The 56229-nt window shown below is 69.3% G+C and carries 55 protein-coding genes and 1 pseudogene (2 of these 56 running past the window's edge); 30 read left to right on the plus strand and 26 right to left on the minus strand.

Annotated elements, in window-relative coordinates:
• Positions 1–640, minus strand: the start of a protein-coding gene (locus tag M8859_RS25250) for a UvrD-helicase domain-containing protein (RefSeq protein WP_195071558.1). The gene continues 1310 nt to the left of window position 1, outside the view; the window shows 640 of its 1950 coding nt (coding positions 1–640); its start codon is at positions 638–640; its stop codon lies beyond the left edge, outside the window.
• Positions 641–775: 135 nt separating this feature from the next.
• Positions 776–1849 (minus strand): AraC family transcriptional regulator, encoded by a 1074-nt coding sequence (locus tag M8859_RS25255; RefSeq protein ID WP_223518313.1) that lies wholly within the window; start codon positions 1847–1849, stop codon positions 776–778.
• 33 nt (positions 1850–1882) lie between these two features.
• Between M8859_RS25255 and M8859_RS25260 the strand changes: the two genes are divergently transcribed.
• Positions 1883–3388, plus strand: a complete 1506-nt coding sequence (locus M8859_RS25260) for a flavin-containing monooxygenase (protein WP_159924300.1) — start codon at positions 1883–1885, stop codon at positions 3386–3388.
• 33 nt (positions 3389–3421) lie between these two features.
• Here the strand turns inward: M8859_RS25260 and M8859_RS25265 are convergent, their stop codons facing one another.
• Positions 3422–4234: a DUF1460 domain-containing protein gene (locus M8859_RS25265; RefSeq protein ID WP_195071557.1), complete on the minus strand. Its 813-nt coding sequence runs from the start codon at positions 4232–4234 to the stop codon at positions 3422–3424.
• Between the two features lie 135 nt (positions 4235–4369).
• On the opposite strand from M8859_RS25265, the gene M8859_RS25270 reads away from it, so the two are divergent.
• Positions 4370–4780, plus strand: a complete 411-nt coding sequence (locus M8859_RS25270) for a nitroreductase family deazaflavin-dependent oxidoreductase (RefSeq protein ID WP_159924296.1) — start codon at positions 4370–4372, stop codon at positions 4778–4780.
• Positions 4781–4888: 108 nt separating this feature from the next.
• On the opposite strand, the gene M8859_RS25275 is transcribed toward M8859_RS25270, so the two are convergent.
• The 4 genes from M8859_RS25275 to M8859_RS25290 form a co-directional block, all read right to left on the minus strand.
• Positions 4889–5818: an alpha/beta hydrolase gene (locus M8859_RS25275; protein ID WP_195071556.1), complete on the minus strand. Its 930-nt coding sequence runs from the start codon at positions 5816–5818 to the stop codon at positions 4889–4891.
• 167 nt (positions 5819–5985) lie between these two features.
• A complete protein-coding gene (locus tag M8859_RS25280) occupies positions 5986–6978 on the minus strand; it encodes a DUF8176 domain-containing protein (RefSeq protein WP_223518301.1) in 993 nt (330 codons plus the stop codon).
• A complete protein-coding gene (locus tag M8859_RS25285; protein WP_159924290.1) occupies positions 6965–8281 on the minus strand; it encodes a hypothetical protein in 1317 nt (438 codons plus the stop codon). Before M8859_RS25285 ends, M8859_RS25280 begins: the two co-directional genes overlap by 14 nt.
• Positions 8278–8601 carry a hypothetical protein gene (locus M8859_RS25290; protein WP_159924288.1) on the minus strand — a complete coding sequence of 108 codons (324 nt, stop codon included), beginning with the start codon at positions 8599–8601 and terminating at the stop codon, positions 8278–8280. The genes M8859_RS25285 and M8859_RS25290 overlap by 4 nt, the downstream gene beginning before the upstream one ends.
• Before the next feature lie 414 nt (positions 8602–9015).
• Between M8859_RS25290 and M8859_RS25295 the strand changes: the two genes are divergently transcribed.
• Positions 9016–9210 (plus strand): hypothetical protein, encoded by a 195-nt coding sequence (locus tag M8859_RS25295; protein ID WP_159924286.1) that lies wholly within the window; start codon positions 9016–9018, stop codon positions 9208–9210.
• A 264-nt stretch (positions 9211–9474) separates the two neighbouring features.
• Complete coding sequence (locus M8859_RS25300) at positions 9475–10701, plus strand: ROK family transcriptional regulator (RefSeq protein ID WP_159924284.1); 1227 nt, start codon at positions 9475–9477, stop codon at positions 10699–10701.
• Here M8859_RS25300 and M8859_RS25305 read toward each other — a convergent pair.
• A complete protein-coding gene (locus M8859_RS25305) occupies positions 10679–11926 on the minus strand; it encodes a phthiocerol/phthiodiolone dimycocerosyl transferase family protein (RefSeq protein WP_249644909.1) in 1248 nt (415 codons plus the stop codon). The two genes, M8859_RS25300 and M8859_RS25305, sit on opposite strands and share 23 nt — an antisense overlap.
• 227 nt (positions 11927–12153) lie before the next feature.
• On the opposite strand from M8859_RS25305, the gene M8859_RS25310 reads away from it, so the two are divergent.
• The 7 genes from M8859_RS25310 (at position 12154) to M8859_RS25340 (ending at position 17667) form a co-directional block, all read left to right on the plus strand.
• Positions 12154–12840: a crotonase/enoyl-CoA hydratase family protein gene (locus M8859_RS25310; RefSeq protein ID WP_159924280.1), complete on the plus strand. Its 687-nt coding sequence runs from the start codon at positions 12154–12156 to the stop codon at positions 12838–12840.
• A gap of 6 nt (positions 12841–12846) precedes the next feature.
• Positions 12847–13428 (plus strand): TetR/AcrR family transcriptional regulator, encoded by a 582-nt coding sequence (locus tag M8859_RS25315; protein WP_159924278.1) that lies wholly within the window; start codon positions 12847–12849, stop codon positions 13426–13428.
• Between the two features lie 317 nt (positions 13429–13745).
• The gene (locus M8859_RS25320) at positions 13746–15098 is read left to right on the plus strand and encodes a flavin monoamine oxidase family protein (protein WP_249644910.1); all 1353 of its coding nucleotides are present in this window, start codon (positions 13746–13748) and stop codon (positions 15096–15098) included.
• 58 nt (positions 15099–15156) lie between these two features.
• Positions 15157–15606, plus strand: coding sequence for a universal stress protein (locus tag M8859_RS25325; protein WP_159924274.1), 450 nt, complete (start codon positions 15157–15159; stop codon positions 15604–15606).
• 61 nt (positions 15607–15667) lie between these two features.
• On the plus strand, positions 15668–16156 hold the full coding sequence (locus M8859_RS25330) for a fluoride efflux transporter FluC (protein WP_249644911.1): 489 nt from the start codon (positions 15668–15670) through the stop codon (positions 16154–16156).
• Positions 16153–16521 carry a fluoride efflux transporter CrcB gene (gene crcB, locus M8859_RS25335; protein WP_159924270.1) on the plus strand — a complete coding sequence of 123 codons (369 nt, stop codon included), beginning with the start codon at positions 16153–16155 and terminating at the stop codon, positions 16519–16521. Before M8859_RS25330 ends, crcB begins: the two co-directional genes overlap by 4 nt.
• 138 nt (positions 16522–16659) lie before the next feature.
• Positions 16660–17667: a cation diffusion facilitator family transporter gene (locus M8859_RS25340; RefSeq protein ID WP_201295219.1), complete on the plus strand. Its 1008-nt coding sequence runs from the start codon at positions 16660–16662 to the stop codon at positions 17665–17667.
• Position 17668: 1 nt separating this feature from the next.
• On the opposite strand, the gene M8859_RS25345 is transcribed toward M8859_RS25340, so the two are convergent.
• Both M8859_RS25345 and M8859_RS25350 read right to left on the minus strand, forming a co-directional pair.
• On the minus strand, positions 17669–18478 hold the full coding sequence (locus M8859_RS25345; protein WP_159924268.1) for a class I SAM-dependent methyltransferase: 810 nt from the start codon (positions 18476–18478) through the stop codon (positions 17669–17671).
• An 85-nt stretch (positions 18479–18563) separates the two neighbouring features.
• Positions 18564–19982, minus strand: coding sequence for an amidase (locus M8859_RS25350; RefSeq protein ID WP_195071548.1), 1419 nt, complete (start codon positions 19980–19982; stop codon positions 18564–18566).
• Between the two features lie 988 nt (positions 19983–20970).
• On the opposite strand from M8859_RS25350, the pseudogene M8859_RS37335 reads away from it, so the two are divergent.
• The 3 genes and pseudogenes from M8859_RS37335 to M8859_RS25360 form a co-directional block, all read left to right on the plus strand.
• A pseudogene (locus M8859_RS37335) lies at positions 20971–21366 on the plus strand (FUSC family protein); the annotation flags it as partial.
• 399 nt (positions 21367–21765) lie between these two features.
• Positions 21766–22218, plus strand: a complete 453-nt coding sequence (locus M8859_RS37340; RefSeq protein ID WP_159924439.1) for an SRPBCC family protein — start codon at positions 21766–21768, stop codon at positions 22216–22218.
• A 46-nt stretch (positions 22219–22264) separates the two neighbouring features.
• A complete protein-coding gene (locus tag M8859_RS25360) occupies positions 22265–22918 on the plus strand; it encodes an SDR family NAD(P)-dependent oxidoreductase (protein WP_195071547.1) in 654 nt (217 codons plus the stop codon).
• Positions 22919–22927: 9 nt separating this feature from the next.
• On the opposite strand, the gene M8859_RS25365 is transcribed toward M8859_RS25360, so the two are convergent.
• The gene (locus M8859_RS25365) at positions 22928–24181 is read right to left on the minus strand and encodes a cytochrome P450 (protein WP_195071546.1); all 1254 of its coding nucleotides are present in this window, start codon (positions 24179–24181) and stop codon (positions 22928–22930) included.
• 104 nt (positions 24182–24285) lie between these two features.
• Here M8859_RS25365 and M8859_RS25370 point away from each other — a divergent pair, with 104 nt between their 5' ends.
• On the plus strand, positions 24286–24756 hold the full coding sequence (locus M8859_RS25370; protein ID WP_159924262.1) for a winged helix-turn-helix transcriptional regulator: 471 nt from the start codon (positions 24286–24288) through the stop codon (positions 24754–24756).
• Positions 24757–24841: 85 nt separating this feature from the next.
• Here the strand turns inward: M8859_RS25370 and M8859_RS25375 are convergent, their stop codons facing one another.
• A complete protein-coding gene (locus M8859_RS25375; protein ID WP_249644912.1) occupies positions 24842–26410 on the minus strand; it encodes a serine/threonine-protein kinase in 1569 nt (522 codons plus the stop codon).
• A gap of 435 nt (positions 26411–26845) precedes the next feature.
• On the opposite strand from M8859_RS25375, the gene M8859_RS25380 reads away from it, so the two are divergent.
• The 3 genes from M8859_RS25380 to M8859_RS25390 are packed head-to-tail and all read left to right on the plus strand — an operon-like array spanning position 26846 to position 29408.
• Entirely contained in the window at positions 26846–27142 is a 297-nt protein-coding gene (locus M8859_RS25380; RefSeq protein WP_159924258.1) for a DUF6285 domain-containing protein, read from the plus strand.
• A complete protein-coding gene (locus tag M8859_RS25385; protein ID WP_159924256.1) occupies positions 27139–28137 on the plus strand; it encodes a phosphotransferase family protein in 999 nt (332 codons plus the stop codon). Before M8859_RS25380 ends, M8859_RS25385 begins: the two co-directional genes overlap by 4 nt.
• A gap of 8 nt (positions 28138–28145) precedes the next feature.
• The gene (locus tag M8859_RS25390) at positions 28146–29408 is read left to right on the plus strand and encodes an acyl-CoA dehydrogenase family protein (RefSeq protein WP_249644913.1); all 1263 of its coding nucleotides are present in this window, start codon (positions 28146–28148) and stop codon (positions 29406–29408) included.
• Between the two features lie 10 nt (positions 29409–29418).
• Here M8859_RS25390 and M8859_RS25395 read toward each other — a convergent pair whose 3' ends face one another.
• Positions 29419–30093, minus strand: coding sequence for a class I SAM-dependent methyltransferase (locus M8859_RS25395; RefSeq protein ID WP_159924252.1), 675 nt, complete (start codon positions 30091–30093; stop codon positions 29419–29421).
• A gap of 138 nt (positions 30094–30231) precedes the next feature.
• On the opposite strand from M8859_RS25395, the gene M8859_RS25400 reads away from it, so the two are divergent.
• Entirely contained in the window at positions 30232–30396 is a 165-nt protein-coding gene (locus M8859_RS25400) for a hypothetical protein (protein ID WP_195071544.1), read from the plus strand.
• Positions 30397–30443: 47 nt separating this feature from the next.
• Here the strand turns inward: M8859_RS25400 and glpD are convergent, their stop codons facing one another.
• Genes glpD through M8859_RS25415 form a run of 3 tightly spaced genes read right to left on the minus strand, consistent with a single transcriptional unit; the run spans position 30444 to position 34546 of the window.
• On the minus strand, positions 30444–32123 hold the full coding sequence (gene glpD, locus M8859_RS25405) for a glycerol-3-phosphate dehydrogenase (protein WP_249644914.1): 1680 nt from the start codon (positions 32121–32123) through the stop codon (positions 30444–30446).
• Between the two features lie 49 nt (positions 32124–32172).
• A complete protein-coding gene (glpK, locus tag M8859_RS25410) occupies positions 32173–33693 on the minus strand; it encodes a glycerol kinase GlpK (protein WP_159924248.1) in 1521 nt (506 codons plus the stop codon).
• Between the two features lie 37 nt (positions 33694–33730).
• A complete protein-coding gene (locus M8859_RS25415; RefSeq protein ID WP_159924246.1) occupies positions 33731–34546 on the minus strand; it encodes an MIP/aquaporin family protein in 816 nt (271 codons plus the stop codon).
• A 260-nt stretch (positions 34547–34806) separates the two neighbouring features.
• Here M8859_RS25415 and M8859_RS25420 point away from each other — a divergent pair, with 260 nt between their 5' ends.
• The 3 genes from M8859_RS25420 (at position 34807) to M8859_RS25430 (ending at position 38052) form a co-directional block, all read left to right on the plus strand.
• The gene (locus M8859_RS25420) at positions 34807–35571 is read left to right on the plus strand and encodes an IclR family transcriptional regulator (protein WP_159924244.1); all 765 of its coding nucleotides are present in this window, start codon (positions 34807–34809) and stop codon (positions 35569–35571) included.
• Between the two features lie 48 nt (positions 35572–35619).
• A complete protein-coding gene (gene glpK, locus M8859_RS25425; RefSeq protein ID WP_159924242.1) occupies positions 35620–37137 on the plus strand; it encodes a glycerol kinase GlpK in 1518 nt (505 codons plus the stop codon).
• 75 nt (positions 37138–37212) lie between these two features.
• Positions 37213–38052, plus strand: coding sequence for a DUF72 domain-containing protein (locus tag M8859_RS25430; protein ID WP_223518162.1), 840 nt, complete (start codon positions 37213–37215; stop codon positions 38050–38052).
• A 52-nt stretch (positions 38053–38104) separates the two neighbouring features.
• On the opposite strand, the gene M8859_RS25435 is transcribed toward M8859_RS25430, so the two are convergent.
• The 3 genes from M8859_RS25435 to M8859_RS25445 all read right to left on the minus strand — a co-directional run bounded on the left by M8859_RS25435 (position 38105) and on the right by M8859_RS25445 (position 40419).
• Positions 38105–38653: a YceI family protein gene (locus M8859_RS25435; protein WP_159924240.1), complete on the minus strand. Its 549-nt coding sequence runs from the start codon at positions 38651–38653 to the stop codon at positions 38105–38107.
• 69 nt (positions 38654–38722) lie between these two features.
• Positions 38723–39328, minus strand: coding sequence for an FMN reductase (locus M8859_RS25440; RefSeq protein WP_159924238.1), 606 nt, complete (start codon positions 39326–39328; stop codon positions 38723–38725).
• A complete protein-coding gene (locus tag M8859_RS25445) occupies positions 39325–40419 on the minus strand; it encodes an LLM class flavin-dependent oxidoreductase (protein ID WP_249644915.1) in 1095 nt (364 codons plus the stop codon). The genes M8859_RS25440 and M8859_RS25445 overlap by 4 nt, the downstream gene beginning before the upstream one ends.
• A gap of 411 nt (positions 40420–40830) precedes the next feature.
• Between M8859_RS25445 and M8859_RS25450 the strand changes: the two genes are divergently transcribed.
• On the plus strand, positions 40831–41199 hold the full coding sequence (locus tag M8859_RS25450) for an Rv3235 family protein (RefSeq protein ID WP_159924234.1): 369 nt from the start codon (positions 40831–40833) through the stop codon (positions 41197–41199).
• A 363-nt stretch (positions 41200–41562) separates the two neighbouring features.
• Here the strand turns inward: M8859_RS25450 and M8859_RS25455 are convergent, their stop codons facing one another.
• Both M8859_RS25455 and M8859_RS25460 read right to left on the minus strand, forming a co-directional pair.
• On the minus strand, positions 41563–42471 hold the full coding sequence (locus M8859_RS25455; RefSeq protein WP_223518156.1) for a cutinase family protein: 909 nt from the start codon (positions 42469–42471) through the stop codon (positions 41563–41565).
• 224 nt (positions 42472–42695) lie between these two features.
• Entirely contained in the window at positions 42696–43295 is a 600-nt protein-coding gene (locus tag M8859_RS25460) for a TetR/AcrR family transcriptional regulator (protein ID WP_249644916.1), read from the minus strand.
• Between the two features lie 107 nt (positions 43296–43402).
• Here M8859_RS25460 and M8859_RS25465 point away from each other — a divergent pair, with 107 nt between their 5' ends.
• Complete coding sequence (locus M8859_RS25465; RefSeq protein ID WP_159924228.1) at positions 43403–44422, plus strand: crotonase/enoyl-CoA hydratase family protein; 1020 nt, start codon at positions 43403–43405, stop codon at positions 44420–44422.
• 133 nt (positions 44423–44555) lie between these two features.
• On the opposite strand, the gene M8859_RS25470 is transcribed toward M8859_RS25465, so the two are convergent.
• Complete coding sequence (locus tag M8859_RS25470; RefSeq protein ID WP_249644917.1) at positions 44556–47123, minus strand: MFS transporter; 2568 nt, start codon at positions 47121–47123, stop codon at positions 44556–44558.
• A 9-nt stretch (positions 47124–47132) separates the two neighbouring features.
• A complete protein-coding gene (locus tag M8859_RS25475; protein WP_159924224.1) occupies positions 47133–47630 on the minus strand; it encodes a MarR family winged helix-turn-helix transcriptional regulator in 498 nt (165 codons plus the stop codon).
• A 135-nt stretch (positions 47631–47765) separates the two neighbouring features.
• Between M8859_RS25475 and M8859_RS25480 the strand changes: the two genes are divergently transcribed.
• Both M8859_RS25480 and M8859_RS25485 read left to right on the plus strand, forming a co-directional pair.
• Entirely contained in the window at positions 47766–48575 is an 810-nt protein-coding gene (locus tag M8859_RS25480; RefSeq protein WP_159924223.1) for an APH(3'') family aminoglycoside O-phosphotransferase, read from the plus strand.
• 240 nt (positions 48576–48815) lie between these two features.
• On the plus strand, positions 48816–49478 hold the full coding sequence (locus M8859_RS25485; RefSeq protein ID WP_223518138.1) for a DUF8176 domain-containing protein: 663 nt from the start codon (positions 48816–48818) through the stop codon (positions 49476–49478).
• Positions 49479–49574: 96 nt separating this feature from the next.
• Here M8859_RS25485 and M8859_RS25490 read toward each other — a convergent pair whose 3' ends face one another.
• On the minus strand, positions 49575–50630 hold the full coding sequence (locus M8859_RS25490; protein ID WP_249644918.1) for a phosphotransferase family protein: 1056 nt from the start codon (positions 50628–50630) through the stop codon (positions 49575–49577).
• Positions 50627–51835, minus strand: coding sequence for an acyl-CoA dehydrogenase family protein (locus tag M8859_RS25495; protein ID WP_195140234.1), 1209 nt, complete (start codon positions 51833–51835; stop codon positions 50627–50629). Before M8859_RS25495 ends, M8859_RS25490 begins: the two co-directional genes overlap by 4 nt.
• Positions 51836–51925: 90 nt before the next feature.
• On the opposite strand from M8859_RS25495, the gene M8859_RS25500 reads away from it, so the two are divergent.
• From M8859_RS25500 to M8859_RS25515, 4 genes are all read left to right on the plus strand, one after another.
• The gene (locus M8859_RS25500; protein ID WP_159924219.1) at positions 51926–52531 is read left to right on the plus strand and encodes a TetR/AcrR family transcriptional regulator; all 606 of its coding nucleotides are present in this window, start codon (positions 51926–51928) and stop codon (positions 52529–52531) included.
• A 351-nt stretch (positions 52532–52882) separates the two neighbouring features.
• The gene (locus M8859_RS25505) at positions 52883–54451 is read left to right on the plus strand and encodes a hypothetical protein (RefSeq protein ID WP_159924218.1); all 1569 of its coding nucleotides are present in this window, start codon (positions 52883–52885) and stop codon (positions 54449–54451) included.
• Positions 54452–54805: 354 nt separating this feature from the next.
• On the plus strand, positions 54806–55411 hold the full coding sequence (locus M8859_RS25510) for a ClpP family protease (protein WP_159924217.1): 606 nt from the start codon (positions 54806–54808) through the stop codon (positions 55409–55411).
• A 223-nt stretch (positions 55412–55634) separates the two neighbouring features.
• Positions 55635–56228: a ClpP family protease gene (locus tag M8859_RS25515; RefSeq protein WP_159924216.1), complete on the plus strand. Its 594-nt coding sequence runs from the start codon at positions 55635–55637 to the stop codon at positions 56226–56228.
• Here the strand turns inward: M8859_RS25515 and M8859_RS25520 are convergent, their stop codons facing one another.
• On the minus strand, position 56229 holds a 1-nt sliver of the coding sequence (locus M8859_RS25520) for a helix-turn-helix domain-containing protein (protein WP_159924215.1). It continues 386 nt past the right edge of the window; only 1 of the gene's 387 nt is visible here; its start codon lies beyond the right edge, outside the window — the gene reads right to left on this strand; the stop codon is cut by the window's right edge — 1 of its three bases falls inside, at position 56229.

The following is a 56229-nucleotide window of genomic DNA, read 5'->3' on the forward strand; positions in this document are numbered from 1 at the left end:
GCGTGCGCGAGACCAGCGATTCTTGTTCGGGATCCAGGAAGGTCATCCAATGCTGGAACGGCATGCCCAGTGCCGCGTCACGCTGGGGGGCGAGCACTTGCGCCCGTTCGAGCAGGGCGAGATCCGGTGGGTCTTGCGTCGCCTCCTCGATCTCCAGCAGATCGTAGTCGCGGGCCGATTGGTGGGCGACGGTGTTCGCGATGGCCCGCACCCGTTTGTGCTTCAACTGCCGGTGCCGTGCACGGACCACTCGATCGAGCTCGCCCGGCTCGGCGACGGCGAACCGGCCGTCCACGCGCGGGCCGAACCCGGCGGGCACGAGCAGGACGATCTGCGTATCGTGGGCGACGACCTTCTCGCGCCCGAACTGCACTCTGCCGAAACGAGCCTCGACGTCGCGGCGCAGCTCGTCGAGCTCCCCCGGCACGCTCTCGGCGAAGCGCAACGCGAAAAGTCCGTTGCCGCAGACCAGCAGCGCATGGGCGCGGCCGGCGGGCGTGCGGGCCGGATCCCGGTGGACGAGCAGGTAGCGCCCCGGCTCCGCCAGCGCGTCGGCGAGGAAAGTCCGCTGCTGCGAGGTGAAGCCGGGAAGGCGGGTCAATGTGTCCGTGACCCGGGAGAGCCAGGCATCGGTGTTCATGGAGTCCCCCTTCCGTTGACACCTACCCCGTCATCGACGGTAAAGACACGGCGTCGAAGAGGGAATGGGCGCAGAGCTTTCGGAGGCAACCGTTACCGAAACGGGCGAATCGGACACCGGACCGTTGTCGAGCTGTCACCCGAACGTGTTGTGCGAGTGCGCCGTTGTCTGCGCCCCGGTGCGTCGCAGTGTGGTAGGCGTTGTGCCCCACCATCTTCGGGCGCACCGGGTGAACGTCGCCTGCTCGGACAGCCCGATCAGCGAGGCGACCTGACTCATCGGCATATCCGTCGTGGTCAGATACCGGCGCGCCGCGTCCCTGCGGACCTCGTCGAGGATCTCGGCGAACGATGTGCGCTCGGCGGCGAGACGTCGTTGCAGGGTGCGCGGGTGCACGGTCAGCAGCCTTGCCACCGCGCCTATCTCGGGTGCGGCCGTGCCGAGCAGTTGCCGGACGGCGGCGCGCACCTGCGGGCCGATCGCCGCGTCCGCGTCGCCGGACTGCTCGGCGAGGAACGCCATGGCCAGCCGGTGCAGGTTCTCGTCACCACCGGTCAGCGGGCGGCTGGCCAGACTGCTCGGCACCCGCAGCGCCGCGAACGGCCGCCCCACGCGAACCGGGGCGCCGAAGAACTCCTCGTAATCGGCGACCGGGGCCTCCGGCCGGTAGGGCAGCTCGACCGAGCGCAGTCCGTAGCGGTCGTCCACCAAGCGCTGGATGGTGCGATGCACGAAGGCCAGCCCCAGATCGGTGCCTTGGACCGGTGTCGGTAGTCCCGGCCGCACGCCGTAGCGCAGCGCGATCACGCCGCGGTCCCCATAGGGGTCGGGCTCCAGCGTCAAACTGAGCGACCGCGCGTGCAGGAACAGATACCGCGCCGAGCATTCGAGCACGTCGGCCAGCGACGGCGAATTCCGGATGGCCAGCGCGAGCGGACCGAGCATGTCCAAATCCTGCCGGTGGGATATCCGCAAGCCCAGGTCGGGGCAGCGCAGCCGGTGCGCTGCCAGTTCCAGCACGGCCGCGACCCGCTCGTCGGGCACCAGTAAGTCGTCGGCGTCCAGGGCGGCCACCGGCAGGCCGCACGCGATGGCCATTGCCTCGGCGTCGCCGCCCAGTTCGGCCACGGTCGCGCGAAAACCGCGTAAGCCCGCCGACCGGATCACCGACATGTCGTCCAGAATCAAATAGTTGTCGCGCGAAGTCAAGAATGCGGTCCGCTCGGCTCGCACACTGGAGGGATGAGCGAGACCGCCGTAGCACCGGAACACCTCGATGTCGTCATCGTCGGCGCCGGACTGTCCGGCATCGGCGCGGCCTACCGGCTGCAGACCGAGTGCCGCGGCAAGACCTACGCCGTCCTCGAGGCCCGCGACACGCTGGGCGGCACCTGGGACCTGTTCCGCTACCCCGGCATTCGTTCGGACTCCGACATGTTCACCCTCGGCTATCCGTTCAAGCCGTGGCGCGCCGCCAAGTCGATCGCGGACGGTCCCTCGATCCTGCGCTACATCACCGAGACCGCCGCCGAACACGGCATCGACCGGCACATCCGCTATCGCACCAAGGTGATCGCCGCCGACTGGGACAGCGGCGCCGCGCGCTGGACGTTGACCCTCGAGCACCGCGACGAGTCGGGCGTCGCCGAGAAGCGCACGCTGACCTGCGGCTTCCTCTACGCCTGCGCCGGGTACTACAACTACGACCAGCCGTACGCGCCTGAATTTCCCGGCGCAGCCTCGTTCACCGGCCGCGTGGTGCACCCGCAGTTCTGGCCCGAGGACCTCGACTACCGCGGCAAGCGCGTCGTCGTGATCGGCAGCGGCGCGACCGCGGTCACGCTGGTTCCGGCCATGGCGGAGCAGGCGCAGCTGGTGACGATGCTGCAGCGGTCGCCGACCTGGATCAGCCCCGTGCCGGGCCGGGACAAAATCGCCGACAGAGTCCGCGAGCTGCTTCCGCCGGGGCTGGCGCATCGCGTGATCCGCACCAAGAACATCCTGTTCGGCATCGGCTTCTACCAGTACTGCAGGCGTCGTCCGGAAGCGGCGCGCAAGCTGCTCACCGGCCTCACCACGCGCATCCTGAAGGACGACAAGGCCGTCGCCGAGCACTTCACGCCCACCTACAACCCCTGGGACCAGCGTCTGTGCGCCGTCCCGGACGCGGACTTCTTCAAGGCGATGAAGAAAGGCAAGGCCGAGGTCGTCACCGATCACATCGACAGCTTCGTGCCGGAGGGAATCCGGCTGAAGTCCGGCCGAGTGCTGGAGGCGGACGTCGTGATCACCGCGACCGGGCTGCAACTGCTCGCGTTCGGCGGTATCGCTCCCAGCGTCGACGGTGCGCGGGTCGATCTGTCCGAGCAGTTCGTCTGGCAAGGGGCCATGCTCACCGGCGTCCCCAACTTCGCCGTGTGCATCGGGTACACCAACGCGTCCTGGACGCTGCGCGCCGATCTCACCTCCCGGCTGGTCTGCAAGGTGCTCAATCACATGGATCGCAAGGGCTACGCCGCCGTGGTGCCCGCGCCGCGAGGCGACCTCGGGGAGCACCCGCTGCTGGATCTGGCCTCCGGCTACATCCAGCGCTCCATCGGCGACTTCCCTCGACAAGGCGACCGTCATCCGTGGAAGGTGCGGCAGAACTACTTGCTCGACTCGGCCACCACCCTGCGCACGGACCTGGACAAGACACTCGCCGCGACGCCGAAATCGGCGGTCCGGCAGCCCGCGCCCGTTTCCTGACTCGCAACGAGGGCTCGACAACCGAGCCCGCGCTTACCGCGCCCGGAGTACGACGATGCCCGGAGTGGACCGGACATACTCGGCGAAAGGCTTGTCCACCACCTTGTTGTCGGCCGCCAGCGAGGACGCGTTGCGGAAGACCGGCCCCGCGGGGGTCGTCACGAAGATGCCGACGTGGGTGACGTCCAGGCCGGGCTGGTCGGTGTAGGCGCCTACGTAGTCGCCGGTGCGCAGCCTGCTCACGACATCCTGGTCGACGGCAGCGCTGGGGATGTAGGTGATCGCGCGATCGACCACGGGCAACCCGGGAAGATAACTGCCGCCGCCGGCTTTCGCGTTGAGCTGCTTGGCGACGGTGACCGCCCCGGCGCTCAATGTCGCCGTGACGTCGGTGGCAGCGACCTTGGCGGTGTGCGCCCAATCGCTGAAGAAGTGTTTGCGCTGCCGGAAATCGACTCGTCCACCGGCATAGCGTGTTTCGATCAGGTTCGTCGTGAACTGGGTTCGGTCGGTGGATCTGCTGAGCGCCTCGACATAGTCGAGGTAGGTGAAGCAATCCACCCTGCGGAAGTCGATGACCAGCTGTTCGGGCTCGGTCGCCGACCCGACGAGCATGTTCGCGCCGTACGGCGTGCCGAGGAACGGACGCGACAGCAACTCGATCAGCTCCGCCCGGGTCGCCGAGGCGGGCGCCTGAGCGCGCAGCGACAGCAATTCGTCGAGTTTCCTCGTGGTGAGGTCGTCGAGCTGCACGGTTTCCGGCGCACCGAGGGCCGCGGGCGGTAGCGACACCGCGGCGCAGACGAGGGCCGTCAGGACGAGCAGTACGCGAGCGATGGTGCGCAAGGCGCCTCCAGCAGAGGTGATCGGTAGACGAACGGCGATACCCACCGTAGCCCGGCGGCGGGCGAGCGGCCTCTGCGATGACTTGGGTAGGCTCGCCCACGACCCGGCGCACCCGACCCTCCAGGAGAACAGGCCATGGCAGGCGACTGGAACACCAAGATCATCGAGGAATTCCGCGCCAACGAGGGCAAGGTCGGCGGCCCCTTCGCCGGTCGCGAACTGCTGCTGCTCACCAGCATCGGCGCCAAATCCGGTCTTCCGCGCACCAATCCTCTGGCCTTCATCCGCGACGGCGACGACCTCGTGGTCATCGCGTCCAAGGCGGGAGCTCCCACCAATCCCGACTGGTTTCACAACGTGCGCGCCAACCCCGAGGTCACCCTCGAAATCGGCACCGAAACCCTCCTGGCCACGGCGACTCCCGTCACCGAAGGCCCGGAACGCGATCGCCTCTACGCCGCCATGGTCGAGATCATGCCCGGCTTCGCCGAGTACCAGGAGAAGACCGAACGGGTGATCCCGGTCGTCAAACTGACCCCACACTGAGGCAACAGGCGCACGTCGTTCCGACGACCACTGCGGCCGCGGCGGACGACATCGCTCGACGACGGATCGGCGGACCGACGGCGCGGCAGGGCCTGGACGGCCGGTGGGTTACGCGGCTCCGACCGAGGACAGCAGCATCGGCAAAGCGTTTTGCATCTGGATCTTCCAGGCATCCCAGTTGTGGCCTTGGGCGGGAACGTAGCGTTCGTCGACCCGCGCTCCGAGTTGTTGCAGCCGGTCCACGAAGCGGAAATTCTGTTCGTAGGCGGCGGATTCCACGGGGTCGGCCTTGCCGTAGGAGACGAACAGTGGGATGCCGGTGAGGTCGTCGGCCTGGCTGTAGGGGTTGTTGGCGACCCAGACATCGCGGTTGACGATGTAATCGCCCCAGACCCGTTGCCACTCGGCGCCGCAGCCTCGGCCGGGCTTGTCGGGCTCGCCGGGAGCGCCGGAATCGTGCAGTGGATCGACGTTGCCGCTGAAGGAAGCCGCGGAGTTGAACCAACCCTGGTGTGCGGCGGCGAATTTCATGGCGCCGAGACCGCCCATGGAGTTGCCCGCGATGGCACGCGTCGTATTGGCTCGATAGCTGGTTTCCAGCAGGGTGCGCACGTCGTCCAGGAGGTAACTCTCCCAGGCTGGGGGACCGCCGCGCCCCTCGTTGTACCAATTGGAATACGCGCTGCACCAGCTGGTCTCGGGCAGCGCGAAGATCGCCTCTTTGCCCGCTGTGAGCGCCTCGAGGTTGCCCTTGTCGGTCCAGGACTTGTGGTCGTCGAAGCCGCCGTGCAGCACCCACACGGTCGGCCAGGTGCGGGCGGAGTCCTTGGACCACCCCGGCGGGAGCAGCAGCCGGACCACCTTGACCGACCAGTCCGGACCCTCGAGGTTGGGCGAGGAGACTCCGATGTCGAGGATCCGGTCGCTGACCCGGGTCTCCCAGCGCACCGCCTGTGCCGGGTGCGCGGACAGGAAGGGCACGGTGAGGCCCGCGATCACGGCGACGATGGCGAGGGCTATCCGGAACGGACGACGCAACGGTCGGACCTTTCGCTCTGCGGTCGTGCGAAATACGCACTCTCACAGAGGAATCTAGAGCACCGCGCACTCTGTGAATAGAGGTGTTCGCAAATAGATTCCGCGCGGGCGGCGGTATGGGGCGCTACGGGAGCGTTTCGGCTCGACATCGCGCGGAGCAGCGCGGGTCAGCCCGCCATGATCCCGGTGATCAGCGTTTGATCCGTTCCGGTCCGGGTCGTGATGAACTGCGTGAAAGTGTACGGCTCCTCGTCGGGAAACTGCTGGGTCAACCGGACTTCCCACCGTGCTTGACCGTCGGGACCGTCCCCCGCCCGGGAGATATGCACGCAGTAACGAGTGCCGACGGGCACCTGGTTGATACCGCGCTGGATCTGATCGGCGGAGGCCACCGCCGCGTCGGGGGCGACCACCGCGCGGGCCCGGTACCCGGACCGTTCGGCGTAATAGGCGTACTCGAAAGCGAAGATGGCGTCGGGACCGTTGCCCGTGCCGCCGGGATCGGTACCGGAAACGACGTCGGCGGTGCGCTTTTGCTCGCACCCCGGCGTCGCGATCGCCCACGGTGGCTTGAGCCGGGAGGTGGATACCGAGGTGGCCGGCGCGGGTCCGGCCGCACGCGACTGCGACGTCGCCGCCGTTTTGCGCGAATCGGCCTCGGAACCGTAGATCATGGCCACGCCGATCGAGACGGTGGCGACCACGATGGCGAGCACGATCAGGGCGGTCAGTGTGCGGTTGCCGCGCTGTTGATCCGTGCGACGCGGATGGCGCACCGGGGTGCCGGGATGGACTCCGGACCGATTGACGATGCCGGGCGCCTTGACGGGGCTGTCCTCGGCCTTGGCCGGCTCGGGCTCGGCGGGCGTGCGGCGTTGCTGCGCGGCCGCCGGTTGCGGCGGGCGCGCGGCCGGAGGCGCCGGATCGAGCCACTGCTCCCACTCGCCGAGACGCGGCCGTGGACTCGGCCGCTGCGGGGTTCGCGGGGGTTCGGCGGCCTCGTGCTGCGGCTCGCGGCGGCGAATCTGCTTGCGGCGACCGGCCGAACGGCGGCGCTTCGAGGGCTTGCTCGCGGGAATGCGCAGCATCGGCAGACCCGTGTCGAACGGATTACCTTGACCGGCGGCCTGACTGGGATGCTCCCGGTCAGGGGGTGTCATCGTCGAATTCGCCCAGCACCGGTACGACCGCTGTCACAGCGGACGGGATGGTCACGCCGAGCTGTCCGTCGCGCGGCTTGTGCTCGTGGTCGTTGCCACCCGGCGGCGGGGCGGGCGGCAGTACCATGCCGCCGGTCGTGCCGGGATGACCGGGATGATCCGGGCGGCCCGCGGGCGCGGGCGGCGTCGAGTCGGCGAAGGGCGGCCCCACCGCGGGCGCGGGCCTGCTCTCCGGCTTCGGCACGTCCGCCCTCCCGGCGGGCGCAGAATTGCCCGGCGGGGCCACCGAGCCGGGGCCGGTCGAGGACTTGTGGTCCTGCGATCCGCCGAAGTCGAACAGCTTCGAGGAGTTCTTCGAGTCGTCGCCGTTCGTGCCGGAGTTGGTGGTGGAACCCGGGTTGATCAGTTCCGGGATCGCCTTGTCCGCGGCCGCCGCCACGGTGTCGATGCTGTGGATGCCGACTTCGGCGATCTTGTCGATGATGTGCGTGCCGATGTCGACGCCCGCGTTGATGGCCGTGGTGCCCAGTTGCACGCCCGCGGAGATCAGCTGCTGCTGCAACTGCAGTTGCGCGGCCTGTGCGGGGTCCAAGGGCTGCGTGGTGCCGGGCGTCGTGGTGGCGGGCGTCGTGGTGCCGGGCACGACTTGTCCGGTGCTACCGGGGTAGACGGCCTGGCCTTGCGTGACGCCGGACGGTGAGGTGACCGTGAGCGGTCCCATCGCGTCGAGTTTCCTGGTGTGATCGTCCATCTCGGTACGCGCGGCCGTCACGGTGGTGAGCGCGTCGCGCAGCGCCTGGGTGGCCCGTGCGATGACGGCGTCGGTCTCCGGCGCGGAGGTCGCGTTGCCCAGGATCTCCCGCGCGTCGCGCCGGAAGTCGGCGATGATCTGGTCGACTTGCCGCGCCGCGCGCCCGGAGGTGGCGTGCGCGTCGGCGAGGACGGACAGATAGGCGGGTCCCCGGTCGGAGATGTCGCCGATCTGGGTCTGGGTGGTGCGCATCGCGGGCACCGCGCTGTCGGCGGCGCGGGAGGTCCAGGTCGATTCCAGCGCGTGCAGGCCTTCGCGGTGCGGACCTTCGGTATCGGCCACCTGTGTGGAGGCGGCCGAGAGTGCGCCGGTGGCTGCCGCGCTCGGCACGCCGACACCGGTACCGAGCGAGGAACGCAGCGTCAACAGCGGTTTGACCAGCGCGGCGACGATCGGCGGGTCGACACCGGGTTCGGTGCTCAGCGGCCGGGGGGTCTCGGTGGCGGGCTGGGTGGCGTGTGACCGTTTGCGCAGTCCCATCAGGCTTCTCATGCCAGTTCCTCCCCTGACCGGGTGATCGCCGTCGCCGTCGCGGCGTCGACACCCTGCGCCTCCTCGCTGTAACCACGCAGGACCTGGCCGTAGGCGCCGACCAGCTGTCCCGCGGTCGACAACGCCTCCGCGTGTTCGGAGACGGCCGCGGAGAAACGCGCCGCGAATTCCGCGCCGACGAGCCCGAGATCGGCGGCCAGCCGGTCTGGATCCACCGCGCCGGAGGCGACCGCGGCCGCCGACGCCAATTGTTTGGACACCGCGTCCGCTATCGCGGTGTAGGCGGCCATCGCCGCCGGGTCGAGCTTGAGCGTGTCCACTGTTCCCCTCCCGGATCCCAGTCTGTCGCTACCGCGCCATGATTCATCGCCAAGGGTACTGTGCCGGAGGCCCGCCATGCGCCCGATCCCCGGTGGTCTGTTTCGCGCGGACGCCTTCCTCGCGCGCGTCAGATGCCGGGCGCGGGGCCGCCCGGGCCTGGTGGCGTCCGCGCGCGTGGCGGTCGGCGCTGGTCCGACACCCCTGTTCACGCCTTCTCCGCACGTCTTCCCTGCGGTGGCGCAACGGCTTCCACCCGAGCGAACGTACGCGTGGCGAGATTGCCATCCGGAACAACAGAACAGGTGTTGTGCGCTGCATCACAGTCTAATATGTTGCTGTGAACAACATTCGGTCCGCTCCGACCGGCCGGAGACTTCTCCGGCCGGAGATGAGAGACCCGCTCATGCGAAAGCATGTTCAGCGCGGCGGCGCTGTTGTTCGCGCTGCTTGCCGCCACGCTCACGGCGTGCGGCGACGATACGGCGGAGTCCGCGGGTAGAACCCGGACTGGCGTGATCCTTCCCGACAGCAAGACCTCCGCTCGCTGGGGCATGGTGGACCGCAAGTACTTGGAGCAGGTGTTCGAGGCGCTGGACAACGGGATCTGATACCGCACGCCCCTTCCGCGATTCGATGAGGGGATTGCGGAAGGGGCTCCATTCCTTCGAAGGAGCGGATGCTGGACGCGGTGCTCGGCGCCGCGGTGGGTCGCGGTGATCGACAACGGGATGGGGCTGATGGACTACAGCGCGGGCACGAGATGCGTTGTGACCAGGATTTGTCCTGCTCTCGGCCGCCGGAGTGGACGCCATGTCCCGTAAACGTGCGCTCCTGCTTCGATAAATGTCAGCCCCGTGACGAAAGCCCGGTGAATGCGAGCAGCACCTTCTCCCGAGGAGATCCGCACGCGCAACCTCGCCGGGTTGCTGCGGCACGTCCACCGTGACGGGGCGGTGTCGCGCGCCGCGCTCGCCGAGCGGATGGGGTTGAACCGCAGCACGATCCTCGCGCTCACCACGGACCTGGCGGCGGCAGGCCTGGTGAGCGAGGAACTGCCCGGGCAGACCGGACGGGCGGGCAGGCCGTCACTGGTGGTGCGGCCGCGGTCGGAGCGGGTCTACGTCGTCGCGCTGGACGTCGGCGCGGACCGCCTCATCGCGGCACGGGTCGGGCTGGGCGGTTCGGTGCTCGATCGCATCGAGACCACCCGTCCGGGTGGGACGTTCGACCCGGGCGACGTGATCGCCGCCTTGGTGACGATGGCCAGGGAGGTGATCGGTGCGGCTGCCGCGGACGCCGTGTGCGTGGGCGTCGGCGTCGCGTTCTGCGGCATGGTCCGGGAGGAGGACGGCGTGGTGCGCTACGGGCCGAACCTCGGCTGGGTGGACGTCCCCTTCGGCGCAGAGATGACACGGGAACTCGATCTCGGCCTCCGTGTCGCGGTCGGCAACAACGCCAATCTCGGAGCGCTGGCCGAGCGTGAACGCGGTGCGGGAGAAGGCTCGGCGAACCTGATCTACCTGCACGGCGACGTGGGTATCGGCGGCGGCATCATCGTCAACGGTGAACTGCTCAGCGGGGAAGGCGGCTACGGCGGGGAAGTCGGGCACATGATCGTCAATCCGGCCGGGCGGCCGTGCGCCTGCGGTTCCCGGGGCTGCCTGGAGGTCGAAACGGGCGAACTCGGGTTGATCGCGGCGGCGGGACGGACCGAACCCTCGGGGCAGGCGGCGGTCGACGCGATCATCGAGGCGGCTGCCCGCGGCGACGCGGCGGCACGGGACGCCTTGCACCAGGTCGGCGAATGGCTCGGCCGCGGCGTCGCCAATCTGGTGAACATCTTCAATCCGTCGATGGTGGTGTTCGGTGGCGTGCTGCGCGAGATCTACCTGGCGTCCGCGGCGCAGGTGCGCAGCCGGGTGGCGGTGAACGGCCTTCGAGCCGTCCGCGAACGGGTCCGGTTGCGCACCAGCGCACTCGGCGGTGACGCGACCTTGATCGGGGCCGCGGAACTGGCTTTCACCGACTTGCTCACCGATCCGTTGCAGACGTTGTCCCGTACGTCCGCGGCGCGCGCTATGCGGCGCCTGCCGCGCTGAAACCCGACAGGTGGGTGGTGAGCAGCCGGACGCGCAGCCGCTGTTCATCGGTGGTTTCCTCGGGGTGGTGGATCTCGATGCTCAGCCGGTCGTCGAAGGTGCTGATGATGATGGTGCCGCTCGGCTGTTGCAGCCGGTGCCCGGTCTTGTCCGGCTTGCCGAGCATGATCGAGCGGAAGTCGGTGATTCGCAGGTCCTCCGGCACGCGCGGTCTGGGCACCCGTCCCCAGTTGGTGGCGAGCACGATGCCCGGTGCGCGCGGCGGAGGGCCCGCGGCGATCTCGGGAATGTGCAGCGGGGTCTGTTGCACCATGCCCGTGTCGAGTCCGGCGCGCAGCGAGTCGCTGATGGCGCGGGCCAGTTCGACGAGCGTCGCGCCGGTCCGTGGGCCCGGCGCGAAGTTCTCGAAGCCGAGTACGTTGGTGCCTTCTGTCGCCCCGATCGGCGGCCGCACCCGGGTGCGCAGGTCGACGGAATAGGTGTAGGCCAGGTCGGTCAGCGGCAGCCCGCGCAACTCGGCCTCGGTGAGCAGGATCGCGGCGGAGGCGATGCCGTTGATCGTGGTGCCCTCCCGGTGCCCGAGCTCGATCAGCGCGGCGGTCTGCGCGCGGGTCAGCCTGCAGCGCGCGGTGCGGGGAAGGAGGTAGTCGGGATCTTCTGGGCCGGAGATGGTCCGAGCGACGCCCATCGGACGGTACGGCAGAACCGGTGTGCCGATCTTCCGCACGCCGCGTTCGTGTAGCAGGTCTTCCACCGATCGCGGGAAGCCGTGTGGCTCCGATTCGGCCGACTGCCCGCGGACGAGGTCGGTATAGCAGGACCACAGCTCCGCGAACACGGCCAGCGAATGATAGGCATCCGCGACGCTGTGGTGAGTCACCAAAGTGACGCCCGCGGAGGCGCGGTCGCGGACTACGCACAGCGAGGCGAGCGCTCTGCGCTGATCCAGCCGGGCGCCGGTCAGCAACTGCTCGGGATCACCCTCGGTGACCGTCATCTCGGGTGCGGCGCTCGGCGATTCGAGCAGGAAATGCCCACCGCACCCGTCCGGCTCCAAGCGGGCGCCGAGGATCGGGCGGGAGCGCACCACGGCTTCGAATGCCGCCGAAAGGGCAGCGAGATCCAACCGACCCGCGATCCGAATCGAATAGCCGACGAGGACTTCGCTGTTGGCGAAGATCGCCTCACTCGGCGCCAGCGGACGGATGACGGTTGCTGCGGTCATGTCGCTTCCTCCACCTGAACCTGTCCCGAGGCTAGTCCGAAGCCCGCGCGCGCCAGGCTCTTTCGGCAGCATCGTGTGTGTCCTGTATCGGTCGATCCGCGGTCGCCGTTTCGGATCGTTGCCACAACGACACCTTGTCCGAAACCGACTCCGTGACCGGGAGCCCGTGGATAGCTGCCAGCCCCTCTGGAGTGATACTCTAGAGCATCGCTCTAGAGGAGGCTGCCATGACCGAACTCGCCACCTACCAGCTCGAAGACGGGGTCGCCACGATCACGCTTGACGACGGTAAGGCCAACGTGATGTCGGAGGACATGATCGGTTCCATCGCCGCCGCCCTGGACCGAGCCGAGGCCGACCGCGCCGTCGTCCTGCTGACCGGGCGCCCACGCGTATTCTCCGCGGGCTACGACCTGGCGACGTTCTCGCGTTCCGCCGACGACATCCGCCGAACCCTGCGTGCCGGCGGCAACCTCGTCCATCGGCTGCTGGGGTTCCCGTATCCCGTCGTCGCGGCATGCCCGGGGCACGCGATCGCCCAGGGCGCGTTCACGCTGCTGGCCACGGACGTGCGGTTCGGCGTCGTGGGGGATTTCAAAGTGGGTCTCAACGAGGTCGCGATCGGGCTGACCATCCCGCATTACGGCGTGGAGCTGGCACGGCATCGGCTCACCGCCCCCGGATTCGACCGCGCGGCGAACACCGGGATCCTGGTCGGACCCGAAGAGGCCAGAGAGCTCGGCTTCCTCGACGTGCTCGCCGCCGACGCGGACGACCTGCGCACGCGCGCGACGGCCGAAGCGCACCGGTTGACCGGAATCGACTTCGCCGCGCACACCGGGACGAAGCTGCGGGTCCGTGCTCAGGTGCTCGCGGCGGTGCGGTCCGGCATCGATGCCGAGTTCGACGGCTAGACGGCCGTGGGCACCCGCGAGCGGATCTTGGCCGAAGCGACGCGGCAGTTGCTGGCCAAGGGCTATCCGGCGTTCACGGTGGCGGGCGTGCGCGATCGTCTCGGTTTGTCCAGCGGCAGCATGTTCCACGCGTTCGGCTCGAAGGCCGAATTGGCCGCCGCCGTCTACGTCTTCGGCATGCTCGACTATCAGCGGACGGTGCTGGAGGTTCTCGACACGTCCGACGTCGGCGCCGAGCAGGCGATCCGCGCGATGCTCGCGGCCCATCTCGGCTGGGTGGAAGATCATCGTGATCTCGCCCGTTTCCTGTTCGCCACGCTGCCGGACGAGGTCGCGCGGGCTGCGGAGCCGGAACTGGCACAACACAATCGGGTCTTCTTCGGTGCGCTGGAGCGTCGGTATCGAGAGCTGCGGGCAACCGCGGACGTGGGCGAGGACGGCTATCCGGTCGCCCACGCGATCTGTGTCGGACCAGCGCAGGAGTACTGCAGGCAGTGGGTACGCGGACGTGTCACGGCCCCGCCGCGCACGCTGGCCGCGACATTTCAGGAGGCCGCCCTCGCCGCCCTCGCCACCTTGACGCGATAGCCGCCGCGCCGGGAGTCATGCTGCCGGGCGGAGGATGGGCAGCCGCGCAGTGCCTTCGGCGATCGGTTCGTTTCCGGCCGCGGTTTCGGCGGCCGTCGCCGAGCGCCTTCTGGGCTTACGCGGCGGACAGGCGGGTGAGCGGTCGGTTGCGCTGGAACAGCGGATCGGACGTTGTGGCAATCGGACGCCTCGCGCCGGATCGGGATCGTGGCAGCGATGCGCAGTCCCTGCGGCCCGGATCACCGTGCCGGTTGCGGATCGGCGATGCGTGATCGACAGTGGTTGTCGAGTTACGGTGCGGCGACGGGAGGCCACCAATGGACCGTGCGGACGTCGTTGTCGTCGGCGCCGGATACGCCGGACTGTGCGCGGCGCGGACGTTGCGAGCGGCCGGCCGGGACGTCGTCGTCCTGGAGGCGAGCGATCGTGCGGGCGGTCGCACCTTGACCGCGCGGGTCGGCGACGGATGGGCCGTCGACCTCGGCGGACAGTGGATCTCGGGTGCGCACGGCAGGCTCGCCGCGCTGGCCGAGGAGTACGGCGCCGCGATATACGCGCCACCCGAAGGGCTCGACCTGATGGTCGAGGGAGTGGTCCGGCGGCCGTTCAGCGGCGCGCGCCCGCCATTGCCGACGCTCGTGCTCGTCGTGCTCGCCCAGGCCATGTGGCGGCTGGAACGGATGGCCGCCCGGGTCGACCTCGCGCGCCCGTGGACCACGCCGGGCGCCGACCGGCTGGACGCGATGACCGCGGCGACCTGGTTGCGCCGGAATGTGCCCCAGCGGCGCGCCCGGAACCTGGCCGAGGTGATGATCGGCGAGGAACTGTGCGTCGACGTCGGCAGCATCTCCATGCTCGGTCTGCTGACTACGATCCGCTCGGCGGGCGGCGTCGAGGCGGGGATCACCGCCGAAACGGTGACGCGACTGTTCGTCGACGGCGCCGACGGGCCCGCGCTGGCCATGGCCGCGGAGATGGGTGACGCGCTGCGTCTCGGCGCGCCGGTCACGACGATTCGGCGCCGACCAGGCGGTGTGCGGGTGGAGTCGGCCGCCGGTGACGTGCGGGCCGAGCGTGTGATCGTGGCGGTGCCGCCCGCGCTCGCCGGACGCATCGCCTACGATCCGCCGCTGCCCGCCGCGCGCGACCAATTGACCCAGCGCATGCCGATGGGCTCGGTGCTGAAATCGTTCGCGGTCTACGAGCGGCCGTTCTGGCGTGACGACCGGCTCACCGGGCAGTCGCTGAACCTGCGCGATCCCGTGCCGGTGACCTTCGACGCCACCCGCCCCGGTGGTCCCGGTGTGCTCGGCGCGCTGGTGCCGGGCCGGGCCGCGCAGCGGTTGGCCGCCCTTCCCGCGAGCGAGCGACGCGCCATGATCATCGGTTCACTGGTACGGGCCTTCGGGCACGCTGCCCGCGAACCGCTCGAATGGCACGAAAAGGTCTGGGCCGACGACCCATACGCCCGCGGCGGCTACGGCGCCTTCTACCCGCCGGGCGTCTTGACCACCCTGGGCTCGGCCTTGCGCCACCCGGTCGGCGCGATCCACTGGGCCGGGAGCGAAACCGCCACGGAATGGTCGGGCTACATCGAGGGAGCGATCCGTTCCGGGGAGCGTGCGGCCGCCGAAGTGCTCGCGGCGGAGCGATCCACGGCCACCGCATGATTGCCAAAGGGTTGCCCGAGTGCTGGCTCCGGCCCACCCGAGGGATCACAATGAAGAGGTGTTCCAGCGGATCGTGGTCGGCTACGACGACTCTCCCGGCGCAAGGGCCGCCCTGACGATGGCGCTCGACTTGGCGGCGGTGCAGCACTGCACGCTCACGGTCGTGGCCGTCGAAGAGCATCTGCCGCACTACGGTCCGGTGGTCGGCGAGATGGAGGACGAACGCTCGCTCGGGGAGCGGACCTGTCGCCGCTGGCTCGCCACCGCCGCCGAGGCCGCCGACCGGCGCGGCATCGTGGTGCGGGCCGAACTGCGCGCCGGTCAGGCCGCGCGGGAACTGGCCACCGCCGCCGCCGACCACGATGCCGACCTGCTGGTGGTGGGGCGCAGCGGGCACTCGGGCATCTGGGGCCGCTTCATGGGCAGCACCGCGGAGAAGGCCGCACGCCACGTCGGCTGCTCGGTACTCGTCGCGCACGACGGTGCCGGACAGGCCGGGGACCGATGAGCGCGGCCGCGTCGTGACCTGGGGTGGCGCTGCTCCGGACACCTCGGGTAACAGATGCGCGATGGGCGGGGAACCGACCGACGAACCGATCGACACCGCGAGCCGCGCGCGTAACCCCGCGCGGGAGTTCTGGCGTACGCACGGCCCGGTGTCGGTGGTCGTCGCCGCGGGCGGAGCGCTCGGAGCGCTCGCTCGCTACGGGCTCGCTCAGTGGCTGCCCGCACAGCCGGGACACTTCCCGTCGGCCACCTTTCTCACCAATGTGGCGGGCTGCTTCGCGATCGGCGTGCTGATGGTGGCGGTGACCGAGATCTGGGCCGCCCATCGGTTGCTGCGCCCCTTCCTCGGCGTCGGCGTGCTGGGCGGATTCACGACCTTCTCCACCTATGTCAATGAAATTCGCGAGCTGCTGCGGACAGGCGCGATCCTCGTCGCGACCTGCTATCTGGCGGGCACGCTGATCTGCGCTCTGCTCGCCACGCTCACCGCCATGTGGCTCACCAGGGCGGGGTATGAGCGCCTGCGGCAGACACGGGAAGGAGTGCGATGAACGTGCTGCTGGTCCTCGTGGGCGGCGCGATCGGCGCGCCGCTGCGGTATCTGATCGACCGGGCGGTGCAGGATCGCCGTGACAGCTTGTTCCCCTGGGGCACCTTCCTGGTCAACCTGCTCGGTTGTCTCGTGCTCGGCGCGCTCGCCGGGGCCGGGACCGCACTGCCCTCGTCACTGTTCGTTCTGCTCGGCACCGGGTTCTGCGGAGCGCTGACCACCTACAGCACCTTCGGTTACGAGACCGTGCGGCTTGCCGACCGGGGAGCGTATCTGTTCGCGGCGGTAAACGTGGTCGCAAGTGTTTCCGCAGGGCTGATCGCCACTGTGTCGACATACGCGGCAGTGCACGCCCTGCTCGGCTGACCCCGCCGCCGAACCCCTATGCGACGTGATCCAGCTCACTTGGCTGCGCTATCGCGCGCCGCGCAGGGTCAGCTAAGCTGACATGACAGATGCAAACATGCGCATATATTTCGGTGATTGATGGAAGGGGCTGGGTCGATGGGGCACGAACATGGTCACGCGCACGGGCACGGGCTGTCCGGTGAGGCCGACCGCAAGTGGCTGACCATCGCGCTGGCCCTGATCGTCGGGTTCATGTCGGTCGAGGTCGTGATCGGCGTGCTGGCGAACTCGCTGGCCTTGCTGTCGGACGCGGCGCACATGCTCACCGACGCCGCGTCCATTGTGCTCGCGCTCATCGCGATCCGATTCGCGGCCCGCCCCGCGAACGGCAAGTACACCTACGGCTACAAGCGCGCCGAGATCCTCTCGGCGCAGGCCAACGGTGTCACGCTGCTCGTGCTGGCGGGCTGGCTCACCTACGAGGCCGTGCGCCGTTTGCTGGAGCCGCCCGAGGTGACCGGCGGGCTCGTCCTGGTGACCGCGTTGGCCGGTGTCGTGGTCAACATCGTGGCCACCTGGGCGATCAGCAAGGCCAACCGTTCCAGCCTCAACGTCGAGGGCGCCTTCCAGCATGTGCTCAACGACCTGTACGGGTTCATCGCGACCGCCGTGGCCGGTCTCGTCGTGCTGACCACCGGCTTCGCCAGGGCGGACGCGATCGCCACGCTGATCGTCGTCGCGCTGATGGTCAAGGCGGGGCTCGGGCTGGTGCGCGAATCCGGCCGGATCTTCCTGGAGGCGGCGCCGGCGGGCGTCGATCCGGACGCGCTCGGGCGCAGGCTGGTGGACATCGACGGCGTCGACGAGGTGCACGATCTGCACGTCTGGCAGATCACCTCCGGTGACATCGCCTTGTCGGCGCACGTGCTGGTCCGGGCCGGCGCCGACTGTCACGGGCTGCGTCAGCGAATCGAGCATCTGCTTCACGACGCCTACGGCATCACCCACACCACGTTGCAGGTCGACCATACCCATGTCGTCGGCCCGTCGGCGGCCGTGCACGAGCAGCGCCTGCTGCCGGTGCTGGAGGATCACTGCGACGACGCCCACGGTCCGGTGCACCGCGACCGCCCGTCGTCCGGGGCGAATGTCGGCGCCCCCTGACCTACTCGGCGCCACGCGCACGGACGATGGCGGGCGGGATGTCGCGCAGCACCGGAAGGCGCTCGAATATCGGAAGACTCGCCGCGAGCGGGCCGCGGGAAGGTCCGTAGGACGACACGCTCACCTCGGCCACCCGCGGGCTCCACTCGCGCAGCAGTGCCGCCACCCGGCTGCGCTTGACGCCCCAGGGCATGGGGGGAGCGGTGTAGTGCGGTGTTTTACGGAAGCCTCGCATGGTCTTGCGGGAGAACCATGGCGGGATGATGTCGAACAGGAATTCCGCGCCAGGCAGTCGGTCGAAGATCGCGATGCACAGGCGCCGCACCTCGTCGGGCTCGAAGTACATGAGCAGCCCCTGCGCCGTGACGAAGACGCCGCGGTCGGCCTCCACCTCGTCCAGCCAGGCTGTGTCCAACGCGCTGATCGGCAGGTGACGGCAGCGCTCGCTCGGTGGAAGGAACCGTTCGCGCAGCGCGATGCCTTCGGGCACATCGACACACAGCCAGCGCACCTGTCCGTCGTCGCACCGCTGGAACTGGGTCTCCAGTCCCGAGGCGAGTTCGACCACGGTCCCGCCGGGGTGTTCGGCCAGCCACGGCCGCAGTGCGAGGTCGAACCGCAGCGATCGCACCGCGTGCGTGCCGTCGGGTGCGCCGAAGGCTCGCGCATAGTCGTACTCGAGCGCGTCGAAGATCCGGACGCAGTCCGGGTCGCGCAGAATGCCATCCGCCCGTTTCGCTTCCGACGCCCGGTTGTAGAGCGTCCACAGCATGGTTTCCGGGACTCCCGTCAGATCGACGTTCGCGCCCATGATCTCGTCCTCTCCGGCCTGCGGCCGAGTCCGTCCGAATCCCCCGGAAAAGAACTTAGCCTAACCTAAGTCGAGTGGGAAGGGCTCAGGGGAGAAGGCGTGGGAACGGCTGTTCCGCTTCGATCAGATAGGCCAGCTCCAGCAAGGTGCGCTCGTTGCCGCGTGTGGCGGCGAATTGGACTCCTATGGGCACCCCGGCGGCGGTGAGGCCCGCCGGAACCGTGATGGCAGGCGTTCCGGTGATGTTGTTGATCGGGGTGAAACAGACGTAGGCGCGCAGCCGCTGGATGAGTTCGTCGAACGGCACGGTCGGGCTGAGATAGCCGAGCTCCGGTGTGGTGTGGCCCAGAGTGGGAAGCAGCACCGCGTCGTAGGGGCCGAGTTCCCGTTCGTAGGTGGCCGTCGCCGCCCGTAACCGGCGAATCGTAAGCGGGGCGTGCAGGGCCCGGCGCAGGAAGAGGGCGCGGAGACCGACCGTGAGGTCGTCCACGCGCCGTGCGTCGAACCTCCGGTCGACGAGCCGTCCCGTCGTGGTGGCCAGGGCTGCGAGCAGGCCCCAGTAGTGCAGGAAAGCGTTCTCGATCGTGGCGTCGAACGGCAGGGGCACCGGTTCGACCGAGTGGCCGCAGGCTTCGAGCGTGCGCGCAACCCTTTCGACGGCATCCCGGGTCGGGCCGGCGGCGAGCGGTCCCGCGATGTTGTCGAGCACGAGCGCTATCCGCATGCGGCGGTTCGCGGGACCGTCGACGCGGCCGATCGGCTTCAGCGCGGGATTGCGCCAATAGCGTTCCGCCGCCGCGGCATAGGCCGCCGTATCGCGCACGGTCCTGGTCAGCACTCCTTCGCTGACGATATCCACCGGCAGCGTGCGAGCCAGCCCGGATACCACGTGCCGTCCCCGCGTCGGTTTCAAGCCGACCAGCCCGGCGCACGCGGCCGGAATCCGGATCGATCCGCCGCCGTCGTTGCCGTGCGCGATCGGTACGACACCCGCCGCCACCAGCGCGGCCGCCCCGCCCGACGAGCCGCCCACCGAGTAGTCGGTGTGCCACGGGTTGCGGGTGGGCGCGACGTGCGGCGACTCGCTGCTGGCATTGAAGCCGAATTCGGGCATGGCGCTCTTGCCGAGGACGGTGAGGCCGGTGCTGAGGAATTGCCGGGTGTAGCCGCTGTGCGCGCGAGCGGGCGTCGCGTGGAACGCGGCCGTGCCCTGGTTCGTCGGCATGCCCGCCACGTCCAGGTTGTCTTTCACGAAGCTGGGCACGCCGTAGAACGTGCCGGTCCGGTCGGCGGGCAGCAGAGGTTTCCCGTAGCTCGGGTAGGCGACGGCCGCCAGCTTTTCCACCTGCTCGGCGCGCGCCACGGCGGCAGCGGCGAGTTCGCGTGGCGAGACCGCCCCGTCGCGCACCAGCGAAGCCAGGGCGACGGCGTCGTGATCACCGAGCGCGTCGTCGCCGAAGGCGTGGACGCGCGTGGGTAGGGGAATATGAGCGTCGGCGGTCATGCCACGAATCTAAGGTGTGCACCAGGCAGTCCGTCCAGACCGGATTTGTCCGCACCGGATTCGTCCGGACCGGATTCGTCCTGACCAGAGAGGACAGCAGGTGGCCGCGACATACCCGGATCCGGTGCCACCGAGGGGCCGCGTCGGCTCGCTGTTGTTCGCGTTGCCGCCCGCGGGCCGGCGGTGGAGCGTGGCGCTGCGCGCTGCGGTGGCGTTCGCTGTCCCCGCCGCGATCATCACCGGTCTGGGCCGTCCGGACACGGCGGTGTTCGTCATGTTCGGCGCCTTCGCCGTGCTCTATGGCGAGGGGCGCCCGTTCCGGGTGCGCGGCAGGGTCGTGCTGGCCGCCGGTGTGGCGTTGCTCGCCGCGAGCGGCGTCGGCGCGCTCATCGGCGGCCTGCTGGATACGGGACTCGGTGCGTCGTTGCTGATGGTGGCCGTGGTGTCGGCGATCGCGGTCGTGGCGGTCTTCGTCATCGACGCATTGCGGCTCGGGCCGCCGGGCGCGCTGTTCTTCGCACTGGTCTGTGCGGGGTCGATGAAAGCCGTCGAGACCGGGACGGCGATGGCGACGCTGTTGTTGTGCGCCGCCTGCGGTGTCGTCGCGTCGGTCGTCGTTTCGATGGCCGGAGTGCTGCGGGATCGCCGCAAGCCCGAACGCGTGGCGGTGGACGCCGCGGTCCGCGCGGTCGACGCCTATGTGGCGGCGCGGGAGGCGGGGACGCCCGCGATCGAGCTGCGCCACCGGGCCGGCTCGGCGATGGCGGACGCGTGGGCCGCGGTCTACGACGCGGGTCCGCCCTCGGATCCCGGGGAAGCCGAGCTGCTGGCCACCCTGCAAACCGCCCGGCGCAGGCTGGCCGGGCACGTTCCCGACGACGACACCGACGATCTGCTTGTCGATCCCTTGGTCTCGTTCGCCCGTCCCGGAGTCGGCTTCCGGCTGCGGCGTTCCCTGTCGTTCTCCTCGCACGCGACGATCAGCGCGATGCGCGTTGCCGCGGGCTGCCTGGGCGCGGGCGGCCTGAGCGCGCTGCTCGGTCTGGAGCGGCCGCACTGGGCGGTGCTCAGCGCCCTGATCGTGTTGCAAACCGGGCCCGATCGAGTGCGCGGGCAGGTGCGCGCGATCCACCGGTTCGTCGGCACGATCGCGGGCCTCGGTCTGTTCGCGCTCATCTATCAGCTCGGGCCGACCGGTTACGCGCTGGTCGTTCTGATCGCCGCGCTGCAGTTCTGTATCGAGCTGTTCGTGCCGCGCAACTACGCGCTGGCCGTCGTCTTCATCACCCCGGTCGCGCTGATCGCGGGCGGGGTCGCCACCACGGGCGGACCGATCGGACCGGTGATCCGGGATCGGCTGGTTGAGACGGTGCTCGGCGTCGCCGTCGCCGTGCTCGCGCTGTACGGGGTGGCGCCGTACGGGCATCGGCGCACCTTCCGCTGGATGGATCGCCGGGGGCGCGCCGCCGCCCACGCCCTGCTCGACCGGCTGCGTCGCAAGCCGATGGACGCTCGAGCGTGGGTGTTGGTCCAGCATCTGCAGTTCGAGCTGGTCGGTGTGGTCCGCAGTGGCATCGACTCGGCGACCGACGACCCCGAGTGGACGCGGGACTACTGGCCGGAACACGCGGCCCTCGCGCACCTCGGCCACGATCTACTCGCCACGTGCTGGGTGCTGCAGCCTGGCCAGTGGCTGGCCGACGTGGACGGCTGGGCGGCACGCGTGGCCGCGGCTGGGCTCGGCCCGGAAGCGGGGGCGGTACCGCCTGCTAGCGTTCGCCGCATGCATGACAGCGTGACGGTGCGCATGGCCGCCCCCGCCGACAAGATCTGGGAATTGGTCAGCGACATCGAGAACACCGGGCGATTCAGTCCCGAGACGTTCGCCGCGGAGTGGCTCGGCGGCGCCACCGGTCCCGCGGTCGGCGTGAAGTTCCGCGGACATGTCAACCGCAACGGCTGGGGGCTGAAGTACGCGACGGTGTGCCGCATCGTCGCCTGCGAGCCGGGGCGGGAGTTCGCGTTCACCGTGCTCGGACCGCGCGGCATGCCGGTCAATACGTGGCGCTACGTCTTCGAGCCGGTCGAGGGCGGCACCGACGTCACCGAGTCGTTCCAGCTGCACAGCAATCCCGTGCTGCGGCTGTACTGGTCGCTGGCCGGGTGGGCGCGCCGCAAGACCAACGTCGAGGGGATGCGCGAGACGCTGAACCGGATCAAGGCCGTCGTCGAATAGTCCCGGCACACAACGCCGCTCGGCGGCGCACCTAGGCTCGGGACCCATGACTGCTCCTGTGCTCCTCGTGCTCGGCGCCGGTCCCGGCATCGGGCTGTCGGTCGCCCGCCTGTTCGCCGTCGACGGTTTCGCCACGGTGCTGGCCTGCCGGTTTCCCGAGGAGGCCGAGCCGATGGCCGAGAAACTGCGCGGGGAGGGGTTCGACGCGGAGGGTGTCGGGGTGGATCTGAGCGACCCCGCCGACGTGGGCGAGGTCGTCACGGGAGTGGGCGAGCGCCACGGCCGTATCGACGTGTTGCACTTCAACCCCAGCGTCTTCCGAGAGGCCGATCCGCTACAGCTCTCGATTCCCGAACTGATCGAGGACTTCACCGTCGGCGCCGCTGCGCTGTTGCCCGCCGTCCAGGCGGCGCGGCCCTTCCTGTCCGAGGGCGCCCGCGTGCTGGTCACCGGCAGCGCGGCCGCGGATAAACCGTGGCACCGAGCCGCCTCGCTCGGCATCCAGAAGGCGGCGGTGCGCAACCTGGTCACCAGCTTGGACGCCACACTCGCGCCCGCGGGGATCCGTGCGGTCGCCGTCCAGGTCGAAGGAGTGCTGGGGGAGGGCGCTTTCACGCGGGACCGGGTCGCCGCGGCGTTGCACGCGGCAGCCGTCCGCCCCGCCGACGGATGGACGCCGCACGTCTCCTACGACGGCTGACCGGCGGGACTACCTGGGCCGGATCGCAGCGAATTCGATGGGCAGGTGCGCGGGGCCGCGCAGGTTGACGTGTTCTCGATACGGTGGCGGGTCAACGGGCAGCGAGGGGGATTCGACGCGTTGCGCGAACCGGGTCAACGCCACTCGCGTCTCCAAGCGGGCCAGGGCAGCCCCGACGCAGAAGTGCGCCCCGAGGCCGAAGGCCAGGTGGCGGTCCTCGCGCGCCGGGTCGAATCGGCCGGGGTCGCCGAACACCGAGGGATCGCGGTGCGCGGCCGCGATCAGCAGCACCACCAGGTCGCCGCGCTCGATGCTCGTGCCGCCGATGGTCAGGTCGTCGGCGGCGACGCGCGGGATCAGCTGGACCGGCGGGTCGAAGCGCAGCGTCTCCTCGACCACGCCCGCCGCCCGGTCCGGATCCGCGCGCAGGGCCGCGAGTTCCTCCGGCCTGCGCAGCAGGGCCAGGGTCGCGTTGGCGATCAGGTTGACGGTGGTCTCGTGGCCGGCGACCAGCAGCAGTGCGCAGGTCGAGATCAATTCGGCATGGGTGAGCGTGTCGCCGGAGTCTTCCGCAGCGATGAGTTCGGACAGTAGATCCGGGCCCGGTGTGTGGCGGCGTCGATCGATGAGATCTTCGAAGTAAGCGTGCAGTTCGGTCCCGGCGCGCTGGATCCGCGCCGGGTCGGCGCGGAATCGGGCGGCCGCGCGGGAGGTCGGGTCCAGCGTGCGCGACAGCAGCGCGGACCAGGCGCTCAGCCGTGCTTCGTCCGCGAGCGGGACGCCGAGCAGTTCACAGATGACGGTCACCGGCAGCGGATAGGCGAAGTGGTCGACGGCGTCGAACCCGCCCTCGCGGGCGCGCTGGTCGAGCAAGTCGTCCACGATCTCGGTGATCCGCGGCTCCAATCGCCGTACCATCCGCGGGGTGAACGCCGCGGACACGAGGCGGCGCAGGCGAGTGTGATCCGGCGGATCGAGGAACAGGAACGAGGGCTTCGCACGCGCCGCACCGTCCTCCCGCGTCCCGTCATAGATCGGCATCGAGCCGAGTTGCAACCGGGCCAGTGACCGGTCGACGCTCGCGCGCGGATCGCGCAGCATGGCGGCGCAATCCGCGTAGCGCGTCAGCACGACTACCGGAGCCGTCCCCATCCGGAACGCACCGGCGTCGCGTAGTCGCGCGAGCAGGGGATACGGATCCGGTCGCACCGCTGGGTCGAGCAGGCGCACGTAGTCGTCGGTCGGGTGGTTCGTGGTCGTCATCGACACTCCCAACTGTCCGGCCGGAGCGGGCGCCGGTCTACTTAGTATTATTCCGATACTGTTAGTAGGAAAGCAATACCGAGCAGGGATGCGAAAATACCGTCATGACATTGCGGCGCCCGGCCGACGATTCGGTCACCCGCGTCGTCGAACTGCTCGGCGACCGGTGGACCATCCTGCTCATCGCCGAGGCGTTCTTCGGGGTGCACCGCTTCAGCGATTTCGCTCGCAATATCGGCATCACCAACCGCAACCTGCTCACCAGCCGCCTGCGCATGCTGATCGACGCGGGCATCTTCACCCGCACCGATCACGGCGGCGGGCGCGTCGACTACCACCTCACCGCCGCGGGCCGCGAGCTGTATCCGATCGTCACGGCGATGATGGTCTGGGGCGACCACCATCTGGTCGGGCCGGAGGGCAAGCCCATCGTCCTCGAGCATCGCACCTGCGGGCACGAGACCTCGCCGATGCTCGTCTGCGACCACTGCCGCGAACCGATCGACCCGCGCGACGTCGAACCCAAGGCGGGCCCCGGCTTCCACCAGCCGCCGGGCGCCAAGCAAGCCGGGTGAAGTTCAGACAGCCGTTGTCGCTGTCGCCGAAGCACCTCCGACTCCCAGTCGACTGGGCGAATTCGATTGCGCTGATATCGGTCGGTCAGCGGACCGGCAGGCTGACGCCGGGGGACGAGGGCGCGCCGTACAGGACCAATTCTCTCGGGACGTCGTCCTTCTTGTCATTCTTCTTGTCGTTCTTCTTCCCGTCCTTGTCATGGCCGGGTAGGTAGAAGGCCAGTCGAATCGTGCGAGTACTGCCGGGATCGATCCGGTCGACGCTGTTGCGGGACGCGTTCAGTTCGGTGGTCGCGGTGGCGTCGGGGGCGAGGGAGCGACCCGCGGTGGTGATAAGGCGTTGATCGGCGATGACGAAGGCTTGCTGGCGCTGGGAGACGTTGGTGACTGTCAGCGTCACGACGGTGTAGGAACCGCCTGCGGCCGACTCGGACACCACCCCGGGAACGGTAAAAGCGAAGTCTCCGTCCTGTACCGCACCAGCCGGACCCGACGGTTGTCCGCCGGTCGCGGGAGGCAGGTCGTCCGTGCGGGCCTCGGCGGAAGTCTCGCGTGTCACAGTGCCTGGAGCGGAGTCGGATCCGAGATCGCCGCCCAGCCACAGAGCTGCCGCGGCGACGAGTACTGCCCCTGCGGCGATCGGTAACGATCGGCGGACCGGAGGCTTTCGTGGAGAATCCGGGTTCGCGGTTGAAGCTGGTGAGAACGTTCGGGGCTCGGGCGAGCGCGGCGTCGGTCGGGTCGCGGCCGACCGAGGGGCGGTCATGACGCGGGTAGGTGGGTGACTGCCCAATTGTGCGGTATCCGGGCCCGTAGAGGCGGATTCCGCCGACACGGGCTGTTCCAAAGCCGCGCGTGCCGCTGCGGCGCATTCGCCCGCGCTGGCATAGCGTTCCAGCGGTTGCTTGGCCATGCCGCGAGCGATGACAGCGTCCAGCGCAGGCGGGCCGCCGCGTGCGGTCACCGATGCGCGCGGCGGTGGCGACATCAGATGCGCGCGCATCTGTCGCGCCGGATCTCCGTCGCCGAAGGGCAGGCTTCCGGTGAGGACTTCGTAGAGCACGCAGGCCAGCGAGTAGACATCCGAGCGCGCCTCGGCCGTGCCGGTGAACCGCTCCGGGGCCATATAGCCCAACGTGCCCACCACCTGACCGGTCGCTGTGAGCGCGGTGGCGTCGACGGCCCGGGCGATACCGAAGTCGATCAGATACACGAAACCGCTGGTGTGCTCGAGAATGTTGCCCGGTTTCACATCCCGATGAACGAGCCCGGCCGCGTGCGCGGCGTCCAGCGCCTCGGCGGCTTGGGCGATCACCTCCACCGCCCGTACCGGCGCCAGCGCCCCCGACCGTAGCCGTGTAGCCAAATCGACGCCCTCGATGTAGGCCATCTCCAAGAACAGATGACCATCGACCTCACCGAAGGAACGAATCGGCACGATGTGGGGGTTGCGCACCCGAGCGCCCGCCTGTGCCTCCCGCTCGAAACGGAGCCGGTAGCCCGGGTCGGCGGAATACGCGGCGGACAACACCTTCAATGCGACGGCGGCGCCGGTGCGGTCGCGTGCCAACCAGACCTCACCCATACCGCCACGACCCAGCAAGCGTTCGAGGCGGTATGTCCCGAACGAACCGCTGGCGTTGTGCACTGACATACCTCGACCGTATCGCCCGGGGTGTGCCGCCACCTCGACCGGAGGACTCACGCGACGACAAGTGAGGCGGCGCTCAATCCAGCAGGTCGACGAAAGCCTCTGCCAGGTACAGCGGTAGGAGTAGGTAGTACAGCAGCATCGCCATCGAGCCGGCTCCGATCGTCAACGCGGGTCCCACGCTGTGCCGTCGCGGGTACGTCGCGCAGGGATTGGAGACCGAGTGGTCTCGCGATCGCAGGAATGTAGTGCAGCTTCCCGGCATCGGCAAGGCCGTCCAGCGTGTCGAACCCGCCGTTCTACTTCGCCGCCTGCGGTTTCCGCTCGACGACCGCAGGGCTGTTGCGGCTCGACGACCGGGAGTGACGGCCGAAAGTACCGATCGGGACGGCGACGGCGCGTGCCATGCTGAGGGCCGGGATCGACCGAGGGGAACGAATGCAGAATCGCCCATCGGCAGCGGAGTTGCTGGAATCGCTCGCCGAGTTGCTCGAGGAGACGCTGCTGCCCGCCCTGCCCGCGGGGTTGCAGCACAAGGCGCGTGTGGGCGCCAATCTCGCCAGGATCGTCCGCAGGGAGATCGAATCCGGCCCCGCCGCGGCCGAGCAGGAGCGTGAGTTGCTTGCCGCGGTACCCGAAGGAGACGACGAACAGCTCTGGGCGGCGTTGGTTTCCGTGGTGCGGGCCGATCTCGCGATCGCCAAGCCGGGGTACGACGCGTGGGCGGGCGAGTGAGTTCCGACCTGGCACGTGGCCTGGCGGAGTTCCTCGGGTCGGGCAGCGGCCACGCGGTGACGGTGTCGAACGTCGAATACCTCTCCGCGGGCGCCCGCCGTCGTAACGTCGCCTTCGACGCCGATATGGGAGGCGCGAAGCGGCGCTTGGTCGCGACCATCGTGCCGAACGCGATCGAGCTCGTCCCCGTGGACGTGGAGGCCGCGGTCCGGGAGCTGGCGCGCGGCAACGGTGTCCCGGTTCCGCCCGTGGTGGCGATCTGCACCGACAGCGCCTACGCCGACGGGCCGTTCGTGGTTTCCGAACGGGTGGACGGAGAGACGGTGCCGCGCAAGGTGCTACGGCTGACGGAGTCGGCGGGTCTCGGCGAACGAGTCGCCGAACAGCTCGGCGAGGCCATGGGCCGCCTGCATGCCATCGATCCGGCGACCGCCCCCGCTCGGCTGCCCGAGGCCGCCGCCGATCCCGAGCACCAGCTGATCGAGGCGGGCGAGCACGTGCGCGCGCTCTTGGCGGACCGGCCGGTGTTCGCCCTCGCGCTGCGCTGGCTGGAACGCCGCTGCCCGCCCGCGCCGCCGCGTACCGCGCTGCTGCACACCGACATGCGCAACGGCAACATCGTCGTCGGTCCCGAGGGACTGCGGGCGGTGCTCGACTGGGAAGGCGCGCAGCGTCACGGCGATCCGATGCGCGATGTGGCCTGGCCCGCGCTGCGCATGTGGCGCTTCCGCGCCGACGACCGGGAATTCGGCGGATTCGCGGGCCGCGGCGCGTTCGCGCGCGGCTACCGCCGTGCGGGCGGCGAGTTCGACGAAGACCGTTTCCGCTGGTGGAAGGTGATGTGCACGCTCGCATGGGGGGTCGGGCTGGCCGGGCAGGCCGCGGCGCACTCGGACGGCAGCGTGCGCGACATCGTGATGGCGGCCAGCGGGCGCCGGGTTTCGGAAATCGAATGGGACCTGCTGATGCAGATCCGACCCACTGCGAAAGGCTAGAGACTTCGATGGATTTCGAGCTACCTGCCGAACTGGTCGATTACCTCGCCGAACTGGACCGGTTCATCGACCGGGAGATCGCGCCGCTCGAGCAGATCGATGACAACATCCGCTTCTTCGACCACCGTCGTGAGGACGCCCGCACCGACTGGGAGCGCGGCGGCCTGCCGAACGCGCGATGGGAAGCGCTGCTGGCCGAGGTCCGCAGGCGCGCCGACGCCGCGGGTCACCTGCGGTACGCCTTCCCGGCGCAGTACGGCGGCCGGGACGGCACCAACCTGGGCATGGCCGTGATCCGCGAGCACCTGGCCCGGCGCGGCCTGGGGCTGCACTGTGATCTGCAGAACGAGCACGCCATCGTCGCCAACAACGTCGGTTTGCTGCTCATGCTCGAATACGGCACACCCGCGCAGCGAGCGGAGTGGGTGGACGGGCTGGCTTCGGGGACGAAGTTCTTCGCCTTCGGCATCACCGAGCCCGAGCACGGCTCCGACGCGACCCACATGGAGACCTCAGCGGTCCGCGACGGCGACGGCTGGGTGATCACCGGACAGAAGACCTGGAACACCGGCGTGCACATCGCCGACGCCGACCTGATCTTCGCGCGCACCTCCGGCGGCCCCGGCGACGCGACGGGCGTCACCGCGTTCCTGGTGCCCACCGACGCTCCGGGGTTCGTCGTCGAGGAATACCTCTGGACCTTCAACATGCCCACCGATCACGCCCGCGTCGCGCTCAACGGCGTTCGCGTCCCCGACACCGCCGTCTTCGGCGGTGAAGGACGCGGCTTGGCGGTGGTCCAGCACTTCTTCAACGAGAACCGGATCCGCCAAGCCGCGTCCAGCCTGGGTGCGGCGCAATACTGCATCGACGAGTCGGTGGCCTACGCCAAGCAGCGCAAGCCCTTCGGCAAGCCGCTGGCCGCCAACCAGGCGATCCAGTTCCCTCTTGTGGAACTGCACACGCAGTGCGCGATGTTGCGCACGCTCATCCACAAGACCGCTTGGTCGATGGACACCTACGGCACGTTCGCCGCCTCCGAGCAGGTCTCGATGTGCAACTACTGGGCCAACCGGTTGTGCTGCGAGGCCGCCGACCGCGCCATGCAGGTGCACGGCGGCCTCGGCTATTCCCGGCACAAGCCGTTCGAGCACATCTACCGCCACCACCGGCGCTACCGGATCACCGAGGGCGCCGAGGAGATCCAGATGCGTCGCGTCGCGGGCTATCTGTTCGGTTTCATGGGCGGCAAAGCTCCCAAAGGGGTGTGAGCGGCGCGGCTCAGAGGCGGCGGATGCGGGCCAGCCACGCGGCGGCGTCGACCCGGCCCGTCTCGGAAACCTCCAGGGCCGCCGCGTCCTGGGCCACCAGGTCGGTGACCCGGCCGCGGTACCGTGCCGGTCGCAGGTCCGCTACTGTCCAGCCCTCGCGGAAGGACTCCAGGATCAGCGTGTCGCTGATTCGCGGGCCGAATCCCGGCTCGGCATCGGAGAGGGCGAGGACATACACCGTGCCGCCCGGCTTGCAGACCGCGTGCAGACTGCGGACGTACGCGGCGCGCGCCTCGTCCTCGGTCCCGAAGACATGGAACAGCGCGCTGTCGACGACGGTGTCGAACGCGGGCGCGGAGCCCGGCGGGTCACCGGCGAAATCCGGCCGGTCACCGAGCGCGAGCGCGTCGGCCACCTCGAACGCGGCGGCGGGCACACCCTGCGCGGCCGCATTGGCGCGCGCGTAGGCCACCGCGCTCGGCGACATATCGATCCCACGCACGTCGTAACCGAGCCTGGTCAGCAAAATGGTGTGCTCACCGGCGCCGCAGCCGGGATCGAGGACGCGGCCGCTGATACCCCCTTCGCGCTCCAAGGCCACGATGGCGGGTTGCGGTTCACCGATCACCCAAGGTGCGGTGTCGTTGTCGTAGACGGTATTCCAGAAATCCGCTGGACGAGTCATGGAACCACTGTCCATCCTCAACCCCACTCGAGGTCAACCGCCACGCCCTCGAAGTGCGCTTTTCGCGTGAGGTGCGCGACCGGACGTGCGTGTGGATCAGGTCTGCGTCGCGGCGGCGTGGGTGGGTACGCGCGCGGTATGAGCACACCGAATCTCGATCCGACGACGGCGGAGTCGATGCAGCAGGACGCGGATTTCGCCGACGAGCACACCAAGCCGACGCATGCCGACGAGCACCCCACCGGAGAAGAGCTCGAGACCGACGAATCGACCCCGCGCGGGCACAGCGGATCGGACGAGTAGCCCGGCGTGGCACGGTTGCGCGCGGGAACCGTGCCACGCCGGCGGGCTCAGACGACGGCGACCAGCCGTGCGGCGTTGGCGGACACGTCGTCGGCGGCCTGGTTGGCGGCCAGTTCGGCGTGCACCCGGTGGCCGTACCGGGTGATCTCGCGTTCGGTCGCCGCGCCGTCCCAGCCGAGGTGGGCGCCGATCAGCCAGGCCACCTCGGCGGCGGCGGCCAAGCCGCGGTCGGCCGCTTCGATGGAGATGCGGGTGCGGCGGGTGAGCACGTCGTCCAGATGCAGAGCTCCCTCGTGCGTCACCGCGTACACCGCCTCCGCGCCCAGGTACTCCGGAGCGCCGGTGAGCGGCTTGCCCAGTTCCGGTTCGCGGGCGATCAGGTCGAACAGGTCGGTGATCGCCGAGCCGTAACGGCCGAGCAGACGCTCGACCGTCGCCCGGGGCAGGCCCGCGCGCTGCGCCAAGCTGTCCAGGTCGGCGGCGAGTTCGTGGTAGCCCACCGTGCCGAGGATCGGCAGGTGCTCGGTCACCGAAGGGGCGACCGCACGGCCGAGCCCGGCCACCGCAGCGTCCACGACGTCGGCGGCCATCACCCGATAGGTGGTGTACTTACCGCCCGCTACCACGAACAGACCGGGCGCCGGTTCGGCGACCGCGTGCTCGCGGGAGAGCGTGGCGGTGTCGGCCGACGCGCCGGACAGCAGCGGCCGCAGCCCCGCGTAGGTCCCGACGATGTCGTCGCGGGTGAGCGGTTCGCGCAGCACTCGGTTGACGTGGTCGAGCAGGTACCGCACGTCGGCGTTGCTGGCGGCGGGGTGGTCCTTGTCCAGCGACCAATCCGTGTCGGTGGTGCCGATGATCCAGTGCCCGCCCCACGGGATGACGAACAGCACGCTCTTCTCGGTGCGCATGATCAGGCCGGTGTCCAGATTCAGGCGGTGGCGCGGCACCAGGATGTGCACACCCTTGGACATCCGGACGTGGAACGGGAACTCGACGCCGGTCATCCGGTTCATCTCGTCGGTCCACACCCCCGTGGCGCTGATCACCCGGCGCGCGCGGACGGTGTGCACCCGGCCGGTCTCCAGGTCGGTGACCTCCGCGCCGACGACGCGCTCGCCGTCGCGCAGCAGCCCCGTCACTCTGGTGCGGGTGAGCACGGTGGCGCCGTGCTGGGCCGCGGTGCGGGCGATCATCATCGTGTGCCTGGCGTCGTCGACCTGCGCGTCGTAGTACCGGATGGCCCCGGTCAGCGCGTCCTCGCGCAGCGCGGGCGCCAGCTCCAGCGCGCGTGTGCGCGACAGGTGCCGGTGCATCGGCAGCGCGCGTGCGCCGCCGATGGTGTCGTACAGGGCGACGCCCGCGCCGATGTAGGCGCGTTCCCACACCCGGTGCCGCAGCGGCAGCAGGAACGACACCGGGCGCACCAGGTGCGGTGCGAGCCGATGCAGCAGCAGGCCGCGTTCCTTCAGCGCTTCTCGCACCAGCCAGAAATCGAGCTGCTCCAGGTAGCGCAGCCCGCCGTGGATGAGCTTGCTGGAGCGGCTCGAGGTGCCCGCGGCGAAGTCCCTGGCCTCCACCAGGGTCACGGTCAGGCCGCGGGAGGCGGCGTCGAGGGCCGCGCCCGCTCCGACCACCCCGCCACCGATGACGAGCACGTCGATCTCGGCGTCGCCGAGGGAGTTCACCGCGCGGGCGCGGTAACGGGAGTCCAATCGTGCGGACACAGCGGTATCTCTCCTTGTTTCGGTGTTACGGGTAGGTCGGCGTCGCCCCTCATTCGTCGACGTCGATCCAATCGAGGGTGCGGGCGACGGCCTTCTTCCAGCGCGCGTAGCCGCGCTCGCGCTGCTGCTCCGACCAGGTCGGGCTCCAGCGTTTGGCTTCGTTCCAGTTCTGTTCCAGTTCGTCGGTGTCGTTCCAGAAGCCGACCGCCAGGCCCGCCGCGTAGGCCGCGCCGAGCGCGGTGGTCTCCGCGACCACCGGACGCGACACCGGCACGCCGAGGAAGTCGGCCTGCAACTGCATGCACAGCTCGTTGGCGGTGACGCCGCCGTCCACCCGCAGCACATCCAGTCGCACGCCGGAGTCGGCCTGCATCGCCTCGACCACGTCGCGGGTCTGATAGCAGATCGATTCCAGCGTCGCCCGCGCCAGATGGGCGTTGGTGCTGTAGCGGGACAGGCCGACGATCGCGCCGCGCGCGTCCGAACGCCAGTACGGCGCGAACAACCCGGAGAACGCCGGGACGAAGTACACCCCGCCGTTGTCCTCGGCCTGCCGGGCCAGCGATTCACTCTGTGCCGCGCCGGAGATGATGCCCAGCTGGTCACGCAGCCACTGCACCGCCGAGCCGGTCACCGCGATCGAACCTTCCAGCGCGTACACCGGCTTCTCCGCACCGAACTGGTAGGCGACCGTGGTCAGCAGCCCGTGCTGCGACCGAACGATCTCGGTTCCGGTGTTGAGCAGCAGGAAGTTTCCGGTGCCGTAGGTGTTCTTCGCCTCGCCGGGCCGGAAGCAGACCTGCCCCACGGTGGCGGCCTGCTGGTCGCCGAGCACGCCGGACAGCGGGACCGCGCCGCCGAACGGGCCGTCGGGGCGCGTGGTGCCGAACAGATCCGAGTTCGCCGACGGCGCGATCCGCGGCAGCATCGCGCGCGGCACCCCGAACAGCGACAGCAGCTCCTCGTCCCAGTCCAGCGTCTCCAGGTTCATCAGCATGGTGCGGCTGGCGTTGGTCGGATCGGTGACGTGCACGCCGCCGTCGACTCCGCCGGTCAACTGCCACAGCAGCCAGGTGTCGGTGGTGCCGAAGAGCGCGTCACCGCGTTCGGCGTCCGCGGCCACCCCGGGGACGTTGTCCAGAATCCAGCGCAGCTTGCCGCCGGAGAAATAGGTGGCCGGCGGCAGGCCCGCCTTGCGCCGGATGGTGTCACCGTGCCCGGCCCGCTCCAGCTCGGCGGCGATGCGATCGGTGCGGGTGTCCTGCCAGACGATCGCGTTGCAGTACGGCCGCCCGGTCCTGCGGTTCCACACAACCGTGGTCTCGCGCTGATTGGTGACGCCGACTGCGGCCAGATCGCTCGCGTCGAGATCGGCTTTGGTCAGCGTGCTCTGGATGACCGCACGGGTGCGCTCCCAGATCTCGGTCGGATTGTGCTCGACCCAGCCGGGGCGCGGCAGAATCTGCTCGTGTTCGAGCTGATGGCGGGCGATCTCGTTGCCACTGTGGTCGAACACCATGAAACGGGTGCTCGTGGTGCCCTGGTCGATGGCGCCGACGAACTTGCTCATCGAGGTCCTTTCGGAACGTGCTGTCGCGGAGGAGGATTCAGAACAGGAATTGGGCGGCCAGACCGGCGAGCGCACCGCCCACCAGCGGCCCGAGCACCGGCACCCAGGCGTATCCCCAGTCGGAGTCCTTGCCGTGTGTCGTCGCGTCGGCCTCGGGAGATGCGACCGGTCCGGAGTCGCCCGCGCCCACCGGCACCAGGACCGCATCCGCGGGGGCGGGCTTGCGCACCGGCAGCAGCGCGTGTGCCAAGCGCGGACCCAGGTCGCGCGCGGGGTTGACGGCGTACCCGGTCGGGCCGCCCAGCGAAGCGCCGATGCCGACGACCAACAGTGCCGCGGCGGCCGGGCCGAGCCCGCTCGGCGTGTGGCCGAAAGTCAGGATGACCAGGACGAGCGTGAACGTGCCGATCACTTCGGTGGCGAAATTCCAGCGCAGGGCGCGGATCGCGGGTCCGGTGGCGAAAACGGCGAGCTTCTTCTCCGCGTCGGTCTCCGCGTCGAAGTGGCGTTTGTAGGCGACGTAGGCGATCGTCGCGCCGACGAACGCGCCGGAGAATTGGCCGCTCAGATAGGCGAGCGTCGTGGAGCCGGAGATCGCGATGCCGGGGGCGAACTCCTCCGCGCCGCTGAACAGGATGCCGATGGTGACCGCGGGATTGAGGTGGCCGCCGGTCTTGTAGGCGACGTAGACGCCGGCCAGGACGGCGAACCCCCATCCCACGTTGATCAGCAGCCAGCCGCCGTCCAGTCCTTTGGACTTGGTCAGCAATACGTTCGCGACCACGCCGACCCCGAGCAGCACCAGCACTCCTGTGCCGAGTGCTTCGCTGAGAAAGATCGAGCCGAAGTTCATCGTTGAGCCTCCGTTCACCCCGCTGGCCGCGGACGCGACCGTGCGTGTCACTGGAAATTACGGCGGAATGCCGGGCCCGGATACTGTCGGCGTTCGACAATGTCGAACGCCTCGACTGGTTGCCGTAAGGCTGGGCCGCTACCGTCCGACCGGTCAGGAGGATGTATGGCGCAGCTCACACCTGGTTTCACTGATGTTGCCCAGGTATTACCAACCGTTCGACATTGTCGAATCGCCACCTGGAGGATAGGTTTCCCGACATGCCGGGTGCGATCCAATCGATCGAGCGGGCGGCGGCCGTCCTACGGCTGCTGGCCCGAGGTTCCGGCCGTCTCGGCGTCGCCGACATCGCGGGTGCGCTCGAGCTGCCGAAACCGACCGCGCACGGCATCCTGCGGACGCTCCAGGGTGTCGGCTTCGTCGAGCAGGACCCGGCGACCGGCAAGTATCAGCTCGGAGCGGCGCTACTGCATCTGGGCACCAGCTACCTCGACGCGAACGAATTGCGCTCCCGCGCGATCAACTGGGCCGACGCGCTGGCGGCTCGCACGGGCGAGTCGGTGCGGATCGGCGCGCCGATGGACGGCGCTGTGGTCGTGGTCCATCACGTATTCCGGCCGGACAACACCGAACAGGCGCTCGAACTCGGCGAGCTCCTGCCGCCGCACGCCACCGCGCTGGGCAAGGTCCTGCTCGCCTACGACATCGACTTGGCCGCGGCGGTCCGCCGCGGCGAACTGGCCCCGCTCACACACCGCACTCTCATCGACCGTGTCGCGCTCACCAGGGCGCTCGCCGGTGTGCGGCAGGCCGGATGGGCGGGCGATACCGGGGAATTCCGGACGGGCGAGGCGGGTATCGCGGCGCCGATCCGGGCGCCCGGTGGCCTGGTGGTCGGCGCCATCGGCATCACCGGTGCGGTGGACCGGCTCTGTGACGCCCAATTGCGGCACCGGCCCGCACTGGTCGGTCAGGTGCTCGACGCCGCTCGCGCGGTATCGCGGGATCTCGGTGCGGGCCACTGAGATCGGTCCGGCCGGCGACCGGCGGATTTCGACGAGGAGCGGGCGAGCGTGAAGCAGCGTTACGTGCTGGCGATCGATCAGGGCACCACCTCGACCCGGTGCATCCTGTTCGATCAGCGCGCCCGGCTGGTCGGCGTGGCCCAGCGGCCGCACCGGCAGCATCACCCGCGGCCGGGGTGGGCCGAGCAGGACGCGCTGGAGATCTGGCGCAACGTCGAGCGGATCGTGCCGCAGGCGTTGCGGGATTCCGGCGTCGCCGCCGACCGGATCGCCGCGCTCGGCATCGCGAACCAGCGCGAGACCACCGTGGTGTGGGATCGCCGCACCGGCACGCCGATCGGGCGCGCCATCGTATGGCAGGACGTGCGGACCGACGAACTGGTCCGGGAACTGGAGCGCGAGCCGGGCGCCGACCGGATCCGCGAGCGCTGCGGTCTGCCGCTGGCCGGCTACTTCGCGGCGCCGCGGCTGCGCTGGATGCTGGATTCCGTACCCGGTCTGCGCGAGCGCGCCGAGCGGGGCGAGGTGCTCTTCGGCACCATGGAGACCTGGCTGATCTGGAACCTCACCGGAGGTCCCGACGGTGGCCTGCACCTCACCGACGTCACCAATGCCAGCCGCACCCTTCTGATGAACCTCAGCACCCTGACGTGGGACGACGAACTGCTGAATTTCTTCGGTATTCCCGCTCGGATGTTGCCGCGCATCCAGCCTTCGACCGCGTCCTACGGCATGACCCGCCGGGTGGTCCCCGGCATCCCGATCGCCGCCGCCCTGGGTGACCAGCATGCCGCGTTGTTCGGCCAGACCTGCTTCGCGCGCGGCGAAACCAAGTGCACCTACGGCACCGGCGGGTTCTTGATGATGAACACCGGAAGCGAGCTGGTGCGGTCCGAGCACGGCCTGCTCACCACGATCGGCTACCAGATCGGACCGGAGCCGGTCTACGCGCTGGAGGGGCCGATCGCGGTCACCGGTTCGCTCGTGCAATGGGTGCGCGACAACATCGGGCTGGTCACCAGCGCGCCGGAAATCGAAACCCTCGCGCGCACAGTCGAAGACAACGGCGGCTGCTACGTCGTGCCCGCGTTCTCCGGCCTGTACGCGCCGCATTGGCGCGGCGACGCCCGCGGCCTGATCGCCGGACTGACCTCCTATGTCACCAAGGGGCACATCGCCCGAGCCGTGCTGGAGGCAACCGCCTGGCAGACCCGTGACGTGGTGGAGGCGATGAACGCCGACTCCGGCCTCCAGGCCGCGACCCTGCGCGTGGACGGCGGCATGACCTCGAACAACCTGCTCATGCAGATCGTGGCCGATGTCCTGGACGTTCCGGTGCTGCGTCCGTTCGTCGCCGAAACCGTGTCGCTCGGCGCCGCGTACGCCGCGGGCCTGGCCGTCGGCTACTGGCCGGATCTGGAAGGGCTGCGCAACAATTGGCGACTGGCCGCGCAATGGGTTCCGCGAATGGACGCGCAGTTGCGCCAGGACGAGTACGAGAACTGGAAGCGCGCCGTCGAGCTGACCTTCGGCTGGGTTCGGCCGCGGAAGCGTGCGCGGCGGTGAGCCCGGAGCAGGGCCGGGTGCCGCCGGAGTGAGTGACCGGCTCCGGTGTCGGGAGGGTGGGTTAGCGTCGAGAACATGCGGCTGAACGTGGGATGTGCGATGTGGACGCACGCGGCTTGGCAGGAACGGCACCTTCCGCCGGGGGAGCGACTGCGCTGGTACGCCACCTGGTGCAACGCCGTCGAGGGCAATACGACCTTCTACGCGACGCCGTCGCGGCGAACGGTGGAATCCTGGGCGGCTCAATGCGATCCGTCGTTCCGCTTCGTACTGAAGCTGCCCAAGCCGATCACCCATGAACGCAGGCTGTCCGGCGTCGAGGAGGAGCTGAGGTCTTTCCTCGCCGCGATGGAGCCGCTCGGGGAGCGCATCCACGCGCTGTGGGTGCAGCTGCCCGGCTCGTTCGGCCCGACGGATCTCGGTGCGCTTGCCGGATTCCTGCGTCAGGCGCCGCGCGCCTACCGGCTCGCCGTAGAGGTCCGGCATCCCGCGTTCTTCGCCGACGAGCAGGCGGTACACCGGCTCGAACACGTGTTGTCCCGGGTCGGCGCCGAATGGGTTCCGTTCGACACCACCGTGCTCTTCGACGGTCCGCCCACCAGCGCGGCCGAACAGGAAGCGGCGTCGAAGAAGCCGCGGGTGCAGCGCCGGATGCGCGCACTGACCGAATACCCGATCGTGCGCTACCACGGCCGCGACGACGTCGAGCGGACCGTCGAGGGTTGGCGCCCGTGGGTCGGCATGGTCGCCGAATGGTTGCGCGAAGGCCGGTCGCCCACGGTGTTCGTGCACACGCCGGACAATGCCGGTTCGCTCGAGCTGGCCCGTCGCTTCCACGACGAAGTCCGCGCCCGGCTGCCCGAGATCGACCCGCTGCCCGACCCCGCTCCGGCCGAACCGATGACCCTGTTCTGAGGAAAAGGACGGTCCCGCAGGAGCACCGAACTCCTGCGGGACCGTCGAGAACTCAGGACCGCAGACCGACCTCGACCTCGAGGGTGAGCGTGATCTTGTCGCCGATCACGGCGCCGCCGTCGGGCAGCGGCATGTCGATGGTGATGCCGAAGTCGCGGCGATTGATCACGGTCTTGGCTTCGAAGCCCGCGACCGGCCCTTGGCCCATGCCGGGGTTCACACCGAGGAATTCCACGTCCAGCGACACCGGCTTGGTGACGCCGCGGATGGTGAATTCGCCGTCCACCACGAAGTCCTCGCCCTTGACCCGGAATCCGGTGGACTTGAACGTGGCCACCGGGAACTGCTCGGCCTGGAAGAAGTCCGCGGTGCGCAGGTGGGCGTCACGCTGTTCGTTGTCGGTGGTGACCGAGTCGACCCGGATCTCGGCCTCGGCCGAGGCGCTGCCGTCCTCGGCGATGACCAACCGGCCGGAGAAGTCGGTGAACCGGCCGCGCACCTTGCTCACCATCAGGTGACGTACCGAGAAGCCGAGGGTGGAGTGGGCGGGGTCGATGACCCAGGTGCCCGCGGTCAGGGTGTTCGTGGTCGTGGTCGACATGGCGTTCTCCTCAAATGGTTGATTTTTGAACTAGTTGGGTAGGGATGGCGCCGGGTGATCGCGAAAAGCTCAGTGGGTGCCGAGCATTTGCGCGAACGGTACCGGCTCGTCGTACGGATCGGCGGCGCGCGCTCGTGGGGTGGTGGTCAGCATGGCGGCGAACTCCCCGGCGGCGCGGTCGATTCTGCTACGCAATCCGCCCGCCGCCGCGGACGCCCAGTCCTCGGACGCCGCGTACACGGAGGTGGGCGCGACCACCGCGTGCAGATAGCTGAACATCGGACGCAGTGCGTGCTCCAACGCCAGCGAGTGGCGTGCCGAGCCGCCGGTCGCGCCGAGCAGCACCGGCATCCCTGCCAGCGCGTCCGGTTCCAGTACGTCGAAGAACGTCTTGAACAGGCCGCTGTAGGAGGCGTTGAAGATCGGCGTGACGGCGATCAACCCGTCGGCGCTGGACACGCTGTCGATCGTCGCGCGCAGAGTACCGGGGGCGAATCCGGTGAGCAGGTTGTCGGCCAGATCGCGGGCGTGCTCACGTACTTCGACGACGTCGAATGTCACATCCGCACCGGACGCGGTCAGTGCCTCGCCGGTGGCGGCGGCGAGCCGATCGGCGAGCAGCCGGGTCGACGAGGGCTGGGACAGGCCCGCGGAAACGATCGCGATGCGGGTCATCGGGTCGCCTCCAGGGCGGCGTCGCGGGCGGCGACCAGGCTCGCGTGCGTCGGCGCGTCCGGAACATGCGCCGGGCGCAGCGCCGCGAATTCCTTGCGCAGCACCGGGACCACCTCTCCGCCGAGTAGGTCCAGTTGTTCCAGCACGGTCTTCAGCGGCAGCCCCGCGTGGTCCATCAGGAACAGTTGGCGCTGGTAGTCGCCGAAAGACTCCCGGAAGGTGAGCGTCTTGTCGATGACCTCCTGTGGGCTGCCGACGGTGAGCGGTGTCTGCTCGGTGAACTCCTCCAGCGAGGGGCCGTGCCCGTACACCGGCGCGTTGTCGAAGTAGGGACGGAACTCGCGTACCGCGTCCTGTGAGTTCTTGCGCATGAACACCTGTCCGCCGAGCCCGACGATCGCCTGGTCGGCCGACCCGTGACCGTAGTGCTCGTAGCGCTGCCGATACAGCGCGATCAGCCGCTGGAAGTGTTCTTTCGGCCAGAAGATGTTGTTGGCGAAGAATCCGTCGCCGTAGTAGGCCGCCTGCTCGGCGATCTCCGGGCTGCGGATCGAGCCGTGCCACACGAACGGCGCTACGTCGTCCAGCGGGCGCGGCGTCGAGGTGAACGACTGCAACGGCGTGCGGAACTTGCCCTCCCAGTCGACCACGTCCTCGCGCCAGAGCCGGTGCAACAGGTGGTAGTTCTCGATCGCCAGCGCGATGCCGTCGCGGATGTCCTTGCCGAACCAAGGGTAGACCGGTCCGGTGTTGCCACGGCCGAGCATCACGTCCACCCGTCCCTCGGACAGGTGCTGGAGCATGGCGAAGTCCTCGGCGATCTTCACCGGATCGTTCGTCGTGATCAGCGTCGTCGCGGTGGAGAGTTGGAGCCGCTCGGTGCGCGCCGCGATGTAGCCGAGCATCGTCGTCGGCGACGACGGCACGAACGGCCGGTTGTGGTGCTCGCCGGTGGCGAACACGTCCAGCCCGACCTCTTCGGCCTTGCGCGCGATCGTCACCATGGCCGTGATGCGCTCGTGCTCACTCGGCGTCCGGCCGGTCGTCGGGTCGGTCGTCACATCACCGACCGTGAAGATTCCGAACTGCACGACGCCTCCTTCGTTCCCAGTCTGACTCATTTTGGTGGATATGGCAACCAATGCAACCGTAGGGGGTGGGCGGGTATTCCCGGTGTGGAGGTGTGGTCGCTGCTCGGGGCTCCCGTACCCCGGTGGTGGCGAGCCCGGCTGGATTCGGGTAGCCGACTACGCGCGATTTTCGGTGCCGTATCCGCAGAATCGGTCGCCACGGGTTTGGACCCACCGGAGGCTGAAGGGATTCGTATGACTGGTTATCGCGATTGGTTGGCGCCTGCTCCTAATCCGGAGCCGCCGTTGGACAGTTGTCGCGGCGCCGAGGCGCGGAGCGCGCCGCGCGATCCGGCGGTCGCTCGGGCGCTACCGTGCCGGCCGCGACCGCGCGCGGGCTCCGGGCGGGCGAGTGCCGGTGTACGCGGAGCGGTGCGTCGCGGGCATGCGTCCGCGACGTCTATCGAGAATGAGACACGGGCGCAGGCATGCCGGTTCGCCGAGTCGGCGGTACGAATCGTCCTCGAGGTGCTCGACCGCAGGCGACCGGTGCCACAACTCGCCGCGGTCGCCGACGCCACGGTCGTCGCCGCGGTGCGCACGTTGATCGGCGCCGGTCTCGTGCCGGGCAGCGCTCTCGGTGCGGCGGTGCCGATCCGGGTGAGCGTGGTCCTCATGGATGCGCGGACCGCCGAGGTCTTCGCCGCGTACGGCCGCGGCAGTCGTCGTTTCGCCTTGGCGGCGCGCATCGTCCGGACCCGCTCTGCCGGCTGGCGGCTGACGGCCCTGCGTATCCGATGACGCGGCCCGAAGCGCTCAGCCGAGCTGAATGGGTCGGCGCGCCATGTCGGACCAGTACCCGGCAGCCGTGCACCAGGACACGGCCCTCGACGTGTCAGCGCAACCCGCGCGCCAGTACCACCCGCTCGATGTGGCGGCCTCGGCCCCGCCGATGACGATGCGCGACGCGCCTCTCCCGCGCCGCGTGCGACGAGCACGGCGCGAACGGATCGGCGCGTGGAGGGGCGAGCGGGCCGCCGGCGCTGTGCGCCCGCAGTCCAGCAGCACGGCCGAGTCGCTGAGCGGCCAGCACCTCCGCGGCCCCTGCCACAGGGCGCCGTCGCGGACGGGGTGGGGAGGTCGCGCGCCGACTCGCCCGCTGACTCAGGCCAGCGAGGCCAGCCAGTCGTGCATCCACGACAGGGCGGTAGCTCCGCCGCCGACGGGGTAGCTGCCGTAGGCGGTGTGCGCCTCGGAGCGGTAGAACTCGTCCAGCAGCCGCGCGCGTTCCTGGTTGGCCGACTCCGACAGCTGGCTCTGCAGCACCGGGAGTCCGCCGTTGGACATCAGATCGCCGACGATGGCGCCCATTTCGAGCTGGTAGCGCCAGAGATAGGCCGGGTCGGGATAGGAGGTCTGGGCCAGGAAGCCCGCGAAGCGGGTCACGAAATCGTCGGAGGCCGTGGAGCAGTAAAGGTCGCCGATCGCGCAGATGGTGCGGGTCTGCGGGGTGAGGAAACCGAATCCGCCGATGCGCGGGCCGCCCGCTCCCGCGCCGCCCACCGGCGGGCCGACCAGCGCATCGGTGGGGGAGCGGCGTGGGTCGGACAGGAGTCCGACCGCGACGATCCGATGCGGTGGCACCACGCCGATGCCGGTGCCGATCTCGGCGGCGAGATCGCCCGCGGCGTCCGCACCCTGGCTGTAGCCGAGCAGCGCGATCTTGGTCGCACCGCATTCCCTGGCCATCGCCGCGATCAAGCCGCGGGCATTGTCCACGGCTTCGCGCTTGGAAGCGCCGTAGACGTCGCTCTCCCAGGGGAACGCGGTCGCGGCGTAGCTGACGTAGTCCACGCGCACCGAGGGCGGCAGGCCATTGGTGACTCCGGCCAGCATCCCGGGCCCGGGTCGCTCGTTGTCCGGATGGTCCGTGGTCTCCCATGTTCCCGGGATCGCCACGACGTACATGCTCGGACAGTCCGGTGTGGCGAGGGCGGGTCCGCTGCCCGGTCCCACACACGACAGCGCCATCGCCGTGATACCGATGGCCGCCGAGATCCACTTCGATCGCATGGCGTTTGCTCCTGGTAGTCCACGCGCCGCAGGCGCTCCCCGGCAGGAATCGGCCTCCGCCGGAGCCGTGCGGTGGTCGAACCCGGCCCCGTCGAAGGCTGCATTGAGACTCGCTGGTCTCAAAGTGCAGCCAGGATAGCGAGAGTGTGGGAGACAGCACAATCGAGTGGATGAGTGACGCGCATCACAGCGGATTGAGTCACGGCGGCGCTTGATGATTGCTATCAGCCTTGTGTGAGCAAGACGTTCATGGCCTGCGCCCATTGATCGATGGTTGCCGTGGCGGCGCGCTCGGTGGTGCGCAGTGGGCGGGACATCGCGGTGCCGCGCAGTATCGCGATGGTGAGATCGCGAACGGCCGGATAGCGCGGATGGGCGACAATGTCCGGATCGAACAGGGTGTTCACTACGCGGTGCAAGTCGCGCCCGGCTTTTCGTTCGGCCGCGCGCAACGCCTCGGCAAGCGCGGGATCGGTCCGCGCGGCCGCCCACAGTTCGAATTCGGCTTGCGCCGCCGGCCGGGTCATCGACTCGTACAGGGCGGTCAAGGCGCGCACGGTGGGATCGGCCCCGGCGCCGAGTCCGGTCGCGACTTCGCGAACGGCCGCCTCGTTTCGCGCGACCAGATGGCCGACCAGTTCGGCGATCAACGCGCCGATGGTCGGGAAGTGATGCAGCAGCGCTCCGCGGCTGACACCGGCCGCGCGCTGCACGGACAGGGTGGACAGTGCCCGGTACCCCTGCTCGGCCAGCAGGTCGGCGGCGGCCTCGAGGATGCGAACCCGGGTCGCCCGCTTCTGCTCCTCGCGCACTCCGGCCATCATCGTCTCCCTCCGTCCACGGCGACATTTTCACAGTCAATGTTGACTGTCAAATGGTCGGTGCACCAGACTGCGAAGACAGGTGCCGGACGACGTCGAAGGGAACAGCGATGACCGACAGTGACATCCAGGCCGATGACGGTGCGGGCGCGTGGTATCGCGATTGGACGGAGACGCCGGATTCGCCGTGGACGGGCCGCCCGGAGCCGGACGCCGCGCGCGAGTACCGGACACTCACCTACGAGCGAGACGGCCGTATCGCGCGCATCACCTTCAACCGCCCGGACAAGGGCAACGCCATCACCCCCGACACCCCGCAGGACCTGGCGCACGCGGTCGAACGCGCCGATCTGGACCCTCGGGTGCACGTGATCCTGTTGTCCGGGCGCGGCAAGGGATTCTGCGGGGGATACGACCTGAGCCTGTTCGCCGAGCAGAGTTTCGCGGTGGCGGGCGGTCCCGGCGACGCGGCGGGGACGGTCGTCGACCCGGTGGTCCAGGGCCGCAACCACGACCCGGCGCGGACCTGGGATCCGATGATCGACTACGCGATGATGAGCCGGTTCAATCGCGGTTTCGCCAGCCTGATGCAGGCGAACAAACCGACCGTGGCCAAGCTGCACGGCTTCGCGGTGGCGGGCGGCAGTGACATCGCCCTGTTCGCCGACCAGATCATCTGCGCCGACGACGCCAAGATCGGCTATCCGCCCACCCGGGTCTGGGGCGTTCCCGCGGCGGGAATGTGGGCGCATCGCCTCGGTGACCAGCGCGCCAAGCGCCTGCTGTTCACCGGGGACTGTCTCACCGGAAAACAGGCGGTCGAATGGGGCCTGGCGATCGAATCCTGGCCCGCCGACGAACTCGACGCGCGCACCGAGGAATTCGTCGCGCGCATCGCGCGCATGCCGATCAACCAGCTGATGATGGCCAAACTGGCGCTGAACTCGGCGCTGTACGCCCAGGGAGTGGCGAACTCCGGCATGATCAGCACCGTCTTCGACGGCATCTCCCGGCACACCAGGGAGGGCTACGCCTTCCAGGAGCGGGCCGTCACCGCGGGCTTCCGCGCGGCCGTCCGGGAACGCGACGAACCGTTCGGCGATCACAAGCGGCGTGGGGCGCGGGAGTGAGCCGCTACTGATCGGACATCCTCGTGCGAGGGCGGCGGCCGCGTCCGGATGCCGTCGGATCGAGAGACCACCGGCGCAGGAGCACGCCGGGAGCGGTGATCGATCCGCCCGCGCCCGGCGTCCTTCCAGCGGCTCAGCGGATGGGCGGCGTCTTTCCGGTTTCCTCGTCCTCGAGGTCGTAGCCGAGCCGCACGTCATGAGCGACTTCGCCGCCGCTCACCGTGATCCGGCTGGTCACCGGGGGGTAGCCGCGCGCAACGACCGTGTAGTCGCCTTCGGCGAGATCCGTGACGACATAACGCCCGTGCTCGTCGGTGCGGGTCGTCGCGGTGGGCACGCCCGCCGCGTCGAACACGCTGATCTGCACGTCCGAGACCGCCCGCCCGTCATCCGACCACGCCGATCCGGCCAGCACCGCCATCGGCGCGAGCTCGATGTCGTGGTGCAGCAGCCCGCTGTCCGGCACGGTGAGCGCGGTCGCGCTGGGCCGCATGTGCTCGGCGACCGCGACCAGGGTGTAGGTGCCGGGTACCACGCCGTGGCACACATAGGCGCCGTCGGCCGCCGCGCTCGCGGACCTGACGACCTCACCGTCCAGGTCGGTCAGTGTGACGGTCGCGCCCGGCAGCGGTTCGCCGAGGGTGCCCGACCGGACCACGCCGGACACCTCGCCGGAGCCGAGCAGCGTGATGTCGATCTGCTGCGGCCGCTCGCCCACGACGACATTGACCGCCGCGGGCTGGTGCCCGGCGGCCGACACGATCAGCACGTAATTGCCCGCGTCCGGCGCCCCGAGGAGGTAGCCGCCGTCCGCGCCGCCGCTCGTCCGGGCGGCTTGCCGTCCGTGGTGGTCGATCAGGGTGAGCGCGGCAGCGGGTACCGCGCGGCCGTCTTCGCGATGGACGTAGCCGCCGAGTGAGCGGCCTTCGTACTCCGCGCCGTCGAAGCTCGCGCGTGGCTCGCGCCGGTGCGCGCCGTTACCCGCGGGATCGCCCGAGGCGTAACCGCTCGCCGCCGCGGCGAGTACCGGCTCCGGTTCCGACAGCGCCCGCGCGGCGCCTTCCCAGACTTCATCCGCGTCCCAGTGCGATCCGGCGGCTTCCGTCTCCTCGATCGGTGCCTGCGCGACGGGCACGGGATCGTCGCGCAGCGGAATCTCTTTCATGAACAGCAGCACGAAGCAAGCGAGCAGCGCGACTCCGGCCGCCGCGTAGAACACGCCGTGCATGGAGTCGGTGAAGCCGGTGAGGATGGGCGCCTTCAACTGCTCGGGCAGCGCCGCGATGCCGCTGGTGTTGGCCTGCATGGCACTGAGCTGGTCGGCGCCGAAGCCGGGCGGTAGCTCGCCGCCGAACGCGTCGATGATCCGGTGCGGCAGCAGGTTGAACAGGATCGTCAGGAACACCGCGACGCCGAGCGTGCCGCCCATTTGCCGGAAGAACGTGGCCGACGCGGTGGACACACCCATGTCCGAACGGGGTCCGGCGTTCTGCGCGGCGATGATCAGCGTCTGCATGCAACAGCCGAGCCCGAAACCGACCACGCCGCCGTAGGCCAAGGGTTGCCACAGCGGGCTGTCGTAGTGCACCTGCGCGTACAGCAGCGCGCCGACCGCGACGATGAACGTGCCCGCCACCGGCAGGATCTTGTAGCGACCGGTCACCTTGGTGATCCGTCCGGCCAGCTGTGAGCCGATCGTGATGCCGAGCACCAGGGGAAGCATCAGCAGACCGGCTTTGGTCGGCGAGTAGCCGCGCACTACCTGGAAATACTGCGGGACCATGGTGATCGCGCCGAACATCGCGACGCCGACGATGAACCCGCCCACGATGGTGACGCTGAAGGTCGAATTCCTGAACAAGCGCAACGGGATCAGCGCCGAGTCCTTCATCAGGAACTCGACCAGGACGAACAGCAGCAGGCCGGCCGCCCCGATGCCGTAGCACAGCAGCGACCGCTGCGCGGACCATCCCCAGTGACGCCCCTGTTCGGCGACGATCAGCAGCGGCACGACGCCGATCGCCAAGGTCAGCGCGCCGAACCAGTCGATCCGGTGATTCTGGCGCTGGTGCGGCACGTTGAGCACTTTGGCCACCACCAGCAGGGCGAGCAGGCCGACCGGAACGTTCACCAGGAACACCCACCGCCACCCTTCGATGCCGCCGAGCTGTTCGTAGTCGGAGAAGAAGCCGCCCAGCACCGGGCCGAGCACCGTCGCGGTACCGAAGACCATCATGAAATAGCCCTGGTAGCGCACGCGTTCCCGCACGGGGACGATATCGCCGATGATGGTGAACGCCAGCGACATCAATCCGCCCGCGCCCAGGCCCTGGAACGCGCGGAACGCGGCGAGCTGGTACATCGACGTGGCGAAAGTGCACGCCACCGACCCGATGACGAACAGGCCGATGGCGGTGAGATAGAAGGGCTTACGGCCGTAGATATCGGCCAGTTTGCCGTAGAGCGGCGTGGTGATCGTCGCGGTGATCAGGTAAGCGGTGGTCGCCCAGGCCTGTTCGTCGAAACCGTGCAGGCTGTTGGCGATCCTGACGATCGCGACGCTGACGATGTTCTGGTCGAGGGCGGCCAGGAACATGCCGAGCAGCAACCCGGACAGGATGGTCAGGATCTGCCGGTGGGACAGTGACGTGTCCGCGCCTGCGTCCGGGTTCCGCGGAGCCCGGGTGGTGGAATTCGTCATGGATGGGCCCTATTTCGGATCGGCTGGGTGTCGGGGAGTGGTCTCTATTCCTGCGGTGAGCCGGTCGAGCAGAGCGGTCAAGGTATCGCGGTCCGGTGCGGGCCAGTCGGCCAGGATGCCCGCCAGCCACCGGTTGCGCAGCGCCCGGTTCTCCTCGAAGACGCGAACGCCCTCTTCGGTGGCCGCCAGCACGCACGCACGGCCGTCGACCGGGTCGGCCCGACGCTCCACCAAGCCGTGCGCCACGAGCGATCTGCTCTGTCTGCTGATGGTCGAAGCCTCGGCGTGCAGCAGCTCGGCGAGTCTGCCCGCGCGCTGTGGTCCTTCGTGCACCAGGCAGAACAGCACGGAGTAGGCGAGTCGCTCCAGCCCGTCCGGCCCGGGCCGGGCAGGCTGCCACTTCGCCCGGTTGAGAGCGCGCATGAACCGGACCAGCCGCTGACCGAGTTCGTCGGCGGCCGCGAGTTCGGCCGCTGTGACCGGGCGCTCGCGAGCGGTTGCGGACATGACAATCACCTCGACGTTCCCCACCGGCAGATTTGTTTGGCAACGACAACTAGTTGCTTTTGGCAACTATACATCTCGGTTGCCAGAGGTCTGCGAGGTGGGTCACTCCCGAGCCGCGTTGCTACCGTCGATGGCGTGTCCGAGTCGCTCGTCCGCTTCCGCGCCGCCTTGCCGCCCGACCGCCGATGGGAGCCGGTCGTCGGCGGGGAGTCCGACGCCGTGGTGTTCCGGTCCGCCGACGGCGCCCGTTATGCCAAGTGCGTCGATCCCGGTGGGGTCACGGCGCTGGAGTTGGAGCGGGACAAAATCGCCTGGCTCGGCGGCTACGGTATCCCCGGTCCCCAGGTGCTGGACTGGCGGACCGGCGACGGCGGCGCCTGCCTGGTCACCAGCGCCATCCCCGGCGTGGCCGCGGACGCTGTCGGCCCCGACGCTCTCACGCGCGCATGGGAGTCCATCGCGGACGCGGTGCGACGCCTGCACGATGTGCCCACCGGAGAGTGCCCGTTCGACCGAGGCTTGGCGCGGATGTTCGCGATCGCCCAGGATGTGGTGGCCCGGGGTGCGGTCCATCCCGAATTCCTCCCCGAGGAGCAGCAGGACACCCCGCCCACCGTCCTGCTCACCAGGCTGGCCACCGAGTTGGCGCCGAGGATGATCCAGGAGTCCGTCGAAGCCGTGGTGTGTCACGGCGATCTGTGCCTGCCCAACATCGTCCTCGACCCGGACACGCACACGGTCGCGGGTTTCATCGACCTCGGCCGCCTCGGTGTCGCCGACCCGTACGCCGATATCGCTCTCCTGCTGGCCAATTCGCGGGAGTCATGGCAGGACGAGCGGCGCGCCGAACACGCCGACCGGGCCTTCGCCGACCGCTACGGCATTGATCTGGACGCCGAGCGTCAGCGTTTCTTCTTGCATCTGGACCCGTTGACTTGGGGTTAGCCGGGGCATATCGCGGGCTCGGCCGGCACGGGCGGGCGTGACTGCGAGCGCACCGACCGTTCGGTCCTGATAAACCGGTGTTTCTGTGCTCCGGGGCAGCTGGGCGTGGTTCGGTCTTGTCTGTTGAGCATTTGACCGACAAAATCCAGGGAAATATGCAATGTTGTTATTGCGCAACGGCATTGAGAGGGAACCCACGGTGGCCGAGTAGGCACCGGTAAAAGGGGGTGCGGCGAGATCATGTCGTCGAACACATCCGGGCCCGGCGGCCGACGCGCCCGCCCGGGCCAGGTCCGGGCCGAACGTGTGCCCACGTGGCCAGGGATGCTCTCCGCCCACGAGCCGCCGTCCCACCGGCGCGGGGCGCCGCGCGCTCGCCGCCGCGCTCGTCGCGGCCGACGACGCGCTTGGCTGGTCGGAGGTGTCGGGCTGGCCGCCTCGCTCGCCGCCGCCGCGCTGGTCCTGGTCTACACGGGCGCGGCCTCCGCGCCACGGCAATCGGCCACCGTGGCCGACCCGGTGCTGGGCGGCGGCCCCGGCTGCGAGCCGACGCGCGGCGAACAGCTGGTACGCGGCAACGGAACCGGCTCGACGGCCTCCGGCGCGGAGGTGATCCTGGCCTTCCAGCATGCCTACTATGTGGCTCGCTCGGGTGCGGTCGCGCGATCGCTGACGGTGCCCGACGCCGCGGTACCACCGGTGGGCGTGATCGACGCGGGCATCGCCTCGGTACCAGCGGGAACCCAGCACTGCGTCATGATCACCCCCATGCTCGACGGGCGCTACGACGTGGTGATCACCGAGTTGCGGCCCGACTCCGCCAACCGCACCTATCGTCAGTTCGTCACCGTGGCCACCGTCGACGGCAAATCCACCATCATCAAGATCGCCGCGCCGAACTGAGCCGCCCAGCGCGGTGACTGCCGCGGACCGGCGAGCCGGACGGCTCGACGCTCGAGACGCGACCGCCGACGAGCATTCGGCGACGCCGCGTCCGCGCTACTCGAGCCCGGCGACCTTCCGGCAGCGCCAGTCCAGGTAGTTGATCAGCATCCAGAAGTCCTCGAACGCCGGGTTGGTGGTCTGCCCGTGGTGGTAGCGGTAGTAGATCTGCTGCGCGATGACGGCTAGGCGGAACAATCCGAAAACCTCGTAGAACGGCCAGTTCTCGGCGGAGCGGCCGGTGCGCGCGCAGTAGTGTTCGACGATCTGGGCCCGCGTGAGCATGCCGGGCAGGTGACTGGGTTGGCGGCGGGAAGCCCGCATGACCTCGTCGTCGTCGGCCTGCACCCAGTAGGCCAGCGCGCCACCGAGATCCATCAGCGGATCGCCCAGGGTCGCCATCTCCCAGTCGAGTACGCCGACGATCGCGCCCGAGCCCGACGGGTCGAGCACCAGATTGTCGAGGCGGAAGTCGTTGTGGATGACGGTGGTGGCGACGTCCGCGGGCTGGTTGGCGTCGAGCCAGGCCATCACCGCGGCGAAATCGCCGACATTGTCGGTGCGGGCGTCGACGAAGCGCCGCGACCAGCCCGCGACCTGGCGGCCGACATAGCCCGCGCCCCGCCCGATGCCGGTCAGTCCGGCGGCCACCGGATCCACCTCGTGCAGTTCGATCAAGCAGTCGAAAGCCGCGGTGGACAATCGCCGCGCCTGGTCGGGAGACAGGCTCATGCCCTCCGGCAGATCGCCGCGCAGAATCGTGCCGGCCACGCGCTCCATCACATAGAACTCGCTGCCGATCACATCAGCGTCGGCGCACCGGGCCACCATCCGCGGGACGTAACGATAGTGCGGGCGCAACCGCTGCTGCACCAGGAACTCCCGGCCCATGTCGTGCGCGGAAGCCGCCTTCTTGCCGGTCGGCGGGCGGCGCAGGATCAAGTCGCGGTCCGGGTAGCGCAGCAGATACGTCAGATTGGACGCGCCACCGGAGAATTGGCGCACCTGCGGCGGCTCGGCCAGACCGGGCACCTGGTCGGCGAGCCAGGTGTGCGCGGCGTCGACGTCGAAGGCGTCCTCCGGCCGGACGGCGGCGGCCTCCGTGGCGCTCACCGGTCGCTACCGTACTTCCGTAGCTCTTGGCGCGCGATCAGGTTGAGGTGTACCTCGTCGGGGCCGTCGGCGAAGCGCAGCGAACGAATGCCCGCGAACGCGCGCGCCAGCGGGAAATCATCGGAAAGTCCGGCGCCGCCGTGCAACTGGATCGCCATGTCGAGCACCTCCTGGGTCATCCTCGGCACGACCGCTTTGATCTGGGAGACCTCGCTGCGCGCTCCGACCAGGCCCTTGGTGTCCAGCAGCCAGGCCGTGTGCAGGACGAGCAGCCTGGCCTGATCGATCGCGACGCGCGCGTTGGCGATCCGCTCCCGGTTGCCGCCGAGATTGGACAGCGGCTTCCCGAACGCGGTGCGCGAAAGGCTGCGACGGCAGGCGAGTTCGAGCGCACGCTCGGCCAAGCCGATCGCGCGCATGCAGTGGTGGATGCGGCCGGGCCCGAGGCGGCCCTGGGCGATCTCGAATCCGCGTCCCGGCCCGGCGATCACGGCGTCCAGCGGCAGGCGCACGTCGGTGAAGGTGACTTCACCGTGGCCGTAGGGCTCGTCCAGGTAGCCGAAGGTGGTGAGCATCCGCTCGATCCGCACGCCGGGGGTGTCCAGCGGGACCAGCACCATGGAGTGGCGCTGGTATGGGTGCGCCTCCGGGTCGGTGAGGCCCATGAAGATGACGAATTTGCAGTTCGGATGGCCGACGCCGGTGCTCCACCATTTGCGGCCGTCGAGCACGATCTGATCGCCGTCCACTACGGCGGTCGCGGCCATATTGGTCGCGTCGGAGGAGGCGACCTCGGGTTCGGTCATGCAGAACGCCGAGCGGATCGTGCCTTCCAGCAGGGGGCGCAGCCACTGTTGGCGCTGCTCCGCGCTGCCGTAGTGCAGCAGGACCTCGGCGTTGCCGGTATCGGGCGCGTTGCAGTTGAACACTTCCGGCGCCCAGCCGGAAGCGCCCATCGCCTCGGCCATCGGCGCGTAGTCGACGTTGGTGAGGCCGGCGCCGAGCTCCGGGTCGGGCAGGAAGAGGTTCCACAGACCCGCGGCCCGCGCCTTCTGTTTCAGTTCCTCGACCACCGGCGGGACCTCCCAGGGCGACTCCCGCAGGAAGGCGGCGTGCTCCTCGTCGCGCGGCTCGATCTCGTCGCGCACGAACTGCCGCACCTGATCGGTGAGGCGGACGGCTCGGTCGGAATGCGTGAAATCCATACCCATCCTCGAGGCTCGCTGAGCATTGCTCAACTTCCGGTCGGGTCATTGGTAGCATATTGTTGAGCATTGCTCAATAGAGGAGGGTGGATGTCGGAGGTTGCCGTGGAGCCCGGCGGCCGCCGCTCGGCGGACGATCGACGCAGACAACTGATCGGCATCGGTCTGCGCATGCTGATCGACCGTCCCTGGCACCAGATCACCGTCGACGCGGTCGCGCAGCAGGCCGGCATCTCACGCGGGCTGCTGTTCCATTACTTCCCGACCAAGCAGGACTACTACGCCCAGCTCGTCGGCGCCGCGTCGCAGCGATTCCTGCGCGCCACCGGTCCGGATCCGGACGCCGCGGACCCGCTCGCGTCGATGATCGCCAACTTCGTCGGTTACATGCGCAGGCGCAGTGGCCCGCTGGTGGCGCTGCTGCGCGCCGCGGGGCAGGACCCGGTGCTCGAGTCGATCATGGAGCAGATGCACGACGAGCTGACCGACCGGGTCTTCGCGGCTCTCGGCAGGTCCGCCCGGTCGACCGCCGAACGCCTGGTGGTGCGCTCCTGGTGGGCGATGGCCGAGGATCTCACGGTGCAGTGGTCGGCCCGGGACGACGTCGAGCAGGACCGGCTGGACCGGTTGCTGTTCGACACCTTGTCCCGAGTGCTCGATTCGGTGGACAGCGAGCGCGCGGCGGGTCGCCACTGACGGCTCGCGCACAACCAGTTATCGCGCGCCGAGATCCGCGGTTCGAGCCGTGGCGGCGGAATGGCTCGCGGGAAACCGAACCACCTCGACATAGGGTGGTCAATGGTTGGAAGCGCGGTTCGACACCAGCGGCAAGGACGTGCTGCCCGGGCTGCGGCGCCAGGGCGTCGAACCAGGGCACAGAGGGGAAATCACGCCGTGCCGCGTGTGTCGTCCACGGCGCGCCGAATAGTTTTACGAGTTGGCAAATGAATAGTTTCGCCGACGGCGGTGGATCGACTATGAATGAAACGTGCCGTTGCCATACGTGATCACTTGTCTGCCATCGAATCTCCCCGGCGGGGAGCGCTGATGGTCATCGAACATCCCATCGAGGACGAGGTTACACAGCTGGCGAGGCGGGTCGAGAAGGCCCGTGGACGGCTCGCCTACCAGTTCGATCCGGCGCTTACCGAGGCGCTGTCGGAAGACGAACTGCATGCCGAACGTGAGCTCGCCGAACGGATTCGCACCCAGGAGCGCGGACAGCGCTGGAAAGAGGCGCAGGCTGCCGCCGCGGCATCCGACCGCGCCAGGCAGACCACCGAAGCGATCGAGAAGGCCGACATGCGAGACCTCCTGCTCGCCCGCAAGGCGATTGCCGCGCAACGACGCGAATCCAGCCCGCACGCGAAGCTGGCCTCGCTCTACCGGCATCGGTCCTGGTCGCTGCGCGCGCTGGCGGGTGTGGTCGCGGCGGGCATGTTGTGGTCGGCGGTCAACGTCCAGCACAACATCGCCCCGGGTGGCGCGACCGATCCGCTGTACTGGTTCAGTTACCTGCTCGAAGGCATGATCAGCGTCTGCCTGATCATCATCATGATCGGCACCAACAAGGTCGCCGAATGGGGCGTCGTCGACAACCGCCGTCAGGTCGCGGCGGCCGAAATCGCCCTGCTGGCCCTGACCGTCAGCCTCAACACCTATCCCTACCTGCGTGCGGGCGCCTGGTACGACGCGGCCGTGCACGCCATCGCGCCGGTGATGATCGGCGTCGCGCTGCTCATCCACGACGCCGCGAGCGCCCGCTACGGCATGGCCATCGCCAGGGCCACCGAGCAGGTCCGCGACCTGCCCGACCCGGCCGAGCAGATCCGGCTCACACTGCCCAGATACCGCATGCCGGTCGCGCCCGAGGCGCCGGGCATCCCGCACGAGTACACCGATCACGACCCGCAGCCCGTCGTGGCCGCGGCAGCGGTGGAGGTCGTCGAGCAGGAGCAGGCCGAGGTCGCCGAAACCGTCGGTGCGCCGGAAGTTTCCGACGAGCAGCCCGTGGACATGGTGAAAGCCGAGAAGAAGCGTGCGCCGGTCCCGACGCCGCGCAAGCCGGTGCTGCCCGAGTCCATCGAGGATCTCGACGCGATGGAAGTCTTCCAGACGCGTCCCACCACACCGGTGAAGGTCAAGGACACCGAGGCCACGATCGCCGCCAACGGCAGCGCGCCCTCGACCAACGGAAAGAAGCCCGTGGCCGCGGAGCCCGTGGCGCTCGGAGCGGTTTCCGCGACCGAGACCGCTACGCGTGGCCCGGCTGAGGAGCCGACCGCGGCGAAAGTCGTTGTTCGTCAGACCGCTTCGGCCAAGCCGCGTACGCCGGTGCCGGACACCGAGGTCCCGACGGCCGAGATCCCGGCGGTCGCCCAGCGCCCGCTCGCTGACATCGACAGCCTGATGCCGGAACCCAAGAACGGCAAGAACAGCCCCAAGCCGGACGTCGCACAGCCGCCGACAGCACGCCAACCGGACATCTACGACACCGGTTCGTTCCGTGTCGCCGACATCCTCGAGCAGGAACTCGCCGAACTGCAGGCCGAACGCCGCCGCGCCCGCGCCCAGAGCAGGCAGCGCTCCGCCTCCACCGCGGGCCGCGAATCCTAGCGAGCCCCGTTCCCGGCATCGATGCCCGCCGGCGCACGACGCGTCGGCGGGCATTGTCGTCTTCCTCGCGTCGCATCGGAGCTCGACGGCGCTCGAACAGACACCGGTAGACCGGCGAGCCGTCAGTTCAGCGCTCGACTCGGCCAGAGGGCTGGCTTCGGCCCATTCCGCCAGTAGGCGAGGGCGTCGTACAGCGGGACGCGGCCTCGACCGTCACGCGCAGCGAGTGGGCTGGGGGTGTCGCCGAAGTCGCCGCGGTCCTCGGCGTCCGCGTCGTCGCTCGACTGCTGAGAGCAGATCCGCCGACGGCAGCACGGGCGCGGTTCGCCGCTGTGAGTCCGGCACCGTGGAACCATGACTCACGATGACAAGACCCCGATGTTCAGCTGGCGGGCCAGAGAGCAGCTGCTCAGCCGCCGCATAGTCGTGCTCGACGGCGCCCTCGACGACGACAACGGGACGCTGCTGATGACCCAGCTGCTCACTCTCGCCGCCGAGGACCCGGAAGCGGGCATCTCCTTGTGGATCCATTCGCCGGGCGGATCGGTTCCGTCGATGCTCGCCATCCGTGACGTGATGCGGCTGGTGCCATGCGAAGTCTCCACGCTCGCTCTCGGATTGGCCTGTAGCGCGGGGCAATTCCTCTTGTCGTCGGGGAGCAAGGGCCGGCGCTTCGCGTTGCCGCACGCCAGGGTGCTGATGCACCAGGGATCCGCGGGCATAGGCGGCACCGCCGTCGATGTCGAGGTCCAGGCCGACGACTTGCGCTACACCGTGGACACGGTGCTCGGCATCATCGCCGAGGACACCGGCCAGCCGTTCGACCGGATCTACGAGGATTCGCTGCACGACCGCTGGTTCACTGCGGCGCAAGCCAAGGAGTACGGCTTCATCGACCACATCGTCGACTCGTTCGGACAGATCGTCCCGCAACGTCAGCGGATCGGGATCTCGGCATGAGCGGTCAGGCCTGGAGGCGGCAGCGCCAGCGTGACCCCGCAAGGCTCCGCTGATGCCGACAGAAGACACAGCATGAGCGGTCAGGCCTGGAGGCGGCAGCGCCAGCGTGACCCCGCAAGGCTCCGCTGATGCCGACAGAAGACACAGCATGAGCGGTCAGGCCTGGAGGCGGCAGCGCAGCGTGACCCCGCAGGGGCCCGCTCATACCGGAAGTGGACACATCATGAGCACCTACACCATCCCCAACGTGATCGCCCAGCATCCACGCGGCGGCGAGCGGATCACCGACATCTACTCCCACCTGCTCGCCGAGCGGATCGTCTATCTCGGCACGCCGATCGACTCCGGTGTGGCCAACGCGCTCATCGCGCAGTTGCTGCACCTGGAATCGGAGAGCCCCGAGCAGGAGATCAACCTCTACATCAACTGTGAGGGCGGCGACCTGTCCTCGATGCTGGCCGTGTACGACACCATGCAGCACATCCAGTCGCCCGTGCAGACCACCTGCGTCGGCCAGGCGATCGCGGTGGGCGCGGTGCTGCTCGCGGGCGGCGAGCCCGGCCGCCGGTCCCTGCTGCCGCACGCCAGGGTGGTGCTGCACCAACCCGCCGCGCGCGGGCAGGGAACGATCCCCGATCTGATCCTGCAGGCCGACGAGCTGGTGCGGATGCGGGCGGAGATCGAGTCGATCCTGTCGCGGCACACCGGGCAAACGGTGGAGCGGCTACGGCGCGACACCGACCGCGACCGGGTCTTCACCGCATCGGCCGCGGTCGAGTACGGCCTCGTCGACCAGGTCCTGGGACGCCGCGACTGAT

Source organism: Nocardia sputi, from assembly GCF_023501985.1.

Excerpts from the sequence above, each read along its gene's own strand:
- M8859_RS25260 (WP_159924300.1), top strand. The coding sequence starts at position 1,883 with ATGAGCGAGACCGCCGTAGCACCGGAACACCTCGATGTCGTCATCGTC.
- M8859_RS25270 (WP_159924296.1), top strand. The coding sequence starts at position 4,370 with ATGGCAGGCGACTGGAACACCAAGATCATCGAGGAATTCCGCGCCAAC.
- M8859_RS25280 (WP_223518301.1), bottom strand. The coding sequence starts at position 6,978 with ATGACACCCCCTGACCGGGAGCATCCCAGTCAGGCCGCCGGTCAAGGT.
- M8859_RS25285 (WP_159924290.1), bottom strand. The coding sequence starts at position 8,281 with ATGAGAAGCCTGATGGGACTGCGCAAACGGTCACACGCCACCCAGCCC.
- M8859_RS25295 (WP_159924286.1), top strand. The coding sequence starts at position 9,016 with ATGTTCAGCGCGGCGGCGCTGTTGTTCGCGCTGCTTGCCGCCACGCTC.
- M8859_RS25300 (WP_159924284.1), top strand. The coding sequence starts at position 9,475 with ATGCGAGCAGCACCTTCTCCCGAGGAGATCCGCACGCGCAACCTCGCC.
- M8859_RS25305 (WP_249644909.1), bottom strand. The coding sequence starts at position 11,926 with ATGACCGCAGCAACCGTCATCCGTCCGCTGGCGCCGAGTGAGGCGATC.
- M8859_RS25310 (WP_159924280.1), top strand. The coding sequence starts at position 12,154 with ATGACCGAACTCGCCACCTACCAGCTCGAAGACGGGGTCGCCACGATC.
- M8859_RS25320 (WP_249644910.1), top strand. The coding sequence starts at position 13,746 with ATGGACCGTGCGGACGTCGTTGTCGTCGGCGCCGGATACGCCGGACTG.
- M8859_RS25330 (WP_249644911.1), top strand. The coding sequence starts at position 15,668 with ATGGGCGGGGAACCGACCGACGAACCGATCGACACCGCGAGCCGCGCG.
- crcB (WP_159924270.1), top strand. The coding sequence starts at position 16,153 with ATGAACGTGCTGCTGGTCCTCGTGGGCGGCGCGATCGGCGCGCCGCTG.
- M8859_RS25340 (WP_201295219.1), top strand. The coding sequence starts at position 16,660 with ATGGGGCACGAACATGGTCACGCGCACGGGCACGGGCTGTCCGGTGAG.
- M8859_RS25345 (WP_159924268.1), bottom strand. The coding sequence starts at position 18,478 with ATGGGCGCGAACGTCGATCTGACGGGAGTCCCGGAAACCATGCTGTGG.
- M8859_RS25350 (WP_195071548.1), bottom strand. The coding sequence starts at position 19,982 with ATGACCGCCGACGCTCATATTCCCCTACCCACGCGCGTCCACGCCTTC.
- M8859_RS37340 (WP_159924439.1), top strand. The coding sequence starts at position 21,766 with ATGCATGACAGCGTGACGGTGCGCATGGCCGCCCCCGCCGACAAGATC.
- M8859_RS25360 (WP_195071547.1), top strand. The coding sequence starts at position 22,265 with ATGACTGCTCCTGTGCTCCTCGTGCTCGGCGCCGGTCCCGGCATCGGG.
- M8859_RS25365 (WP_195071546.1), bottom strand. The coding sequence starts at position 24,181 with ATGACGACCACGAACCACCCGACCGACGACTACGTGCGCCTGCTCGAC.
- M8859_RS25370 (WP_159924262.1), top strand. The coding sequence starts at position 24,286 with ATGACATTGCGGCGCCCGGCCGACGATTCGGTCACCCGCGTCGTCGAA.
- M8859_RS25375 (WP_249644912.1), bottom strand. The coding sequence starts at position 26,410 with ATGTCAGTGCACAACGCCAGCGGTTCGTTCGGGACATACCGCCTCGAA.
- M8859_RS25380 (WP_159924258.1), top strand. The coding sequence starts at position 26,846 with ATGCAGAATCGCCCATCGGCAGCGGAGTTGCTGGAATCGCTCGCCGAG.
- M8859_RS25390 (WP_249644913.1), top strand. The coding sequence starts at position 28,146 with ATGGATTTCGAGCTACCTGCCGAACTGGTCGATTACCTCGCCGAACTG.
- M8859_RS25395 (WP_159924252.1), bottom strand. The coding sequence starts at position 30,093 with ATGACTCGTCCAGCGGATTTCTGGAATACCGTCTACGACAACGACACC.
- M8859_RS25400 (WP_195071544.1), top strand. The coding sequence starts at position 30,232 with ATGAGCACACCGAATCTCGATCCGACGACGGCGGAGTCGATGCAGCAG.
- glpK (WP_159924248.1), bottom strand. The coding sequence starts at position 33,693 with ATGAGCAAGTTCGTCGGCGCCATCGACCAGGGCACCACGAGCACCCGT.
- M8859_RS25415 (WP_159924246.1), bottom strand. The coding sequence starts at position 34,546 with ATGAACTTCGGCTCGATCTTTCTCAGCGAAGCACTCGGCACAGGAGTG.
- M8859_RS25420 (WP_159924244.1), top strand. The coding sequence starts at position 34,807 with ATGCCGGGTGCGATCCAATCGATCGAGCGGGCGGCGGCCGTCCTACGG.
- M8859_RS25430 (WP_223518162.1), top strand. The coding sequence starts at position 37,213 with ATGCGGCTGAACGTGGGATGTGCGATGTGGACGCACGCGGCTTGGCAG.
- M8859_RS25435 (WP_159924240.1), bottom strand. The coding sequence starts at position 38,653 with ATGTCGACCACGACCACGAACACCCTGACCGCGGGCACCTGGGTCATC.
- M8859_RS25440 (WP_159924238.1), bottom strand. The coding sequence starts at position 39,328 with ATGACCCGCATCGCGATCGTTTCCGCGGGCCTGTCCCAGCCCTCGTCG.
- M8859_RS25455 (WP_223518156.1), bottom strand. The coding sequence starts at position 42,471 with ATGCGATCGAAGTGGATCTCGGCGGCCATCGGTATCACGGCGATGGCG.
- M8859_RS25460 (WP_249644916.1), bottom strand. The coding sequence starts at position 43,295 with ATGATGGCCGGAGTGCGCGAGGAGCAGAAGCGGGCGACCCGGGTTCGC.
- M8859_RS25465 (WP_159924228.1), top strand. The coding sequence starts at position 43,403 with ATGACCGACAGTGACATCCAGGCCGATGACGGTGCGGGCGCGTGGTAT.
- M8859_RS25470 (WP_249644917.1), bottom strand. The coding sequence starts at position 47,123 with ATGACGAATTCCACCACCCGGGCTCCGCGGAACCCGGACGCAGGCGCG.
- M8859_RS25475 (WP_159924224.1), bottom strand. The coding sequence starts at position 47,630 with ATGTCCGCAACCGCTCGCGAGCGCCCGGTCACAGCGGCCGAACTCGCG.
- M8859_RS25485 (WP_223518138.1), top strand. The coding sequence starts at position 48,816 with ATGTCGTCGAACACATCCGGGCCCGGCGGCCGACGCGCCCGCCCGGGC.
- M8859_RS25495 (WP_195140234.1), bottom strand. The coding sequence starts at position 51,835 with ATGGATTTCACGCATTCCGACCGAGCCGTCCGCCTCACCGATCAGGTG.
- M8859_RS25500 (WP_159924219.1), top strand. The coding sequence starts at position 51,926 with ATGTCGGAGGTTGCCGTGGAGCCCGGCGGCCGCCGCTCGGCGGACGAT.
- M8859_RS25505 (WP_159924218.1), top strand. The coding sequence starts at position 52,883 with ATGGTCATCGAACATCCCATCGAGGACGAGGTTACACAGCTGGCGAGG.
- M8859_RS25510 (WP_159924217.1), top strand. The coding sequence starts at position 54,806 with ATGACTCACGATGACAAGACCCCGATGTTCAGCTGGCGGGCCAGAGAG.
- M8859_RS25515 (WP_159924216.1), top strand. The coding sequence starts at position 55,635 with ATGAGCACCTACACCATCCCCAACGTGATCGCCCAGCATCCACGCGGC.